The following is a 57,671-nucleotide window of genomic DNA, read 5'->3' as shown; positions in this document are numbered from 1 at the left end:
CCCCTAAAATCGCCACGGTAAACTCCGGGCCACTCAACCACTTTTCAATCAGTACGCTGGTATCATGCTTAAAGGCTTCTTTTAATGCCGGCAGTAGTTCTGTTTCAGCATTCACCTTGCTCATACCCACGCTTGAACCTTCACTGCTTGGCTTCACAATCAGCGGTAATCCCAGCTGTTTGATGATGGCATCGGTATCAACCTGCGCCAGTTGTTCGGCATTCAGTGCAACATAAGGCGACACCGGAAGGTTAGAGCCTTGCCATAACAATTTAGTTCTCAATTTATCCATGGTTAATGCAGAAGCCATTACGCCACTGCCGGTATAAGGCAGACCAAGGAACTCTAATAGCCCTTGCAGGGTTCCGTCTTCACCACCACGACCATGTAACGCAATAAATACTTTATCGAATCCATCTGCCTTTAACTGAGCGACAGGATACATTTTTGGGTCAATCGGATGAGCGTCAACGCCCGCCTCGCGTAAGCCTGCTAACACTGCAGCACCAGAGTTTAGTGATACATCACGCTCTGCTGATGTCCCGCCAAGAAGGACTGCCACTTTCTCAGTCATGATTTCCCTCATTTGTATTTATTGTTTGTAATTTTAATTCAGCTAACCGACGGGCTACACGCCCAATATTGCCGGCTCCCTGGGTCAGAACCAGATCGCCACTCTGCAACACCTGTTGCAACATATCCGGTAGCGCATCTACATCTGACACAAAAATTGGATCTAACTTGCCGCGTCCACGAATAGTACGACACAGTGAACGGCTGTCTGCTCCCGGAATTGGGGCTTCTCCTGCCGGATAAACATCCAGCATAAACAGCACATCAACCTGAGACAGTACGTTAGCAAAATCATCGTACAGGTCACGGGTACGTGAATAGCGATGCGGTTGGAAAATCATCACTAAACGACGCTCTTCCCAACCGGCTCTGGCGGCTTTAATAGTGACATCCACTTCACTGGGATGATGACCATAATCATCAACCAGCATAATGTCACCACCCTCTTCACGTTCAAATTTACCCAGAAAGTCAAAACGACGACCGGTTCCCTGGAAGTTAGCCAGCGCCTGAACAATAGCATCGTCACCAATGCCCTCTTCAGTCGCGGTAGCTACTGCTGCCGCCGCATTCAGTGCGTTATGACGACCCGGTGCATTCAACATCACCTTTAAATCGCTCTTATCATGACGGCAAAGGGTAAAGAAACCCTGAGAGCGTATTTGTTCATAATCTTTAATACGAACATCAGCATCTTCACTGAAACCGTAAGTAATCACCTGACGACCAACCTGTGGGATAAGCTCACGTACTACAGGATCATCGACGCACATCACCGCACGACCATAAAACGGCAAATTGTGCAGGAAATTAATAAACGTCTGCTTTAAGTTTTCGAAGTCGCCCTGATAAGTATCCATATGGTCGGCTTCAATATTAGTCACAATGGCAACCATTGGCTGTAAATGCAGGAACGACGCATCACTCTCATCAGCTTCGGCAATCAGATAACGACTACAACCCAATGCGGCGTGAGTTCCTGCTGCTTTAACCAGACCACCATTAACAAACGTTGGATCTAATCCTGCCGCAGCATAGATACCCGTCACTAACGCTGTAGTGGTGGTTTTACCATGAGTACCAGCGATAGCGATGCCATGACGAAAACGCATCAGCTCTGCCAGCATTTCTGCACGACGGATAACCGGAATACGTGCTTCACGCGCAGCAACCACCTCTGCATTATCTGCAGGAACTGCGGTTGAAACGACAACCACACTGGCTCCCTTAACGTTTTCTGCACGGTGATTGAAATAAATTTCTGCACCCAGCGCTGTTAACTGTTGCGTGACGGCATTTGGCGCCAAATCGGAACCACTGATCTGGTAACCTTCGTTAGCCAGAACCTCAGCGATGCCTCCCATGCCTGCTCCACCAATACCAACAAAGTGGATATGCCGGACGCGTCGCATTTCCGGCACCATGGTGCGAAGTTTCGCCAATCGTTGTATATCTACATGCTCATTCACGGTTTTCTGTTTGCTCTTGTCATAATTAAAGTTCACTTCAAAACTACAGGGCGACGCTTTTAACTACCGCAGAAACGCGCTCAGTGGCGTCCGGTATGGCTGTCGCTCTGGCTTCCATCGCCATCGCCAGTAATTTTGATCGATTCAATTCTTCTAACGTTTCAGTTAATGAATCTGCATTAAACTGAGGTTGTTCAATAATTTTGGCCGCACCCGCTTTTTCCAACGGCAGTGCATTCCAGTATTGCTGACGATCTTTGTGCATAAATGGCACAAAAATAGCCGGTAAACCTGCGGCAGCAATTTCGCTTACCGTCAAAGCACCTGAGCGGCAAACCACCACATCGGCCCACGCATAGGCTGACGCCATGTCGTCAATAAATTCAGTGATATTATGCCCATCCAGACCGCGTTGCTGGTAATCCTGCTGTACGCTTTCCAGCGCACCTTTACCAACCTGATGCCAGAGAATAATTCTATTCCCCAGACGTTCAGCCGCTTGTGGAACGGTCTGATTGAGTATTCGCGCACCCTGGCTGCCACCAACGACCAGCACCCGAATTGCTCCGCTACGTTCAGATAAACGAACTTCCGGTAATGGTAGCGCCAATACATCGGTACGAACCGGATTACCTACCACCTCTGCATTAGGAAATGCGCCGGGAAATGCCTGCAACACGCGTTTAGCAATTTTGGCCAGCCAGCGATTCGTTAATCCTGCAATGCCGTTCTGTTCATGTAATACCACCGGTATGCCACACATCCAGGCAGCCAGACCACCCGGCCCAGAAACATACCCTCCCATACCCAGTACCACATCTGGCTTATAACTACGCATGATGGCTTTAGCCTGGCGTACAGCACGGAAAATTCTGAATGGCGCGCATAATAACGCAATGATACCTTTGCCACGAAGTCCGGAAATGTTAATAAAATCGATTTCTATTCCGTGTTTCGGTACTAAATCGGCTTCCATTCTATCCGCAGTTCCCAGCCAGCGAACTTCCCAGCCTTGCGCCATCAGGTCATGGGCAACAGCCAGACCCGGGAAGACGTGTCCTCCGGTTCCACCTGCCATCACCATTAAACGCTTCTGCTTCATCGGGTACCTCTTACATGCGCCTGGCAGTTGGCCTGACGCGTTTCATAGTCAATTCGAAGTAGTAAAACCAGCGCGGTAGACATCACCAGTAAACTGGAACCACCATAGCTGATTAACGGTAGAGTCAAACCTTTGGTCGGTAGAATACCGGCTGCAGCGCCGACGTTAACTAACGTCTGGAAGCTGAACCACAAACCAATCTCACAGGCAAGAAAACCGGAAAAACGCTGCCCGGCTTCTAAAGCACGGCGACCAATCAGCATTGCTCTAAAAGCGACGAAGAATACCATTAAGAGGATCAAAACCACACCAAAATAGCCTAATTCTTCACCGATAATGGCAAAAATAAAGTCAGTATGGGCTTCCGGTAAATATTCCAGTTTCTGAATTGAGTTACCTAAACCCTGCCCCCAGAGTTCTCCACGGCCAAATGCCATCAGCGACTGCGTCAACTGATAGCCCGCACCAAACGGATCGGCCCATGGGTCCCAGAAGGAAGTTACCCGGCGTAAACGATAAGGCTCCGCAACAATCAGTAGCCCTACAGCAAACACCCCGGAGCCGATAATTGCCAGAAACTGCCAAAGTTTCGCACCGGCTAAAAACAGCATGCCTAGCGTAGTGATAAACAGTACCACTACGGTTCCCAAATCGGGCTGAGCCAGCAGTAAAACTGCCAGAATCACCATAACACCCATCGGTTTACAAAAGCCCCAGAAGTTATTACGCACTTCATCAACTTTACGTACCAGATAGCTGGCCAGATAGAAGAACAATGCCAGTTTAGACAGCTCTGCGGGCTGAATACGAACCGGCCCAAACGCAATCCAGCGGGATGCGCCATTAACCGAACTGCCTATCGCCAGTACAATTAATAACATCACGATGGCTATCAACAGAATAATCGGACTATAGCGTTGCCACATTTCCATTGGGATACGTAGCGTTACTAATGCCGCACCAATAGCCAGTAGAATGTAAATAGCATCACGTTTAGCGAATAAAAATGGGTCTTCAGTATATCGTTGGGCAATCGGCATTGATGCTGATGTCACCATAACAAAACCAACGATAGTTAAACCAATAGCCATCCACAGTAGGGTGCGATCATACATAACGTCATAATCAACCGCCTCACTGCTTTGACGAGATCCAGTTACCCATTGGGTAAATAGCTGGAAAGGTTTAACTAAACTAAATGCGCTCATCAGCCAAGCTCCTGAGCCAGACGGGCAAACTCCAGCCCACGCTGTTCATAATTTTTAAACTGATCCAGACTGGCACAGGCCGGTGACAATAACACCATATCCCCGGGTTTGACTCGCTGTGCAATATGAACCATTGCCTGCTCCATGGTATCGGTCATTTCCGCCACTTCAGGGCGTAAATCGTATAGCGGCTGCTTATCACGACCAAAACAGTAGAGACGAATATTGTCACCTTTCAGATAAGTCGACAGCGGTGAAAAATCAGCTGATTTACCATCACCACCTAGCAACAGGTGTAAAACGCCATCAACACGAATACCATTTAATGCGGCTTCAGTACTGCCCACGTTAGTGGCTTTAGAATCATTAATCCAACGAACGCCTTTATTGTCCCACACCAGTTGAAAACGATGAGCCAGACCAGTGAACTGAGTCAATGCTTGCAGGCTGGAAGCTCGAGGTAATGACACTGCATCAGCCAGTGCCAACGCTGCCAGTGCGTTCAGATAGTTATGCTGACCAACAATTTTCATCTCTGCGGCATTAAGTACTTTCTCGCCGTGGACCCGTAGCCAGGTTTCCCCCTGCTGATAGCTAAGGTGGTAATCACCCACATCTACACCAAAGCTAACGCAGCGGCTATCCGCCCCTTGCAATGGCATAGTCAGCGCATCATCAGCATTAACCACGCAAACGCTGGCATTGTCATAGATACGCAATTTAGCTTCACGATACTGCTCCATCCCCTGCGGATAGCGATCCATATGATCTTCAGTAACGTTCAAAATGGTTGCGGCGGCGGCATGGAGGCTGGATGTGGTTTCCAGTTGGAAGCTGGATAGCTCCATAACATACAGCTGACATTCAGGATCCAGCAGTGATAACGCTGTTTGGCCCAGATTACCCCCGATAGCAACATTCCAACCGGCGGCGTTCCCCATTTCCCCCACCAGCGTGGTAACGGTACTTTTTCCGTTTGAACCGGTGATTGCCACAATTGGCGCTTTAGCTTCACGACAGAACAGCTCAATATCACCGACAATCTCGATGCCTGCTGCTGCCGCTTCTTGTAAAACCGGCGTTGCCAGAGCGATTCCCGGGCTAACCACTAACAGATCCGCAGCCAGAATCCAGTCGTGATTAAAGCCACCAGTATGGCTTTCTACACTTTCGGGTAATTTGTCTAACCCCGGGGGAGCTGAGCGCGTATCAATAACTTTAGGGGAAACGCCCCGGGCAATAAAATAATCGACACAGGACAACCCTGTGGAACCTAATCCAATGATAACAACCTGTTTATCCTGATAGTCGATTGTCATGATTACCGCACCTTCAAGGTTGCCAGGCCGATCAGCACCAGCATTAATGAGATAATCCAGAAGCGCACGATCACGCGTGGCTCTGGCCAGCCTTTCAATTCATAGTGGTGGTGAATCGGCGCCATACGGAAAATACGTTGGCCGCGAAGTTTGAACGATCCCACCTGCAGAATTACCGACAGAGTTTCAACCACAAACACTCCGCCCATAATCACCAGTAAAAATTCCTGACGCAGCAGTACGGCAATCACACCTAAAGTACCACCCAATGCCAGTGAACCAACGTCACCCATAAAGACCTGAGCCGGATAAGTGTTAAACCAGAGGAATCCTAATCCTGCACCAACAATTGCAGTACAGAAAATCACTAATTCACCGGCATGGCGGATATAAGGAATATGCAGATAGCTGGCAAAATTGACGTTACCCGTCGCCCAGGCAACCAGACCAAAACCCGCAGCAACAAATACGGTTGGCATGATAGCCAGACCATCCAGACCATCGGTCAGGTTAACCGCGTTACTGGTACCAACGATAACAAAGTAGGCCAGCAGAATATAAAGCACGCCTAACTGTGGCATTACGTCTTTAAAAAACGGCACAACCAGCTGAGTCGCTGGTGTGTCTTTACCGATGGCATACATGCTAAATGCCACAATCAGGGCAATAACGGATTGCCAGAAATACTTCCAACGGGCAATTAATCCTTTGGTGTCTTTGCGCACCACCTTACGGTAATCATCCACAAAGCCAACGGCACCATACCCCAGCAGAACAAACAGTGAGCACCAGATATAAGGATTGCTCAGATTGGCCCACAGCAATACTGAAATAGTAATAGATGCCAGAATCATGATACCGCCCATAGTCGGCGTACCGCGTTTACTGAAGTGGGACTCCGGACCGTCGTTACGAACGACTTGACCAATCTGCAAGCGCTGTAAGAAAGCAATCAGGCGCGGCCCCATCCACAAAGAGATAAACAGTGCGGTCAGCAGGCTGACAATGGCGCGAAACGTCAAATAAGAAAAGACGTTAAAGCCTGAAAAAATTGAGACCAGATGTTCTGCCAGCCATACTAACATTGTGCTATCTCCTGTACTCTGCGTACTACCTGCTCCATGGCGGCACTACGTGAACCTTTAACTAAAATTGTTATGACCGCATGCTCAGATAGCAACTCACCCAAACGTTGGGCTACCGCTTCTTTATCCTTAAAGTGCTCGCCATTGCCACTTGCGTTACTAATCATTTCACTTAAATGACCAACGCTTAATACTTTATCCACCCCCGCTTCGCGGGCTGCTTCACCAACCTGACGATGGCATTGTTCGGCCTCATCACCTAACTCACCCATATCGCCAACAACCATCACCCGATAACCAGGCATAGAAGCAAGCACTTGAGCGGCAGCTGTCATCGACCCAACGTTAGCGTTATAGGTATCATCCAGCAGCAGTTTGTCTGCACTCAGCTGCACCGGGAACAAACGCCCCGGAACTGCTTTAAGCTGTGACAAACCTGATGTTACATTTTCTAATGATGCACCCACTGACATGGCTAACGCCGTAGCCGCCAGCGCATTAGCAATGTTGTGCTTACCCGGCAGAGGAAGCAGGACTTCCGTATTTCCTACCGGCGTATGCAAAACGAACTGAGTTCCTTGTGTTTTTATCACTACGTCCGTCGCATAAAACTCAACTTGCTCAGTATGGCTGGCAGAAAAACGCCATACTATTTTATCGGCCAATTGGCTCTGCCAACCGGCTAAATCATTACTGTCTGCATTGACAATAGCGACACCGTGAGAAGGCAAACCCTGGAAAATTTCACCTTTGGCTTTAGCCACACCAGCCAGTGAACCAAATCCTTCCAAATGCGCAGCCGCCAGATTATTTACCAGCGCGCTTTCCGGATGAGTCAGCGCAGTAGTATAGGCAATCTCACCAGCATGATTAGCGCCTAATTCGACAACAGCGAACTGATGACGTTTCGTCAAACGTAATAATGTCAACGGCACACCAATATCGTTATTCAAATTACCTGCGGTATACAGTACTTCACCACACTGTTGCAGAATGGTAGCTGTCATCTCTTTAACGCTGGTTTTACCGGATGATCCTGTCAACGCGACTACGCGTGCAGGTACCTGCTGTCTTACCCAGCCACCCATTTTGCCCAGCGCAATACGGGTATCCGCAACAATCACCTGAGCAACGTCCAGCGGTAAGTGCTGACTAACTAATAAAACACTGGCTCCCTGATTGATTGCCTCTGCGGCAAAATCATGAGCATCAAAACGTTCGCCCTTCAGGGCAATAAACAAACAGCCAGCTACAATTTTGCGGGTGTCAGTAACAACATCAACAATCTGCTGCCCGGTAATATCTGCCGTAGAGGCGATGAGTTTACCATCGACCACCTCGGCCAGCTGTTTCAGGGTAATGGGAATCATGCTAATACCCCTGCTGCCATACCCAGTAAATTTGCTACTGTGGTACGGTCAGAATAATCCAATCGGCGGTTGCCAATCAGTTGATAATCTTCATGGCCTTTACCGGCAATCACCACCACATCATCAGGAGCTGCCTGCATAACCACGCTGGTTACCGCTTCTGCCCGACCGTGAATCACATTGGCACGTTTGGTATCGGTAAATCCGGTCAGGATATCGGCTACAATCGCCTGAGGATCTTCACTACGAGGGTTATCATCAGTAACAATAACGCGATCGGCAAACTGTTCAGCAACCCCGCCCATTAGCGGGCGCTTACCACGATCACGATCGCCGCCGCAGCCGAACACACACCACAATTCACCCTTACAGTGCAGTCTTGCCGCTTCCAGAGCCTTTTCCAGCGCATCTGGCGTATGAGCATAATCGACAACTACTGTTGGGCGCCCCGGGGCGGTAAACACTTCCATACGACCGCAGACAGGTTGTAAATTCGGCGCAGATTCTACCAGATGATTAAGTGAATAGCCTAGTGACAACAGCGTTGTCAAAGCAACCAGTAGATTGCTAACGTTAAATGCGCCCAGCAAACGGCTTTCTACCACACCACCGCCCCAACTGGAGTCAAACTTCACCGTCGCCCCGTTGTCATGATAAGAAACTTCACAGGCCTTTAACCAACGCCCCTGCCAGCCCTGAGGAAGGTTATCTTCCATCGTGACAGCGATTGCATTTGGCATCGCCACTATACGACGGGCCCCCACTGCGTCATCTACGTTGATGATAGCTTCGCCAACCTGATGACGTTCAAACAGTCGCCATTTAGCCGCTTCGTACTCTTCCATGCTGCCATGGTAATCAAGATGATCACGACTAAGGTTGGTAAAGGCCGCAGCGGCAAAATTCAGCGCAGCAACTCGCTCCTGAACTAAACCATGGGAAGAAACTTCCATCGCGGTAAAGGTCGCACCGCTTTTCACCAGTTCATTCAGTTCACGCTGTACATCAACAGCCGAGCTGGTAGTATTCTCTGTTGGTACCACATGACCTAATAAACCATTCCCTACGGTACCCATCACCGCGCTTCTTTCTCCCAGAAGCTGACTCCACTGCGCTAACAGTTGAGTGGTGGTGGTTTTACCGTTAGTTCCGGTTACGCCAACTAAACGCATTCTCTCTGACGGCTGCTGATAAAAACGACCAGCAATTGCCGACAAATGTAAATTCAGATGCTCAATATAGATAATAGGAACACCGTGAGACATGACCACCGTACCATTAGGCGCTTCTCCCTCGGCTTCGGCAATCACGGCCGCCACACCTTGAGCAATGGCCTGGGAAATATAACGACGCCCATCCACCTTATGGCCCACAATGGCAATGAAGAGATCGCCTGAAGCCGCTACGCGACTATCCAGCGTCATCTCTTTTAACTTGTGCTCAGGAACCTGAATATTCCACGGAGCGAGCAGATCGCTTAAATTAAGATCGGCCACCGGAAGCTCCTTTCTGATTAATCACTAATTCGTTTTTATCCGTTACGGGCAATGCATCTGGCTCGATATTCATTGTCCGTAAAACCCCGCCCATAATTGCGCCAAAAACCGGCGCAGAAACGGCACCACCATAATACTGACCCGCACCAGGATCGTTAATTACCACCACCAGCGCATAACGCGGCTTACTGGCGGGTGCCAGACCGGCCGTATAGGCGATATATTTATTGATATAGCCACCGTTAGGCCCCACTTTCTTTGCGGTACCGGTTTTGATTGCGATGCGATAGCCTTTCACTGCGGCTTTAGTACCACCGCCTCCGGGTAACGCTACCGATTCCATCATATGAACCACGGTGCGTACGGTACTTTCAGGGAAGATGCGTTTTCCTTGTACCGGCGGGTCAATTTTGGTAATAGAAAGCGGACGATAAACGCCAAAGCTTCCCATCGTTGCATAAGCTCGCGCTAACTGTAATGGCGTTACCATTAGCCCATAGCCAAATGAGAAGGTGGCCCTCTCTATGTCAGACCACCGTTTTTTTTGTAAAAACAAGCCACTGCTTTCTCCAACCAATCCCAAATTGGTAGGTTGTCCCAACCCAAAGCGCGAGTATGTATCAACTAACGCATCGGCTGGCATATCCAACGCCAGATGAGAAACACCGACGTTACTGGATTTTTGTAAAATACCGGTAATGGTCAATTCAGGATAAAGGGCCACGTCCTTTATCTCATGACCATTAACCCGATACGGTCTGGTATTCAATACCGAGTTTTCTTTGATAATTCCGCGATCTAACGCCGTCATAACCACCATGGGTTTAACCGTTGATCCCGGTTCAAAAATGTCAGTTATTGCCCGATTACGGAAGAAATCTTCCGGTGAGCCAACCCGGTTATTCGGGTTATAAGAAGGGCTGTTAACCATGGCCAGAATTTCGCCAGTATTCACATCTACCAGCACAGCGGTACCTGATTCGGCTTTGTTAGCAGCAACCGCATTACTCAACTCACGGTAAACCAACGCCTGCAGGCGTTCATCAATACTTAACGTCAGATTGTGAGCAGCCTGGCTATCGACGGAAGAGATATCTTCAATCACCCGACCATAGCGATCTTTACGCACCGTACGCTCGCCGGACTTACCGACCAGCTTATCTTCAAAGCTTTTTTCAATGCCTTCCAGCCCGTTATCGTCAATGTTGGTAAAACCAACAATGTGGGCGGTAACCGGGCCGGCAGGATAGAAACGACGGGATTCGCGTTTTAAGTAGATACCCGGTAGCTTAAGCTTACGCACATACTCCGCGGTTTCTGAATTGATTTGACGCGCTAAATAGACAAAGCGCCCTTTGGGATTAGCGTTGATCTTTTCTGATAGCTTATCCAGTGGTAAACCAACAACATCCGCCAGCGCTTTCCAGTGCATGTCTTGTGAAATACCGCCACGCTCATTCAGCTCTTTTGGATCGGCCCAAATCGCATTAACCGGAACGCTAACTGCTAATGGACGACCAAAACGATCGGAGATCATGCCGCGAACGGTAGGAACTTCCTGCACTCGTAAGGAGCGCATATCCCCTTCTTTAACCAATTTATCAGGCTCAATAACCTGTAACCATGCAGCTCGCGCCATTAAACCAAACATGGCTAATACAATAAACAAGCAGAGCAAACCAAAACGCCAGCTTACAAAGCCGGCCTCATTCTCAGGGCGTTTTACTTTAATCTTATTGGTTCGTGCTGCTTTCATCTCATTTCATTAGCCATGGTAAGTTCATCAATCCATTAATTTGTAACGCGCTCCGCACGCCGACTGTTTTATTCATTCTTTTTGTTACTTCTGTATAACGATTTGTTCCTGATCCGGTGTTACATGTAGCATTTGCAGCTTTTCATTAGCCAGACGCTCAATACGGCTATGGTCGGCCAGGGCGTTTTCTTCCAGAATCAGGTTACGCCACTCAATTTCCAGTGCTTCACGTTCTAAAATCAGTTGCTCACGCTCAGCGGTTAACAAGCGCGTACGGTGACTGGATAACACCACCGCTATCGCTGATACCAGAACTAACACAGTCAGCAACAACGGTAACTTTGCGTTACGCAGCAAATCATCACCGATGATGCTGGCTAAACTGTGGCGTTCATTCGATATCATTCAGCTGTCCTTTGGGCAAAACGCAATACTGAGCTGCGAGCACGTGCGTTATCAGCCACTTCCTGCTCGGACGGCATCATTTTTCCCAGCGCTTTTAATTTTCTTACGCCATGCTGCCTTAACTGCTCTTCAGTCAACGGAATTCCCGCCGGAACCTGTGGCCCCTTACTATGTTGACGGATAAAACGTTTAACAATACGGTCTTCCAGCGAATGGAAACTGATAACGGAAAGGCGCCCACCTTCCTTCAGCACTTCCAGTGCGCCATCCAGCGCACGCTCAATCTCTTCCAGTTCACTGTTGATATAAATGCGGATCGCCTGAAAACTGCGGGTCGCCGGATGTTTATGTTTGTCACGAATTGGCGTTGCTGTAGCAATAACTTCTGCCAACTCATGCGTACGAGTCATTGGCTCGGTACGATTACGTTCAACGATGCCCCGGGCAATACGTTTGGCAAAACGCTCTTCACCAAAGGTTTTTAGCACCCAGGCAATATCTTCTTCTTCCGCTTTTAGCAGCCACTGTGCCGCTGACAGACCACGAGTAGGATCCATGCGCATATCCAGTGGCCCATCACGCATAAAGGAGAAACCGCGTTCAGCATCATCCAGCTGTGGTGAAGAAACCCCTAAATCCAGCAGAATGCCGTCGATTTCACCCTCTAAACCCAGATCGCGGACATAACTGGCCAGATCGGAGAAAGGACCATGAATAATGGAGAAACGAGGGTCTGAAATAGCAGATGCGGCTTCAATCGCCTGAGGGTCGCGGTCTATCGCAATAAGACGCCCCTGGGGTCCCAACTGGGATAGGATCAGGCGCGAGTGTCCACCACGGCCAAAAGTACCGTCAATATAGATACCATCCTGCCGAATGCTTAAGGCATTAACTGCTTCGTCCAAAAGCACCGTGGTGTGCTGATAATTATTCAACATAGCTTATAATGAAAAATCCTGTAACCGCTCTGAGAGGGGTGACTTAGCAGACTGCTCAGCCTCGATGTCGTCCTTAACTTGTTGATACCAGGCCGCTTCACTCCACAGTTCAAACTTATTGAACTGCCCGACCAGCATCACTTCTTTTACTAAAAGCGCATGTTGCCGCAATGTATTCGCTATCAATACACGACCAGCGCTATCCAGCTGACATTCACTGGCATGCCCCAATAACAGTCGCTGCACTCTGCGTTCTGCCGGGTTCATACTGGATAGTCGGGACAGCTTCTGTTCAATTTTTTCCCATTCAGGGAGTGGGTAAAGCAACAGGCACGGCTGATGGAGGTCAATGGTACATACCAATTGTCCTTCACATTCATCCAGCAGTGAATCCCGATAGCGAGTGGGGATAGCTAATCGCCCCTTACTATCAAGATTTATTGTTGTTGCTCCACGAAACATGGGCGGGTCACTCCTTCGCGACAAGTTTTACCACTTTACCCCACAAATTCCCACTTGAATAGAGTTTACGGAGGGTATTAAAAGCTTGTCAAGGCGAAGAGCCGCGACTTTACACTAAATAGCGAGTCTATTTAGCGGTCTGAAAATAGAATAAACGTGTGTTAAATTTAAAGAGATCAAACTAACAATATGAATAATAATAATTATTTATTCATTTCAGATTCAGTAAAGCTGGCGGTTAACAGCGTTGGCAATCAATCAATAAAAAAATCCGTTAATATAAAAAAATGTTTCTATAAACCACTACAGCATGAATCTGACACGATCTGATGTGAATGGAGGGAAATAGATGTGGTTGGCTATTTTACTCGTCAATCTGGCTAATACTTTAGTGAGTAATAGTAACATAACGTAACGCTTCGGAGTAAGTTCAATGGCGCTTACTGACAATAAAATAAGGGGCCTGTCAGGGGCCCCTTATGGTTTTCTTAGATTATCAAAGTGATACTGTTAATATGACCTACAGGCTATACGCGACTCAAACTACCGCGGCGGAACAAACTGCGCCGAATGCGGGTCAATCCCGGTTTGGGTTTCTGAGTTTCATCGATACTTGCCAGAACTAACTCCAATACCCGCTCGGCAACTTCTCTGTGGCGCTGAGCCACGGATAATACCGGGCACTCAAGGAAATCCAACAGTTCATTATCACCAAAAGTGGCAATTGCCAGATCGGCAGGCAGGCGCCCCTGTTTTTGCAAAATCACATCCATCACACCCTGTAGCAATGAGAACGAGGTGGTATAAATTGCCTGAGGGATCGGATTAGATTCCAGCCAGTTTTTAAATACTTCTGCCGCAGACTCACGCTCATAGCTATTGGCATAAATATAGCTAACCTGTCGCTTATCGTCCTTCCACGCCTGACGGAACCCTTGCTCACGCAATTGGCTAACGGACAATTCAGGTAATGCGCCAAGGTACGCCACGCTATCCGCTTTAAAGTTACGTAACTCCGAAGCCAGCATTTCCGCATCTTCGTAGTCAGCCCCGACGACACTGATAAAGTGTTCCCGATCCAGTGCCCGGTCAAGTGCAATAATCGGTAGAGAACTGTTTATCCAACGCTGATAGAACGGATGTTCTGGCGGTAACGCAGTGGAGATAATCAGGGCATCTACTTTACGTTGCAACAAATGCTCAACGCAGCGCATCTCATTATCTGGCTGGTCTTCCGAGCAGGCTATCAGCAACTGATATCCTCGCTGGCGCGCCTGACGTTCAAGATAGTTAGCAATTCTTGTATAGCTGGTGTTTTCTAAATCAGGAATAACCAGCCCGATAGAACGTGTACGACCAGCACGTAAGCCAGCTGCAACCGCATTAGGTTGATAATTATGTTCCCGGACTACCGCCATGACTTTCTCAACTGTTTTATCGCTCACACGATACTGCTTGGCTTTGCCATTAATTACATAGCTGGCCGTCGTGCGTGAAACACCAGCGAGACGCGCAATTTCATCCAGTTTCACGTTAACCCCTTAAGTATCAATTCGCCCCGTCATTGGTGGCATAATAGCCATAATAATATAAATGGCTTTAAGTAATGTAGATCTAACCCAAGATATGACGATTCAGCAACTGCTTAATCCATTCAGTCAGTGTAATACAAAATAAAAAGCTCTACACTACCGGTAGAGCTCCTGTTTTTGTCTGAAAAATGGCTAGCGCATAATGCGCTCACCACGCCCAACACCAACAATGCCTGAACGGGCAACTTCAACGATTTCACCCGCTTCGCGGATAGCCGCTAAAAACGCATCCAACTTACTACTGGTACCCACCAACTGGACGGTATACAGAGAAGACGTAACATCCACGATCTGGCCACGAAAGATATCTGCACAGCGTTTTACTTCTTCCCGCCCATCGCCGGAAGTGCGTAATTTCACCAGCATAATTTCACGTTCAACACAATCGCCATCAGTCAATTCAGAAACCCGTAGAACATCAACCAACTTGTGCAGTTGTTTCTCTATCTGCTCTAACACTTTCGCATCACCTTTAGTATGAATCGTCATGCGCGAAAGGGTCGGATCGTCGGTTGGTGCGACGGTCAGGCTTTCAATGTTATATCCCCGTTGGGAAAACAGGCCAATTACCCGCGACAGTGCGCCGGATTCATTCTCCAGTAGTACTGATAATATACGGCGCATAATCAGCTCCTCTCCGTTCTGCTTAGCCACATTTCGTCCATTGCACCGCCGCGAATTTGCATCGGATAGACGTGTTCTCTTTCATCAACGGCAACATCAACAAACACCAAGCGATTTTTAATTGCCAGTGCTTCCGCCAGTTTGCTTTCCAGTTCTTCAGGTTTACTGATAGAGATCCCTACATGACCATAGGCTTCCGCCAGTTTGACAAAGTCAGGTAGCGAATCCATATAGGAGTGGGAGTGACGACCAGCATAAATCAGATCCTGCCACTGTTTTACCATACCCAGAAATTTGTTATTCAGGTTAACCACCACGACAGGTAAATCGTATTGCAATGCTGTAGACAGTTCCTGAATATTCATTTGAATACTGCCATCGCCAGTTACACAAATAACCGTTTCTCTTGGTAATGCCAACTTAACGCCCAACGCGGCAGGCAAGCCAAAGCCCATGGTGCCAAGGCCACCGGAATTAATCCAACGACGGGGTTTATCAAACGGATAGTACAAGGCAGCAAACATCTGATGCTGCCCTACGTCAGAGGCAACATAGGCATCGCCTTGAGTTAAACGGTATAGGGCTTCAATAACTGCCTGTGGCTTAATCCGGTCTCCGCTGTGATCGTAAGCCAGTGAGTTTTTAGCGCGCCATTCATCAATACTCTGCCACCAGCTATCCAGATTCTCAAAGCCTTGGGCTGGATCTCGCTGTTTCAACAGTTCCAACATCTGAGTCAGTACCTGTCTGGCATCACCAACGATAGGCACATCAGCATTCACTGTTTTAGAAATTGAGGTGGGGTCAATATCAATATGTAATACCGTAGCTCCCGGACAATACTTCGCCAAATTGTTGGTGGTACGGTCATCAAAACGCACACCTACCGCGAAAATCAAATCGGAGTGATGCATAGTCATATTGGCTTCATAGGTACCGTGCATCCCCAACATACCAACGAAATGCTTATCCGTTGAAGGAAAAGCACCCAGTCCCATCAATGAACTGGCTACTGGTAGATTCAGCGTTTCTACCAATGCCTTCAACTCCGCATCACAACCGGAAGTAATAGCACCACCGCCCACATACACCACCGGATTTTTCGCCTCCAGTAGAATTTGTAGAGCGCGTTTAATTTGCCCCCGATGTCCATGCACTGTTGGATTATAGGAACGCATAGAGATTTGATCGGGATAAGAATAGGGGATCTTAATCGCCGGGTTGAGAATATCCTTGGGTAAATCGACCACTACCGGCCCGGGACGTCCTGTACTGGCAACATAGAACGCTTTTTTTAGCACCATAGGAATATCTTCTACATGCTTAACTAAAAAGCTATGTTTTACCACCGGCCGGGAGATTCCCACCATGTCACACTCCTGAAAGGCATCATTACCTATCAGCGTGGTCGCTACCTGACCGGATAGCACTACCAGGGGAATCGAATCCATATACGCGGTAGCAATACCGGTGATGGCATTAGTGGCACCAGGCCCGGAAGTCACCAGTACGACACCGACTTCACCTGTTGCACGGGCGAAACCATCAGCCATATGTACGGCGGCTTGCTCATGACGAACCAGAACGTGGTCAATACCACCTACCGTATGCAGTGCATCATAGATATCCAGCACCGCTCCACCCGGATAACCAAATACATGCTTAACCCCCTGATCGATCAATGATCGGACAACGATCTCAGCGCCGGATAACGTTTCCATGGGTTTCCTCCAGGTTATTGTTGTTATGCTCTCTGGCGATGGTAAGCCATAGGGCGAAATACAGGGTTTTACCCATGATATTACTCTTGTCTGACCTGCTGGTGTGTTACTTCCCGCTTAACATCGTTCAGCCACAAGACACCACATAAAAGATAGTCAAGGCTTAGCTTATTACCATACCGCCGTATATTCATACTGGCAAAAGCATTCTTTCATCATTAAAAAGAAAGTTTTTCAAGCCATTAAGCCGATAACCGGCAGAATAATCGGTCATTCTTCACTGGTGTATTCCGATTAAAAACCCACACATTAGACAAAAATCAGAAAAAACAAAGGCGCACTATGTGCGCCTTTATAAATATGCAAACCCCACGCTACTGCTTATTCCCTATACATCAACTCAATTTCATTCTGATAACGGTTAAGTATCACCTTACGCCGCAGTTTAAGCGTCGGGGTCAGTTCACCTAACTCCATACTGAAAGCATCAGGCAATAGCGTAAAACGCTTCACCTGCTCAAAACGCGCCAGCTCCTTTTGCAGATCATTCAGACGCTGTTCAAACAGCTCCACAATATGGCTATTGCGCAATAACTCCATCCGATCTTTGTAAATCAGATTCATGGAACGGGCATACTCTTCCAGACTGACAAAACAGGGAACAATCAGTGCAGAAACAAATTTACGGGCATCGGCTACTACGGCTATCTGATCGATAAAACGATCTTGTCCTAACGCCCCTTCAATCACCTGAGGTGCAATATATTTACCGCACGACGTCTTCATTAAATCTTTAATGCGCTCGGTAATAAACAGGTTGCCAGACTCATCCAACATGCCGGCATCACCGGTTTTTAACCAGCCATCCGCAGTGAATGCCGCTGCACTCTCGTCCGGACGATTATAGTAACCGCGCATGACAATCGGGCCACGCACCTGAATTTCATTTTCGTCACCAATACGGACATCAACTCCCGGCAGTGGGCGACCAATGGAACCAAAACGAAAACCGGTCTCTTCCCAACAGGATACGGTGGCGCAGGTTTCGGTCATACCGTAACCGTAGGTAATATGCAGTCCTACCGCATGGAAGAACAGGATAATGTTGTCGTCCAGTTTGGCACCAGCCGCAGGTAAAAAGCGAATATTCCCACCCAATACACCACGTAATTTTTTCAGCACCAGCTTATCGGCCAGACGATGACCCGCAGCCATCAATGGATTAAGTTTTTTGCCCTGATGAGCAGACCAGAACTTACGCTTACCGCACCACAGCGCACTATGGAATAAGGCACGGCGATGCCATGGAGCCTGAGCAACCTTGTCATGAATAGCCGAGAAGACTTTTTCATAAAACCGCGGCACCGCGCACATCACGGTAGGTTTCACGTCTGACATGGCTTCACGGACTAAAGCGGTATCACGTAAATAGACATTTTGAGCACCCGCATGCATCACATACAGGCTCCACGCGCGTTCAAAAACATGGGATAACGGTAGAAAACTTAAAGAGACATCATCAGCACTGACGGTTAAACGCTCATCGTGCAGGCAAAATTGAGTCGCCAGATTGCGGTAATCCAGCATCACGCCTTTAGGTTCACCGGTAGTGCCAGAGGTATAAATGAGCGTAAACAAATCATCGATATCACGGGCGTCAATACGCGCCTGAAATTCGGCCATGTGACAATCATCAGCTCGTTGACAGAAATCATCTAAATGAATGGCAATGGCACACCCACGCAGATCTATACTTTTATCAAACGCAATAACTCTTTCAAGCTGAGGGCAAAGTTCACAGATAGTTAATGCCGCATCCATTTGAGCCTGAGCGCCAACAAACAGCGTTTTAACCTGCGCATCATTAATCACAAAAGCGGACTGTATCGGCGTGTTGGTGGAATAAATAGGTACCGCAATTGCGCGTAAATGAAGAATAGATAAATCAGTAATCGCCCAGTTAATGCTGTTATTGGCAAAGATAGCGATACGATCCTGAACCTGTACACCAGTGCTTAACAATGCTCTGGCGGTTTGGGAAATACGCTCACCTATTTGCTGCCAGCTTAATGACGTTTCCTGATGTTGATCCCACTCTCTGAATGCAATTCTGCCTGGGTTTTGTTGGATACGATCTTGTACACGCCCAACCGGGTGAAATTGCCTGAGTGTTTGGTTCATAAATGACTCTCATTTTCAGCTTACAGCTGTTCACTATTTTTATGTTGGGAAGTCTACATTTTCTCGAGTGTGGGTCAATGAGAATTAACTAAATATGCGTGAATGCTTGCAAATTTTAAGCGGAAAATCCCTTAGAAACAGGGTTCTAAAGGACGAATTTTTATAAAAAAAGTTGAATTGTCGCAAACGTGTGTTAGCGCTTGCCTGGTAACATCGCTGTAATCAAATTACGTTTAAGCCAGACAGAAAGAGCAACTACGGCCAAAATATGTAAACAAACCAAAACAGTGACAAAATTGATCAGCCAGTAATGCCATTCATCTACCGGCCAGCGATCCATCAAAACCGTATCCTGAGCCCATCCGGTTAAAGCCACTAATGGCAGCAAAAGCCAAAATAGCCAAATGCTGATAGCGCCAATCGGATTGTGCCCCAGAGTTCGGTGAGCCGAACGCTGACGCACCTCCTCCAGATGCAAACGTATCGCTGAGAAAGTGGGAATAATAGCCGAAAGACGTGCTGGCCCTTTTGCCGCTGTCATTCCCCATATCAGACGCACAATGACTAACGTAGCAACGGTTAACCCCACAATTTGATGTAGCGTTTTACCCGGCTCGGTAATATGCAGTCGATTGATCAGAAACCCTAAAGCAACGCACCAATGCGTAGTTCTGACCAGCCAATCCCAGCGTTGAATCATTTATTTATACTTCTTATGGTACTGGTCGCGGGTTTGTTTGAACTGTTCTGCTGCCTGTTTGGCCTGATCAAACTTCCCGGAATCGGCTAAAGCGGTAGCCCCATCAATCTCACCGATTAATGTATCCAGACCGTGGCGAAAATCTTTCATACTGTCGCTATCTTCTGCCTGCCCTTCCAGCTTATCGGGAGTACCCTGCTGCGCTTTTTGCGCCGCCTGCTTCATGGCGGCTAAACCTTGTTTAAACTCATCAGGTGAATCGGTATTTAATACAGTACGATAATTCTTGGCAATCAGCTTCATCTGGTCTTCAACTTCATTCGCCAGAGTAAGAGCGCTGGTTGCCAGTGCCGTCAGACCAATAGCCGCAACTAACCATTTCTTCATACATCCCCCTAATAATGCTAAGAAAGTTCAATAAATCACACAACTTTAGTAAGTGTAGTTGCTATAAAGAGAAAGAGGTAATCAGAGGGGGAAAAAGAATCTGTTAATCATCACATCAAGCTTTTTTGCTTACCACTACCGAACATTTTTTAGTTAAAACACAAAACAACCGTTGACAACAACTCAGCAATCCAGTATCAATTTACCCCACTACTGAATTTTTTATAAAGAGTACTGAATCGCATGTTTGCATCTATTCGTTTTCTCAGCCTCCTCCTCCTCGCATCTTGTTGCGCGGCTGGCTTGTGGAAGACGAACTGATTAGATTCAGAAAAGACACAAGAAACCCGCGCTACCTGCGCGGGTTTTTTTTTGGCCTCGCAGGAAGTTTTAACCCGATTAAACGATTTCAAAACAGAAGGTACGGAATATGAGCCAGCAAGTAATTATCTTTGATACCACCCTGCGAGACGGCGAACAGGCTTTGCAGGCAAGCCTGAGTGTAAAAGAAAAAATGCAGATCGCTATGGCATTAGAGCGTATGGGCGTAGACGTAATGGAAGTTGGCTTCCCGGTCTCTTCTCCCGGTGATTTTGAATCGGTGCAAAGCATTGCCCGACAGATCAAAAATAGCCGGGTGTGTGCATTAGCGCGCTGCGTCGATAAAGATATCGATGTTGCAGCAGAAGCCTTGCGCGTAGCCGAAGCCTTCCGTATTCACGTCTTTTTAGCCACCTCCACCCTGCATATCGAATCCAAACTGAAGCGTTCTTTTGAAGATGTCATGGAAATGGCAGTACGTTCCGTTAAAAGAGCCCGTAACTACACCGATGACGTTGAATTCTCCTGTGAAGATGCTGGCCGTACTCCCATTGATAACCTGTGTCGCGTGGTAGAAGCCGCCATTAATGCCGGTGCCACCACCATTAATATTCCAGACACCGTGGGTTATACCGTACCTCGCCAGTTTGGCAATATCATCGAAACCCTGTATCAGCGCGTACCTAATATCGATAAAGCAATTCTGTCCGTGCACTGTCACGATGATTTAGGCATGTCGGTAGCTAACTCAATTACTGCCGTTCAGGCGGGAGCCCGTCAGGTGGAAGGTACCATCAATGGCATTGGTGAACGTGCGGGTAACTGTGCACTGGAAGAAGTTATCATGGCGATTAAAGTACGTCAGGACATTATGGGCGTGCACACCAATATTAACCATCAGGAAATTTATCGTACCAGCCAGTTGGTTAGCCAGTTGTGTAATATGCCTGTTCCGGCCAATAAGGCGGTGGTTGGTTCTAATGCCTACGCTCACTCCTCCGGTATTCATCAGGATGGCGTGCTGAAAAACCGCGAAACCTATGAAATCATGACCCCGGAATCTATCGGCTTTAGCCAGGTGCAGTTGAACCTGACCTCTCGCTCCGGTCGCGCAGCAGTGAAGCACCGTATGGAAGCCATGGGTTATAGCGAAAATGATTACTCTCTGGACGATCTGTACGCGGCCTTCCTGAAACTGGCGGATAAAAAAGGCCAGGTCTTTGATTACGATTTAGAAGCACTGGTGTTCATTCGTAAACAACAGGAAGAGCAGGATCACTTCGCTCTGGATTACTTCAGCGTACAGTCTGGTACTAATCTGATGGCAACCGCTTCTGTTCGTCTGGCTTGCGGTGGTGAAATCAAATCTGAAGCAGCAACAGGCAACGGCCCGGTAGATGCGGTCTATCAAGCGATTAACCGCATTGCTGACTACCCTATTTCTATTGTGAAGTATCAATTAACTGCGAAAGGTCAGGGAAAAGATGCTTTAGGTCAGGTAGATATTGTTGCTGAGTATGAAGGGCGTCGTTTCCACGGCGTGGGCCTGGCAACGGATATCGTTGAATCTTCTGCTCAGGCGCTGGTTCACGTACTGAATCATATCTGGCGCGCTCAACAGGTGGAAGTGCAAAAACAACGCCTGGCGCAAACTGCCGAGTAATATTTAAGTTTTATTTTTAAGCAAACAATAGCTACAACAACATTTGTTGCAACAAAACAACCATAAAGTATGGAGCAATTATGACGCGTTCTTACCACATTGCAGTATTGCCCGGAGATGGCATTGGCCCGGAAGTGATGCAGCAGGCAATCAAAGTGCTGGATGCTGTTCACCAGCGCTTTAATATCCAGATTACCACCAGTGAATATGATGTAGGTGGTGCTGCCATCGACCGTCACGGCATGCCATTACCCGCTGCAACCGTAGCCGGTTGCGAGCAGGCAGATGCAATTTTGTTTGGTTCCGTAGGTGGGCCAAAATGGGAACATCTGCCACCGGCAGAGCAACCAGAACGCGGTGCATTATTACCTTTACGCAAACACTTTCAGTTATTCAGTAATCTACGCCCAGCTCGTTTGTATCAGGGTTTAGAAGACTTTAGCCCGTTAAGAAGCGATATCTCCCATAAAGGTTTCGATATTTTGTGTGTCCGCGAGTTAACCGGTGGTATCTATTTCGGTCAGCCTAAAGGGCGTGAAGGTTCTGGGCCACAAGAAAAAGCCTTTGATACTGAGGTTTATCATCGTTTTGAAATTGAACGTATTGCCCATATCGCTTTTGAAGCTGCCCGCAAGCGTCGAGCCAAAGTCACCTCTATTGATAAATCTAACGTATTACAAAGTTCTATTTTATGGCGTGAAGTGGTCACTGAAATTTCAAAACAGTACCCGGATATTGCGTTAAACCATATGTATATTGATAACGCTACCATGCAAATGGTGAAAGAGCCGTCTCAGTTTGATGTGGTACTGTGCTCTAATTTATTTGGTGACATTCTGTCTGATGAGTGCGCCATGATTACCGGCTCAATGGGAATGTTGCCATCCGCCAGCCTGAATGAAAAAGGCTTTGGTTTATATGAACCTGCTGGTGGTTCTGCGCCGGATATCGCCGGAAAAAATATTGCTAACCCAATTGCCCAGATCCTTTCACTGTCATTATTGTTACGCTACAGCCTGAATGCTGACGATGCCGCTAATGCCATCGAAAAAGCAATCAATCAGGCATTAGAACAAGGTTATCGTACTTCAGATTTAGCCGGTAGCGGTAAGTCTGTCACCACCAGTCAGATGGGCGATATCATCGCTCAATTCGTCGCTCAGGGGGCATAAAATGGCTAAAACACTGTATCAGAAATTGTACGACGCCCACGTAGTGTATGAAGCGCCGAACGAAACGCCATTGTTGTATATCGACCGCCATTTGGTGCATGAAGTGACATCACCACAAGCTTTTGATGGTTTACGGGCAATGAAACGTCCGGTACGCCAACCGGGAAAAACGTTTGCTACCATGGATCATAACGTATCCACGCAAACCAAAGACATTAATGCCTGCGGCGAGATGGCTCGTATCCAAATGCAGGAACTGATTAAGAACTGTAAAGAGTTCAACGTTTCCTTATACGATTTGAACCATCCTTATCAGGGCATTGTTCACGTTATTGGCCCGGAACAAGGTATGACGCTGCCGGGCATGACCATTGTGTGCGGCGATTCCCATACTGCTACCCACGGTGCTTTCGGCTCACTGGCTTTTGGTATTGGTACTTCTGAAGTTGAGCACGTTTTAGCCACCCAAACCCTGAAACAGGCGCGTGCTAAAACCATGAAAATTGAAGTTCAGGGTGATACCGCCGAAGGCATTACGGCTAAAGATATTGTATTGGTGATTATCGGTAAAATTGGTCACGCCGGTGGTACTGGCTACGTTGTGGAATTCTGCGGTAAAGCCATTGAGGCGCTGTCCATGGAAGGCCGTATGACCCTGTGTAATATGGCGATTGAAATGGGTGCTAAAGCAGGTCTGGTTGCTCCGGATGACACCACATTTAACTATGTAAAAGGTCGTCAATTTGCCCCTAAAGCAGAACAATGGGATGCCGCCGTCGATTACTGGCGCACCTTGAAATCTGATGACGGCGCTAAATTTGATGCTGTTGTCACTCTGAATGCCGCCGATATCGCACCACAGGTAACCTGGGGAACAAACCCTGGCCAGGTCATGTCTATCGATCAAAGCATTCCCGATCCGGCTTCTTTCAGCGATCCTGTTGAACGTACATCTGCAGAAAAAGCGCTGGCCTATATGGATTTGAAAGCGGGCGCCAAACTGACCGATATCGCCATTGATAAAGTATTTATCGGATCATGCACTAACTCACGTATTGAAGATTTGCGTGCTGCTGCCGCTATCGCTAAAGGCCGCAAAGTTGCCGCTGGAGTGGTAGCGATGGTCGTGCCTGGCTCAGGCCCGGTTAAAGCTCAGGCTGAAGCAGAAGGTCTGGATAAGATCTTTATCGATGCGGGTTTTGAGTGGCGTTTACCCGGTTGTTCCATGTGTTTAGCGATGAATAATGACCGGTTAGAACCGGGAGAGCGTTGTGCATCAACCAGTAATCGTAATTTTGAAGGCCGTCAAGGCCGCGGTGGACGCACTCATCTGGTGAGCCCGGCAATGGCCGCAGCGGCAGCAATTGCCGGTCACTTTGCCGATATTCGCAAGCTGAGCTAAGGAGACTACAACATGACTAAATTTACTCAACATACCGGCATTGTAGTTCCGTTAGATGCAGCAAACGTCGATACCGATGCCATTATTCCTAAACAGTTTTTGCAAAAAGTAACCCGTACCGGTTTTGGTCAGCATCTGTTTAACGACTGGCGCTTTCTGGACGATGCAGGTCAAAAGCCAAATCCTGATTTTGTTTTAAATAAGCCACGTTATAAAGGCGCGTCAATTCTGTTAGCCCGTGAAAACTTTGGCTGTGGCTCTTCGCGAGAGCATGCTCCCTGGGCTTTGACCGATTACGGCTTTAAAGTGGTTATTGCTCCAAGTTTTGCTGATATTTTTTACGGAAACTCATTCAATAACCAACTGTTACCGGTTATTTTAACTGAAGCTGAAGTCGATGAGCTGTTTAAGCTGGTCGCCAGCCAGGAAGGCGTTGAATTTACTGTCGATCTGGAAAACCAGCAGGTCATTGCCGGTGGTAAACGCTACGAATTCAGTATCGATGCTTTCCGTAAGCATTGCATGATTAATGGTCTGGATAGTATCGGTCTGACGCTACAGCATAATGACGCTATCAGCGATTATGAGGCTAAACAGCCGGTGTTTTTGCGGTAAGTGATAGAATTAAACCAGAAACAAACAGGCCAGCATATTGCTGGCCTGTTTGTTTTAATTTTCGCCGAAATACCCGTCACCAAATGAAGCAATGAATAACAACTACTGATAGAAAAAACGTCTGATTTTTTCAGATATCTTTTTATTTATCTGGCAGATACGCGCCTCGGTTAACTCCATAACCAGCGCAATTTCCTTCAGGTTCATATCTTCCTGATAATACAGGCGTAAAATAATTTGCTCCTTTTCATCCAACGAACGAATGGCGTCAACAAACATTCTTCGCGTGACTTCCTGCTCTTCAATAGAGCGGCTTTGTAGAGCATCACAGTAAGATTCCGGCATTAATAGTTCATCCAGACTCTCCATCGCTCTTGCGCCTTCCAGCAGTTGATATTCCAGATACTCCTGAGCGGAAATACCTAAAGCATTTGAAATTTCTCCAAAATCCGGCTGCTTACCCAACGTTTTAGCCAGTTCTCTGATAGCGTCATTTAGTCGATGGGTTTTCTGACGCAGGCTGCGTGGGCGCCAGTCAAGTTGACGAAGTTCATCTAAAATGGCACCTCTAACCCGATGTACCGCATAAGCCGCAAATTGTTCATCGGGTCGGCCATAACGTCTCAGACTTTCTAGCAGCCCCATCAACGCTATCTGCTCCATATCCTGACGATCCATAACGCTATTGGCCTGATAAGCCAATTGATTTACGATGCGTTTTACCAGTGGTAAATAGCATTGCAAGTATTGCCCTTCTTCCTGAGAACTCATTAAAACAGGGGCGTTGATTTCTACTATATTGCGTGCTGTTGTTTGCATGTCGGCTGTTACTCCCTATCAAAAGCTGCTGTTACCCGGTAGTAACATGTCCTTTTGCTTATCCATTTTTAAGGCCAGCAAACCGCTGGCTCGTGAATGCTCATGTATCCTTTGTTTTGGATAGTCATGACGCTAATGCTTTAAAAAACAATGGAATAGATAAATAGGAGGAAGCAATACTTCCGGAAAACAGGAAAATCACCACCTTCTGCTTTTCCGAAAGATTAGCTAAGTGATGAAATAATTAGGGAAAATAATAGTAGGAATAAAATTTTTAAATTTATTATGAGTGCTTATGAAAACGCATCTAAAAAACGATATTATTTATTAAAAATACCCACTATCAATTAGCGGATATTTTAATCAAATTTATATAAAACCTCAGTACACACCATTATTTCATACCACCACTTAACATTGATTAATGATGTATATTTTTCAATACTATCCAAAATAAAAAATAGTAATTATTATCATTAAGAAACTTAATAAACCAATACTATTCACGTATCAAAATACACTTTAAAATTAACAATATAAAATAATAAGACAACAAATAGTCAACAATAAAAACATTATTAACACAGTGAACAACTCTTCAAACCAACGAAGATGGACATAATTAATAAAAACAATTAATGAAAATAATTCAAATTAAATCAATTGATTAATAAAAATAAAAACTAAAAAAACTTATTTTGTTACAACTATTAATATCAGTATCATTTCAAAACAATTGAATGATTATAAGTATTAGCGTAATAATAAAGCCATCGAATATACGATAATTAGGTAAAGGTTAAAATAAACGTTATACAGTTGTCTGAAACCTCCGCTTGAGGGTTAATAATTAACCAGACATTTTTAACACCCTTTCGTTTCTCCTGCCTGAATGGAACTCTTCATTGTTTTAATGATAAAACACTCATTGAAACGGAATCATTATTCCTTCACCTCTCTATATCAAATAACCTACAGCATCACTTACTTAAAACACAACTTGAAAAGGCTAGATTTCATTCAAATGAACGTAACTAACACACACTGTTTCATCGACGGCTGGTTAATCGATCACCAACAAGGATCGATTAACCACAGAGAAACAAAGGAAGTTAAACGCCTTGGTGAATATCAGTTAAAGCTACTGGACGTCCTGGCACAATATGCAGGTGAGGTACTTTCAAGAGAGCAACTAACCAATCTGGTTTGGGAAAATCGAGTTATTGGTAATAACAGTTTACCGAATGCTATTCATGCTCTGAGATCTGCTCTGGATGATAACGGCAAACATCAGCGTATTATTAAAACCATTCCCAAAAAAGGCTATTTGCTGGAAAAATAGTATTGCCAGTATGAAACCTGTGAAATCAGTAACAAGGAAGCGCCTTTTGATACTGATATCAAAGAGACCGTACTGATTGAATATCAACCAGCAGATCATCAAACAGGAACTGAAATTGTTGCTGAAGAATCATATCTGGTTGATGACCTTAAACAGGAAGAAATTCCGACTAAGAAACGCAAAGTCACTGCTATTCTGGCAAAAAAGCAAAAATATCTTTTTGCAATAGCAGCAATAATACTGATCGCCCTGATTTCTAAAAAAATATTATTAGACTCTCCCACACCGGTTTCTCCTCCGGATGGAATGAGTGTATTAAGAGATCAGCTTCAGCCTTATGACCATATAGTACTTCACCATGTAACAAAGAAATCCACACCAAACCAGCAAGAGCCTTATAGCGTGCCTGAAAGGCTAAAAGAGTCGCTGAATAAAATTAACCAGCATTTGAGTAACTCAAAAACCATTATTCATGCTTACTACCGGGCTACCGATGCAATGCTGCATTACACCTTCTCAATTCAGTCAGCCTGTGAAAGTAAAGAACTTAGCATGAACATTTTTCACTGGCGGGTTAACAGCCAAAAATTGAATACATTGGTTTATCGGGAAACAGAGAGAAAATTAAATGAATTGGTTACTTGTCATAGCTAATAAATTAAAAATAGTATTATTTCTGACTGTTACGACGGGATTATATATTGGAACCGTATCTGCCGAGCTATATTCTGTGCCGGAATGTGTCAGGGTACCCTCCCTAACCGGTATCAATCTCAAGACACAAATTGGTTTTTATGATTTGCTCTCTGAAAAAGACGAAATCTATAACATTCGTCTCTATTCTGGTATTGAGAATCTGTTAGTCAGCATAACCGACCCAACGGATGATCGATTCATTTTTAAAGGAAAAATGATACTGGATGAAGAAAATCATTACGATAAGTATCCTGATTTCAAATTCACACCGCTCTATTACTACAATCCAGAGCACGACGAATTGATCAATAGTGTAATGGATATTAATAAACAGCGTAGCCTGGCTCTCAGTAGCTATGCCGTAGGAACCGACCAGCTAATTGTTTCTCAGAATGGATTACTATTCGTTTATCCCAATAGTGTTATTGAAGATAAAATATCCAATATTGATGGTTCGCCGGTTAGTATGATACCGGACCCTAATAATACAACAGCAAAAAAATCCTTTTGGTCATTCTGACAGAGATCGAATGTCGCCTTAAATAAAATTCCTGACAAAACGATTAAAGTTTTAGACCGGTGTAACCGCTTAACCTGAGTATGACAAAACCGGCACTCACCTGAATCAAGCAAGGTGAGTGCCGGTTTGCTACGAGGCGTAAAAACATACGCTCAATGATAACCGCAGATGACTTGTCTCTAATAAAATAAGTCAAAGGAAGCGTTATGAAAGCCATTCACACTCAAGAAACTCATCCACATCTATCTGAATATCAGAGTAAAAACCAGTTAACTTTGGCTAAAAAATCGCAAGAAAGTCATGGTATACAAAAAGAGGAAGTATCACTTTCACAGCTGAAAGAAGCCTTGCGAATACTCGCGATTTTGCCGGAAATCGATATTCAAAAAGTCACAACGATTAAAACAGCGCTCAAACTTGGAAGAATAGGTGTCAACCCGGAACACATTGCCAGCGCAATCCTGGAATATTATCGGGGCGCAGACAAGTGAAAATGCGACAAGAGCAAGTTATGGAATTGCTGGCGGAACTTCAGCTTGACCGAAGATCTTACATTAAGCTTATTTTGTTGCTAAAACAGCAACAGACGATGATTACCGCCCGTAAAACAGATGCAATAGATGAACTCAATCAACGTATTAGTCATATTTATCATCAATTGACCAAGTCCGCACAGAAACGCATTTCAATACTAAAAAACTTGTGTATTCCCCCTCATGATGAAGGCATTCTGTTTCTATTTTCTCGCTTACCTGCAAGTCATCATATTCAGGCGAAAGCGTTATGGAACGATATCATGCAGCGAATGCATGAATGCAGTACGCTTAGTGCGCGTAACCATCAGATATTATCCACCCGAAAATAAAAAGCAGGAGATATACCGTACTATGACGAAATACACTCCACATCAATCCCCAGTTTACGCATAGAGGCAAGACGATAGCGTAACGCCCGAGGCGTAATACCAAGAAACTCTGCAGTTTTGGACTTGCTCCCTTTATACCGCTTCAACAAATCCATAATGTATTGATGTTCGGCCAAACGCCCGTGCGTTTTTAAATTCTTTATTGATTGTTCTGATAAATCTGAAGCAGGGAGTCTCTCGGAAACAAGGCCATTATTTAGCCCTAAATCCATATGCTGAATTAACCCGCCATTGCTCATAATAATGCCCCGCTGAATGACATTTTCCAGCTCCCGAACATTACCTGACCACCCATGACGTAAAAGCGCCTGTTCTGCGCACTCATCCAAATGGAGAACATCATCAGAGAAAGAACTATATTTACGAATAAAACGCTTAGCTAACGGTAAAATATCTTCCGGGCGTTCCCGCAATGGCAATATATGAATAGGAACAACCGATAAACGATAGAATAGATCCTGCCGGAAACGCCCTTGTTCAATCTCAGTTTCCAGTATTTTATTGGTGGAGGCTATAAGACGAATATTTAAAGCAATTTTCTTATGGCTCCCTAATCGCTCTACTTCCTGCTCTTGCAAAACGCGTAATAATTTAGCCTGAAGTGATAACGGCATATCGCCAATTTCGTCCAGTAGTAAAGTCCCGCCGTTTGCTTGTTCAAATTTTCCCGGCATACTGCTTACTGCGCCGGTAAAGGCTCCCTTTTCATAACCAAACAACATCGCTTCCAGCATATTTTCCGGAATAGCCGCGCAATTTACACCGACATAAGGGGCATTGTCTTGCCCATAAGCATGGTGATGAATATATCGGGCGATGCACTCTTTCCCGGTACCCGTTTCCCCGGTAATCAACACGGGAACATGATATGATATTTCGCGATCTTTTTTGCTTGAGAAAATAAATTTAAAGAGGAAGGAGAAATAGCAACAAAAGTCGTGTCATTTATAGAAGAAGCTGATTTTGGATGCATAGTATTTCACCTGGCTGGGATAATTTCCTATCATTCGTTAACCAGGTGACACATAAAAAGTGACCTGTTAACGAACTTTCCTGTTTGAATCAGAGCCAGTATACGCATACTAAAAGCGTTGCTTTATATTAATCAATTATTAAAGTATTAATTTTTAAAAATCAGCACGTTGTGAAATTAGTTAGTTTTAAAGACTAATTAATTTTGATTGTTATCATACGAAACAGCAAATGACTGAAGTACAGTCAGCAATATTGAGCGATATCTTTTTATATTAGAAATCATTGCCAGAAACGAAAAACAGAGAGCCAGGCTCTCTGTTTTACACACAAGTTATAATCTAAAAACAGATTAACGAGTGAACGCGTCGCGGTAGTCTTTAGCGATAGATTTGATTTCATCTTTACCTAAAGCAAAACCACCGATTGTGCCGTAAACGCCGCCAACAACTGGACCAACGAAAGCACCAACCAGAGAACCGATCAGACCAAAGCCTAATACGCCGCCGCCAGAGCCGCCAACTTTAGTACCTAAACCCAGACCAGTTGAGAAGCCTTCGCCGAAACCAACTAAAGCGCCTTCCAGAGCATCAGTAAAGTTTGCAGCCCAAGCACCGCTTACTTGTTCAATTTCACTGTTTTGTAATTCACGCATGATAATTCCCTTTTATAGATATATTAACCAATCAAAAGCTGATGGTCGAAATAAAAGCCTCAAAGTTTTAAGGCGTGATTATTTTTATCACAAATGATTTTTTTATTTCTATTGATTTAAACTAATTTTATATCATGTATAAGACAGAATAATTAATGCATTAAAACCCTGCAAATAAATACTTATCAATTAAATAAAAGATAAATTAAAAATAAGCAAAACACCTAAGAAATACTTATTTTGGCAAATATATGAATATTACCTCAGCTATAAACCAGAATATATTAATGTCATTTTCTGATAAATATATTTTTTATAAATAGCTAATAAAAACAAGATTATCCTGACAAGCATCAAAAGCAGCTGGTTCTGTCTCGTCATTCCGCATAATCACTCTGGTTTTTTATTACATTTCCCGTCACTTTTGGTTTACACACTAAGTGATATAAATTTCCCCACAATTAAGCAAAAGCATTTCTGACAAAATAGGTTATCATTTACATTACTCTTTGTTGTTGACCTGTACCTTCTACTAACAACAAACCCTATATACGTTCATCCCCAGTACTGATAGCCACGCTATCTCCAAAATAGCTGGATGACGTTGTCTGTAAAAAAACAAAAGTAGGAAGAAATTATGGTTGGTCCATTACTGAACAGCGCAGCCGTTTTCGTCGGCGGGGGATTAGGTCTTTTTTTGGCGCCGCTGATGCCTAAACGTTTACAGGATGGACTACCGGCAGCATTTGCCATGATATCCATTGCTATGGGTGTGATAATGACGATTAAAGTTCAGCAATTACCCGCCGTAGCACTGGCACTAATTGTTGGACTGGCCATCGGTGAAATTTGTTACATGGAAAAAGGCGTACAAAAGTTCGGCTCTCTGATACAGCGTGGGCTGGCTCGAATTATTCCGGTACGCAACCACAGCATGACGCCGGAACTTTACACCCAAAACTTTACCGCATTAATCGTCCTGTTTTGTGCCGGTGGTACCGGTATCGTCGGCGCGCTCACTGAAGGAATGACGGGTAATTACCAGTTGCTGGTGGTTAAATCTATTCTCGATATTTTCACCGCCATGATTTTTGCCACCACGATGGGTGCTGCCGTCATGTCTATCGCTATTCCTCAGCTGTTGGTTCAAGGCGGGCTCTATTTTTCTGCCCGATTGATTATGCCGTATATGACAGAGATTACATTGGGGGATTTCTCCGCCTGTGGCGGCATTATTATGATTGCGGTTGGATTACGCATCGCTCAGATAAAAACCTTTGCCGTCGTCAACTTTTTACCTGCTCTAATCATCATTATTCCTGTCTCTCTGTACTGGCATAAATTTATGGGCTAATCGCACTCATCACCGATGAGGCAAGTAATAAACTACGTTCTTGTAGACTACTTTTGACAATATTCTCTGCCATGGGTTGATGGCAGAGAATAATAATAGATAAGTTAGTATTCACTCCTGAGAATAATCCCCTTCCCCACAGGTCAAACAGACTCTACAATGTGCCCTTCTCAACGGGGTGCCAAAGTAAAGCTGAGAATGTGTTTATTGTGTGAAATCACACCAGACCATACCCGTAGAACCTGATCCGGTTAATCCCGGCGGAGGGATTTGAGAGTCTGTTCAGTTTCTTCATCTACTAGCTGAATAGCTTAATTAACTCAAAGACCTTTGTTTCCAACCGAGTTATTTAGGGGAGTACAAAGTGTTCAAAAAACTCATCATCGCAATCGGGTTTCTTGCCGTTTGTCCATTACTCGCCAATGGGGCAGAAAACCGGCCAACATTAACCATCTATACCTATGATTCTTTTGCTTCTGACTGGGGCCCCGGCCCGAAGATCAAAAAAGCCTTCGAAGCACAATGCCAATGCGAATTAAAACTGGTTCCTTTAGCTGATGGTGTCTCATTGCTTAATCGTTTGAAAATGGAAGGCAAAAAAAGTACCGCAGATATGGTTCTGGGTTTAGATAACAACTTGCTGGTTGCCGCAAAACAATCAGGCCTATTCGTCCCACACAAGCTGGATGTAAATGCCCACTCACTCACCTTACCGGGCGGCTGGAAAGACGATACTTTTATCCCTTATGACTATGGCTATTTCGCCTTTGTCTACAATACAGAAAAGCTAAAGACGCCGCCTAAAAGCCTGAATGAGTTAATTGAAAGCCCGGAAAAATGGCGAGTTATCTATCAGGATCCACGCACCAGCACACCGGGACTTGGTCTACTGTTGTGGATGCAAAAAGTCTACGGCGATAAGGCTCCACAGGCCTGGCAAAAACTGGCGAAGAAAACGGTAACCGTGACCAAAGGCTGGAGTGATGCTTATGGTCTGTTCCTTAAAGGCGAGGCGGATTTAGTCCTCAGCTATACCACTTCTCCGGCTTACCACGTGATTGAAGAGAAAGATAATCGCTATGTCGCAGCCAGCTTTAGTGAAGGTCACTATATGCAGGTTGAAGTGGCAGGCCTGCTGGCTAATAGCAAACAGCCTGAATTGGCAGCTAAATTTATGGCCTTTATGATGACGCCAGCATTCCAACAGGAAATCCCAACCACTAACTGGATGTATCCGGTTATCGATATCCCACTACCGGAAGCCTTCATTCAAACGGCAAAACCAGCAGCGACGCTGGAGTTTAGCCCTGAAGATGTAGCACAACACCGCAGCTCATGGATTCAGGCATGGCAAAACGCCGTCAGCCGCTAATTCCCTCCTGGCTCTGGCCGGGTTTGATTGCCGCAACGCTGATCCTCAGCGTTGCGTTCGCGGCGTTTGCTGCGCTGTGGTTTTACTCTCCCACCGGGGATATCCGACAGCTATTGAATGATAGCTATCTGTGGCATGTCGTACGTTTCACCTTCTGGCAGGCTTTTCTGTCTGTACTGGTATCTCTGATCCCCGCTATTTTTGTTGCCCGCGCACTCTATCGCCGACGTTTTGTCGGTAGAACATTAATGTTACGCCTGTGCGCAATGACGCTGGTCTTACCGGTGCTGGTTGCAGTTTTTGGTTTACTCAGTGTATATGGTCAACGAGGCTGGCTGGCTAATATGCTTAATTCTCTGGGATTCGATTATGCCTTTTCGCCCTATGGGCTTCTGGGGATTTTGCTGGCACATGCTTTTTTCAACTTACCACTGGCAACCCGGCTCCTGCTCCAGTCGCTGGAAGGTATTGCGGTTGAACAACGTCAGTTAGCCGCTCAATTAGGTATGAACTCGTGGCAACGTTTTCGTTTTGTTGAATGGCCAGCGTTAAAGCGCCAAATCCTGCCAACCGGTGCATTAGTGTTTATGCTATGCTTTGCCAGCTTTGCTACTGTGTTATCCCTCGGTGGCGGCCCTAAAGCAACCACCGTTGAACTGGCTATTTATCAGGCGTTACATTATGACTTCGATCCTCAACGCGCCGCATTATTAGGGTTAATTCAACTGGTTTGTTGTCTGTCTATTGTTCTTCTCAGTCAACGTCTCAACCCATCATTACCCGTAGGAAATACCTATGGACAACCGTGGCGAGACCGGCAAGATTCCCGCTTAAGTAAAGTAACTGATAGCCTGCTTATTACTCTGACCTTATGTTTGCTGATTCCGCCACTGGCAGCCGTGGTATTAGACGGTATTAACAGTGCGGCTCTTGATGTGCTACGGCAAAGCGCAATGTGGCAATCATTATTCACCTCACTGCGTATTGCTGTGGCTTCCGGGTTACTCAGTCTGACGCTAACCATGATGTTATTATGGAGCAGCAGAGAGCTCCGGTTACGCCATAATCCCTGGGGAGCCAGGCTTGAAATCAGCGGCATGGTGATTTTGGCGATGCCAGCTATTGTTTTAGCCACCGGTTTCTTTTTGCTACTGAATAGTACTATCGGATTACCTGACTCTGCTGACGGCATCGTAATACTGGTTAATGCCCTGATGGCAATTCCTTATGCACTAAAAGTACTGGAAAACCCAATGCGCGATCTGGGAGAACGCTACACTTTACTTAACCTCTCCTTAGGATTAACCGGCTGGAATCGACTACGTTGGATCGAATTAAAAGCCCTGAAGCGCCCGCTAGCGCAGGCATTAGCCTTCGCCAGTGTACTGTCTATCGGTGATTTTGGCGTTATCGCGCTGTTCGGCAATGAACAATTCCGCACTTTACCCTATTATCTCTATCAACAGTTGGGAAACTATCGCAGTGAATCTGGTGCCGTGACGGCATTACTGTTATTACTGCTGTGCTTTTTCCTGTTCACTTTGATTGAACGACTTCCCGGACGTCACCATGATCGCTCTGAATAAATTAAGCTATCTTTATCCACCGCTATCCATGTGTTTTAACCTGAATATTCAGGCTGGTGAGCGTGTTGCGGTTCTTGGCCCCAGTGGAGCCGGAAAAAGCACCTTATTGCATCTGATTGCCGGGTTTGTGATGCCTGAAAGCGGCAGTTTGTGGTTGAATAATATTGAACACAGCTACACCCCACCGGCTCAGCGTCCGGTTTCTATGTTATTTCAGGAAAATAATCTGTTTGCTCATCTTACCGTTGAGCAAAACATCGGTCTTGGGCTTAATCCTGGCCTTAAACTAACATCAGAACAGCAGCAAAAACGACTGGAAATTTGCCGGCGGGTAGGACTGATTGACTATCTTGACCGTTTACCCTCTCAACTCTCCGGCGGACAGCGTCAACGTACCGCTTTGGCCCGCTGTCTGGTCAGAAATAAACCCATTCTGCTGTTAGATGAACCTTTCTCTGCTCTGGATCCCGCTTTACGCTATGACATGCTATCGCTATTGGAAAGCGTATGTGATGAGCAACAACTCACATTGATGATGGTTTCCCATAACCTGGATGATGCAGCGCGTATCGCGCCAAGAACGCTGGTTGTGGTGGAAGGCAATATCGTTTATGACGGTTCAACACAGGATCTTCTGAACGGAAAATCCGATGCGGCACGCATATTGGGTGTAACGATTTAATTCTCAGTTATTGATATTGAGTAAGTCCCCGCAAACTTACTTATCTGAAGTTAACAATTTCACTGTCCCTCGATATATAGATTGTAATTTATATATATAACTTATAGATTACACTCTATAATAAGGGGCAACATGTGGACCATTATTACTACTGAAAGATTCGATCGTTGGTTTCAGAAACAGGACAATAGTACCCAGGAAAAGATTCTCGCGGGGCTTTATCTGTTACAACAAGGCGGACCAAGAGTATCTCGCCCTTATGTTGATACGATAAATGGCTCTGTTCACAGGAATATGAAAGAGCTCAGGATACAGCATAAAGGAGTCCCCATCAGAGCACTGTTTGCTTTTGATCCACGGCGTCAGGCCATGGTGTTATGCACAGGACATAAAGGAGAAAATCCTAAGCGTTTTTACACAGAAATGCTCCCTGTTGCTGATGATGAATTCACCAAACATTTAAATACATTAGAGAGGCCATAATGGGGAACTTCAAAGACATGCTTGCTTCACGCAGTCCTGAGAGTCAGGCCCGTATTAAAGAAATGGGCGAAGAAATGTTGCTCATCTCAAAATTACACATGATCAGAGATGAACTAAAATTCTCACAAACTGATTTGGCTGAAGGCATGGGAATATCACAACCCTCTGTCGCTGCTATTGAAGCACGCGGTAATGAAATGAAAATCTCAACCTTAAAGCGTTATGTAGAATCAATGGGCGGGGAATTGCGGATAGACATTAAATTACCTACCGGAAAACATGTAATATTCGGCGTATAATCCAATAGTTCAATATTTTTCCGGCCCCAAATGCCCGCGGCCGGAAAAATATCAATCAGATAATAATCAATAACAAATATCATCAGAACAAGATGGCCCTTGTGACGCGTTATCCAGTTGGATCAGACGCGCCTTCTCTTCCTGCACTTTTACCAGAATTTCGCTAAATACACTGGCAGGCTGAGCCCCGGATACTGCATATTTATTATCAAAAACAAAAAAAGGTACTGAGGTTATCTTCAATTGCCGGGCAAAAGACTCATCAGCATGGACACTCTCTGCATAACGCTCGGAGTTCAGTACTGCCTTAACTTCCGATGGTTCCAGTCCAACTTCATTGGCCAGATTAATCAATGTATCAATATCTGCCAGATTGTGGCCATGAGTAAACATACCTTCGAATAAGGCTTCACTCATTACATCCATCACACCCTGCTCTGCGGCATAGTGTAGTAATCGATGTGCATCAAAAGTGTTAGTCGGTATCAGTTTGTCAAAATGAAAATCAAGTCCGGTCTGTTTTGCCTGTTGAGCAATATTTGCCGTCATTTCCCTGGCTTCGGGTATGCTCATGTCATATTTTTCAGAAAGATGGGTATAAATATCTTTTTGTTTTAGCTTTGGCGCACTGGGGTCCAACTCAAAACTACGCAAGACAATTTCAACGCTCTCTTTTTCCGCAAAAGATGCCAGCGCCTGTTTAAGATGGTGTTTACCGATGTAACAAAACGGGCAGGAAAAATCAGACCATATTTGTATTTTCATAATGCCACTGTCCTTTACGATAATTCTGGACTAACCGTTGAGTAAAACAGGAACAACGACGCCAGAATCTGATAAAAACGTTTAGCATAACGTTATTACCCATTATTTTGATCAAACGCCCTAACCCGATGGATACATCTAAAAAACAGGTCACAAAGAATATATCGTAGGTCATTACGGCGATTAATAAGAAGATCTTTGCTCTTTAAAGATAGAACAAAACGATTTCATTCCCAATAAAAATGAAAATAGATAACAGCTGTATGGATATACATATTAGAATAGACTTCCGATAGCTCTGTTTTTTTATTGCAATAAATGACTAAAGGTAAGCATACGGTGAATTCAGTTCGACAAGGTTTTATCCTGACACGTCACTGGCGGGATACCCCTTCGGGTATTGAAATTGACTACTGGCTGGCAACAGACAGTGGTCCACAACGTATACGCTTACCATTACAACAAGCCGTTGCGTTTTCACCGGCATCCAGCAATACCCGCATTACCTCACTACTCTCCTCGGAGCGGGGTTGGAATTTACGCCCGCTGGAAATGCAGGATTTTAGCTGCCAACCGGTAGATGGATTGTACTGCCGCCAATATCGCCAGCTACAACGAATAGAAAAAAACCTGAACGAATCAGGCATTACACTCTATGAAGCGGATATCCGCCCTCCGGAGCGCTATCTGATGGAGCGTTTTATTACGGCGCCAGTGTGGTTTCAGGGGGAACAAGCCCCGGATGGCAGCCTGATCAATGCGCAAATAAAAGCAGCGCCAGATTATCGTCCCAGCCTGAGTACCGTTTCTCTGGATATTGAAACCACAGAACACGGCGAACTTTATTCTATTGGTTTGTATGGGTGCGGGCAAAAGCAGGTTTACATGCTCGGCCCGGAGAATGGCACGCCTCATCAAAGTGACTTTCATCTTGAATATGTCGCCAGTCGCCCTTTATTACTGCAAAAACTAAACCAATGGATCGCACAATACGATCCTGATGCCATTATTGGCTGGAATCTGGTGCAGTTCGATTTACGCGTATTACAAAAACATGCGGAACGCTATCAGATCCCCCTCACTTTTGGTCGTGATAATAGCCCGTTGGAATGGCGCGAACACGGCTTCAAACAGGGCCATTTCTTTGCCTCTGCCAGTGGACGATTAATCATTGATGGTATTGAAGCGTTAAAAAGCGCCACCTGGAATTTTGCCTCTTTCAGTCTGGAAAATGTTGCCCGGGAATTATTGAACGAAGGGAAAGCGATCGATAATCCCTATCAGCGAATGGATGAAATCAATCGCATGTTCAGGGAAGATAAACCCGCGCTGGCTTACTACAACCTGATGGACTGCGTGCTGGTTACTCGCATTTTTGATAAAACCCAATTAATGACTTTCTTGTTAGAACGGGCAACGGTGACCGGATTAGCCACTGACCGCAGCGGCGGTTCGGTTGCAGCATTTACCCATCTCTACCTTCCACGAATGCATCGAATTGGTTACGTGGCGCCTAATTTAGGTACCTTACCGGAAGAGCATAGCCCCGGAGGCTATGTGATGTCTTCTACTCCCGGACTGTATGACTCGGTACTGGTTCTGGATTATAAAAGCCTGTATCCCTCAATTATTCGTACTTTTCTCATTGACCCGGTGGGGCTGATTGCAGGCACCTTAAAAGAAGATCAACAACAAACAGTACCCGGTTTTCGCCATGCTCGCTTTTCCCGAACCACCCACTGTTTGCCCGACATTGTTGAACAAATCTGGCGTGGACGTGAAGCGGCTAAGCGTTCTGAGAATAAACCACTGTCTCAGGCGCTGAAAATTATCATGAATGCCTTTTATGGCGTACTGGGTTCCAGCGGCTGTCGCTTTTTCGATCCTCGTCTCGCATCATCAATAACGCTGCGGGGGCATGAAATTATGCTAAAAACCCGCGAGCTGATTGAACAACAGGGTTATCAGGTGATCTACGGAGATACGGACTCAACGTTTGTCTGGCTAAAAAAGGCTCACACTAATCAACAGGCTAATCAAATAGGGCGAGAGCTGGTTAAGCATGTTAATCAGTGGTGGAAAACCATGCTAAAAGAGGAAATGGGTCTTGAATCAGCACTGGAACTGGAGTTTGAAACCCACTTTAATCGATTTTTAATGCCAACGATTCGCGGAGCCGAACAGGGCAGTAAAAAACGCTATGCTGGCCTGATATTAAACGATAATGGTGATGACGAGATCGTTTATAAAGGCATGGAAACGGTACGAACCGACTGGACTCCGTTAGCGCAACACTTCCAGCAACAGTTGTACTCATTAATCTTCCATAACCAGCCCTATCAGGAATTTATTCGTGATTATGTGGCAAAAACCCTTAATGGTGAATTTGATCAACAACTGGTCTACAGCAAGCGACTGCGTCGACGTCTGTCCGAATACCAGAAAAATGTCCCGCCACATGCCAGAGCCGCAAAGCTGGCCGATGAATATAATCAGGCCCATGGTCGCCCTCTGCAATATCAGAATGGCGGTACCATTCGTTATTTAATTACCCTGCAGGGGCCGCAACCTTTGGAAAATCTACAATCACCCATTGACTATCAGCACTATATTTCTCGTCAGTTAGAACCGATTGCTGATGCAATATTGCCGTTTATGCACGATAATTTTGATTCACTGGTTACTGGTCAAATGGGGTTGTTTTAACGCCCGCCGATCATTACCATAGCGCCCTTGCTCCATACCCCTAATAATCATCGTAATAAGTGACTACGTTGTGTTCCATCGATCCCCGATGGCGACCTTGGGGTAAATGTTAATTAATGAGAAGCCGATAAATATATGCCCTTTACTTTAGGTCAGCGCTGGATTAGCGATACGGAAAGTGATTTAGGACTAGGAACAGTCGTTGCGCAGGATGCCCGAACCGTAACTTTATTGTTCCCTGCCATTGGGGAGAATCGGCTGTATGCTAAAGCTGACTCTCCGATAACCCGCGTCATGTTTAATCCGGGAGATACCATAACCAGCCACGAAGGTTGGCAGTTACTGGTTGACAGCGTTAAAGAAGAAAATGGCGTTCTGACCTATATCGGTCGCCGTCTTGATACCAATGAAGAAAATACCACCCTGCGGGAAGTGATGCTGGACAGCAAACTGACGTTCAGCAAACCACAGGATCGCCTGTTTGCCGGCCAGCTCGATCGTATGGATCGCTTTAGCCTGCGCTACCGGGCAAGAAAATATCAAAGTGAACAGTATCGTATGCCATGGAGCGGGCTGACCGGCATACGCGCCAGCTTAATTCCCCACCAATTACACATTGCCAATGAAGTTGGCCATCGTCATGCCCCACGGGTGTTACTGGCTGATGAAGTGGGTCTGGGGAAAACCATTGAAGCCGGAATGATTATCCATCAACAATTGCTGGCGGGTCGGGTTGAGCGAGTATTGATTGTGGTACCGGAAACCCTGCAACACCAGTGGCTGGTTGAGATGCTGCGTCGCTTTAACCTGCATTTTTCTTTGTTTGATGAAGAGCGCTATGCCGAAAGCCGTCAGGACTTCGAAAACCCATTCGAAACCGAACAACTGGTTATCTGTTCGCTGAATTTTGTTTGCCAAAGCAAACAACGCCTGAACGATCTGGTGGAAGCTAACTGGGATATGCTGGTGGTTGATGAAGCTCACCATCTGGCCTGGAGCGAAGAGGCCCCAAGCCGTAACTATCTGGCTATTGAACAGCTGGCTCAACATACGCCGAGCGTATTGCTGCTGACGGCAACGCCGGAACAACTGGGACAGGAGAGCCATTTTGCCCGTCTGCGCCTGCTGGATCCGGATCGCTTCCATGATTATCAGGAATTCGTCGACGAACAGCAGAAATACCGCCCGGTTGCCGACGCTGTCAGCCTGTTAGTCAGCGGCGAAAAGCTGGACGACCAGGCAAAAAACTCCCTGAGTGAATTAATCAGCGAGCAGGATATTGAACCGCTATTAAAAGCGGCCAATCTTGACAGCGAAGAGAATGAATCAGCCCGTACAGAACTGGTTAATATGCTGATGGATCGTCACGGCACCAGCCGCGTTCTGTTCCGTAACACCCGTCAGGGTGTGAAAGGCTTCCCTATTCGCTATTTGCACCAGATTAAACTTCCTCTGCCGACACAGTACCAAACCGCGTTTAAAGTCGCGAAAATAATGAATGGCAAAAAGCCAATTGGTACTCAGGCTCATGACATGCTTTATCCTGAACAAATCTTCCAAAATTTTGAAGGAGATAGCGTTAGCTGGCTGAATTTTGATCCCCGCGTTGAGTGGCTGATGGAGTACCTGAAGCAAAATCGTAGCGAAAAGATTCTGGTTATTTGTGCACAAGCTGCAACGGCTTTACAGCTTGAGCAGACGCTGCGTGAGCGCGAAGGCATCCACGCTGCCGTATTCCATGAAGGCTTATCCATCATTGAACGTGACCGTGCGGCCGCCTGGTTTGCCGCTGAAGAGAATGGTGCTCAGGTTCTGTTGTGTTCTGAAATAGGTTCTGAAGGCCGTAACTTCCAGTTTGCCAGCCGGTTAGTGATGTTTGACCTGCCGTTTAATCCGGATCTGTTAGAACAGCGAATTGGTCGTCTGGATCGTATTGGTCAAACTCGCGATATCCAAATTATCGTGCCTTATCTGGAAAATACCGCTCAGGCTATTCTGATTCGTTGGTTCCATGAAGGGCTGGATGCTTTTGAACACACCTGCCCAACCGGACGCCCGGTATATGATGCGGTGCATGATGAACTGATGACTTATCTTGCTGAACCTGCTGAACAGGCAGGCTTTGATGATTTTATCCAGCGTTGTCATGCGAAGCATCTTAGCCTGAAGGCTCAGTTAGAAAATGGTCGTGACCGCCTGCTGGAGATGAACTCCAACGGTGGAGAACGAGCTCAGGCACTGGTTCAGTCGATTGCCGAACAGGATAACAACGTTGACCTGATAGGCTTCACTATCAATCTGTTTGATATTATTGGTATTAATCAGGAAGATGACAGCGATAACCTGATGATCCTTACCCCTTCTGACCATATGCTGGTGCCAGATTTTCCGGGGATTCCGCAAGATGGCTGTACCATTACCTTTGACCGGGAAAAAGCACTGTCACGGGAAGATGCGCAGTTTATCAGTTGGGAGCACCCGATTGTCCGCAACGGTCTGGATTTAATTCTGTCAGGGGATACCGGAAGTTGCGCAGTTTCGCTACTGAAAAATAAGGCTCTGCCTGTTGGTACCATGCTAATGGAACTGATCTATGTGGTTGAAGCTCAGGCGCCAAAAAACTTACAGCTTACCCGTTTCCTGCCGCCAACACCGATTCGCATGATGCTGGATCGCAAAGGCACAAATCTTGCTGCGCAGGTTGGTTTTGAAAGTTTTAACCGTCAACTCAGTGCTGTCAATCGCCATACCGGTAGCAAGCTGGTTAATGCGGTACAAAAAGACATTCATGAAGTACTGCAAATGGCAGAAGCAGAAATCGCCAAACAGGCTCAGGCATTGATTGATGGTGCCAAGCAGGAGGCAGATGATACTCTGACGCTGGAATTTAATCGTCTGAATGCCTTGAAAGCGGTGAACCCAACCATTCGCGATGACGAGCTGGAAGCCATTGAGGATAATCGTCAACAGATTCTCAGTTGCCTGCAACAAGCCAGTTGGCGACTGGATGCTCTGCGTATGATAGTCGTTACCCACCAATAACGATGATTCAGGATACCGGTTGCTACTCTGTGTACAACCGGTATCAGTACTGACTCTGACCTGACGTCACCGGAGATTCTTCAACATGATGGAAGCCTATCATCCTTCACAAGATCCATGGTTATACATTCTGTATCAGGATGAACATATCATGGTGGTGAATAAACCCAGTGGCTTGCTCTCCGTTCCCGGCAAAGCACCGGAACATCACGACAGTATTATGGCGCGAATTCAACGTGATTTCCCCACAGCTGAATCCGTCCATCGATTGGATATGGCGACCAGCGGTGTGATGGTAGTGGCGTTAAACAAAACGGCAGAACGAGAATTAAAGCGGCAATTTCGCGAACGTGAACCGAAAAAGTCCTATATTGCCCGCGTCTGGGGACATCTGGAAAAAGATGAGGGACTGATTGATTTACCGTTGATTTGCGACTGGCCAAATCGACCGAAACAAAAAGTCTGTTATGACACAGGTAAAAGCGCCCAAACGGAATATCAGGTAATCAGCCGTGACGATGATGGCTCCACACGGGTAAAACTTATGCCAATTACCGGGCGTTCTCATCAGTTACGTGTACATATGCTGGAAATGGGCCATCCAATATTAGGTGATAAGTTTTATGCTCACCCGGAGGCTAAGGCAATGGCTTCACGGCTACAACTACATGCTCAGGAATTATGCATCCATCACCCGGCTTTCGGTGGCCCAATGCACTTTAAATGTGAGCCAGATTTTTAGTCTGTTGCACCCGATGCTCTTCAGGTACATACCTGAAGATGGTTCAGAATTTCGTCCACACAACCGTCGACATCCTTACCTGCACTATCAACCACAATGCGCGGACGTCTCCACTCCTGATACTCTTTTTCTACGATCTGCTGCCAAACGGGTAATACCAGATGAGGAATATCACTCTGGCGAGATTCGACCCGCTGACGGTGTTCATCGATATCGCTACAGATAATCTCAATATCCACACCGGGAACGTCTGCATCAGAAGCGACTTGCATCCAGCTATCCCGCGACCAACTAACGGGATTCACACAATCCGCAATCACCGTTTGCCCTAACATCAAATTATCTTTTGCCAACAGATAGCTGGTGTCGTACCCGGAGGTTCCCACATCTTTCAGCAGCACACCAGCGTTACGAATGGCTTGTTCAATGGAGTCTATTCTAAGGTAAACGCCGCCCATCTTTTTTGTCAGTGCTTTGGCTATTGAAGTTTTACCGACACCCGGTAACCCGCTGAATACGATTAACATCTAAGCCTCCAGTCAATTAAGATGAGTCATTTCTGACTTGCGCAAATCTTTACTTCTGGTTTATCTCCAGCTTGAACGGATGGCTTTAAACGGATAGGTGTGAAAGATGACGCTCTCCGTTTCAAAGATCCGGACAACTGATACCGTTTTGGCGGTTACCTTGAGCTTTTGATTGGAAAAAACTCAAGGTAATGAATATATGAAAAAATAATGTACTGCAACATACCAAGCTTTGGCTTAATTACCCACGCTTTTTAACTGATAATGTTCAACCAATCGCACAAAAAGGGGATTAATTATTTAAAACCCTTCTCTCGCTTAATTAAATCATAGGCGCCCTGAATCTCCTGCGCTTTCTGTTTAGCCATTTCCATCATCTCTTGCGGTAAACCTTTTGCTACCAGTTTATCAGGGTGATGTTCTGTCATTAATTTGCGATAGGCGCGTTTAATGGTGGCTGCATCATCGGTTGTTTTTACACCTAACACTTTACAGGCATCTTCCAGTGTAGGCCCGGATGCAGGACGATATCCGCTATTTTGTTGACCTTGCCATCCACCGGACTGCCCAAACTGGCGGCCACTATCTATCATGCTTAGCAATTGATCCAACTGCACGCGGGAAATGCCCAACTCTTCAGCAATAACATACAGTACTTGCCGTTCATTAGGGTGCAGTACTCCGTCAGCAAACGCAGCCTGTAACTGAATCTCCAGGAACATACGAATCAAATCGGCACGACCAAAACAGATACTTTTTAGCTCACGCAATTTTTCCCGCAAAGGGTAACCACTCTGTTTACCTTCGCGAAATGCCTGCTGCGCATCGCTGCGACGTGGGCCATGTATTTGCATGCGATCCATGATCATCGATGCATTTTGAATATCAACTTCGGTTACCCGGCCTTTTGATTTGGTCAAATGGCCCATCACCTGAAAGGTGGTGCGGAAAAATAGCGCCTGACGCGCCTGCTGATTGGCAAAAAAACCACCGCGACGAGCACGTCTTACATTGTCTACCATGTGGCCAACTATCAGCCCCAGAACGATTGCCCAGAAGCCGCCGCCGGATATCACACCTAAAATAACCCCAAGGATTTTTCCCCAATACTGCATATCACCCTCAATTGACAATGCCGTCTGTCGTAAATTGCATTATCATACCTGCCAAATATTGAACCACCTAACGGTGATGGTAAGATTTAACGCTGGTGTAACAGAGACGAGTACGATAATCTCATCGGGTTTGCTTCTGCCTACATAGCCGTAACCAACGGAATACCAAGAATAACCGTATGAAAAAACGTTATCCCACACTGCTGGCCACCACAATTTGGATGGCATTATATAGCCAGAATGCCTTGGCTAACCCTCTGGCCGAACAATGTCGGCTTGGAATCCCCATTTATGAGCGTCCGTTGGTGTCGGGCGATCCGAACGCTTTACCGGTCAATATTGAATCTGATGACAGTCAGGTAAACTACCCTGAGAGTGCCATTTTTACCGGCAACGTTATTGTTCAGCAGGGTAATCGGCTAATGATTGCCGATCAGGCAGAAGTCAACCAGACAGAACAGCAAGGTCAGTCAGAGCCTATCCGTACCGTTACGGCAACCGGCAACGTTAAGTATGATGACAATATGATCAAACTTAGCGGCCCAAAAGCCTGGTCTAATTTAAATACCAAAGATACCGATCTTTATCAGGGCAACTATCAGATGGTTGGACGCCAGGGGCGTGGCCAGGCTGATACCATGAAACTGCGGGAAGACAACCGTTACGCCATTTTAGAAAACGGTACCTTCACCTCCTGTCTGCCTGACGATAATAGCTGGAGCGTAGTCGGTTCCGAAATTATTCATGACAATGAAGAAGAGCTGGCAGAAATCTGGAACGCCCGATTTAAGATTGGGCCGGTGCCGGTGTTCTACAGCCCTTATTTACAGTTACCTACCGGTAATAAGCGTCGTTCCGGTTTCCTGTTACCAAATGCTAAGTACGGTAACAACAGCGGTTTCGAATTTATCCTGCCGTATTACTGGAACATTGCACCAAACTTCGATGCCACCATTACGCCGCACTATATCGAGCAGCGTGGAATGCAGTTCCAGAATGAGTTCCGTTACTTACTCTCCCCTGGTGCCGGTATCATGGAGTTTGACTGGCTGAAAAGCGATGACCAGTACGCCTCCGATTTCCCAAATGAAGACAATACCGACCGTTGGTTATTCTACTGGAATCACAATGGTGTAATGGATCAACACTGGCGTTTCAATATTGACTATACCAAGCTCAGTGACAGCCGTTATTTAAGTGACTTTACCAGCGAATACGGTTCCAGTACTGATGGCTACGCTACCCAGAAATATAGCGTGGGATATGCTAATCAGAACTGGGATGCGACTATCGCAATGAAAAAATTCCAGATCTTCGCCAGCGGCGGTAACATTAACGCCTATCGCGCAGAGCCACAAATAGATATCAATAACTACCTGTACAACATTGCAGGTTTCGACTTGCATACTTATGGTCAGTTATCCAAATTCTCCAGTGAGAACCCAAATAACCCAACCGCAGTGCGGGCACACCTTGAGCCAACATTTAACTATCCAATCGCCAATAACTGGGGAAGTATTGATAGTGAATTCAAATTGATGGCCACTCACTACGAACAAGATTTCTCAGATAACTTCTATAAATATTATGGTACCAGAGCCCCGGATCTGAAAGATTCAGTCAATCGGGTATTACCGCAATACAAAATTTCCGGCAAAGTAGTATTTGACCGCCCAATGGATACCTGGGAGGACTTTACTCAGACGCTGGAACCACGGGTTCAATATCTCTATGTTCCCTATAAGGATCAGAGTGATATTTATGTGTATGACTCAACATTACTACAGTCAGACTACACCGGCCTGTTCCGCGATCGTACTTATGGTGGTCTGGATCGTATCGCCTCAGCAAATCAGGTAACCACCGGTTTAACTACCCGAGTTTATGACGATCGCCAAAATGAGCGTTTTAACGCCTCAATCGGACAAATCTATTTCTTCGAGAAATCCCGTACTGGTGATGACGATTACTACTCAAACAAAATAGATGAGAATAAAGAAACCGGCAGCGTAGTCTGGGCGGCTGACAGCTACTGGAAAATTGACTCTAACTTTGGCCTGCGCGGTGGCGTACAATATGATACCCGTCTGGATACTTTCGCTGTCGGCAATGCGGTAGCAGAATATCGTAAAGACAGCGAGCGTGTTGTTCAGCTTAGCTATCGTTATGCCAGCAAAGAGTATGTGTCAGCCATGACCACTAATATATCTAACGGTTATACCGCGTATAATCAGGATATTTCACAAGTTGGTGGCATCGCAACCTGGCCAATTGCAGACAGATGGTCTGTTACTGGCGCATATTACTATGACACGAAACTAAAACAGTCTGCCGATGGTCTAATAGGCGTTCAGTACAATACTTGCTGTTGGGCAATTGGTGTTGGCTATGAACGGAAAATTATTGGCTGGAACTCGAAGGGTGACTTCCAGAGCGATTACGACAACAAGGTATCTTTTAACATCGAACTGCGCGGCTTAAGTGGCAACCACAACTTAGGCGGAAGCAAAATGTTACGTACCGGAATTTTGCCATATCAACAGGCTTTCTGATATCCATCGTGAAAACGTTGGTATTATTTTTAAGATAAACCGCCCCGTGCGGATGGACTATATGAGAAAAGTAATGAAAAACTGGAGATCGCTTGCCGCAAGTCTGGCGCTCTGTGCATCAGTCACTTCAATGTCATTGGCTTCGCATGCTGTACTTGCTGCACCTGCAGGACAACACGTTGACCGCGTTGCGGCCATCGTCAATAACGGCGTTGTTTTAGAAAGTGACGTCAATAATATGATGTCTTCTGTAAAGAATGGCGCTCGTCGCGCTGGCCAACAACTGCCAGATGATGCAACCCTACGTAGCCAAATTACTGAAAGACTGATTATGGATAGCATCATTAGTCAGTTAGGTACCAGCATGGGTATTAAGATTGATGATGCTCAGCTTGATAAAGGTATTGCTGATATTGCTCAACAAAACCGTATGAGCGTAGCTCAGTTAAAAAGCCGTCTTTCTGCCGAAGGAATGAACTACAAAACTTACCGTGAGCAAATCCGTAAAGAGATGCTGATGAGTGAAGTACGTAATAACGAAGTTCGCCGTCGGGTTACCGTATTACCTCAGGAAGTTGACGCCTTAGCCGGTCAAATGGCTAATCAGTTAGATGCCAGCGCTGAACTGAACCTGAGTCATATCATGATTCCTTTAGGTGAAAACCCAAGCCCGGATCAGGTTGCTAAAGCCGATGAACAAGCAAAAAGCATCGTTGAGCAATTAAAAAATGGTGCTGATTTCGGCAAAATGGCGGCAACTTATTCAGCAGACCCACAAGCGCTGAGAGGCGGAAAAATGGGTTGGGCTAAAATGCAGGAACTGCCATCCATTTTTGCCAGCGAACTGCAATCATCCCAAAAAGGTGGCATTGTTGGGCCAATTCGTTCTCGCGTCGGCTTCCACATTTTAAAAGTAAACGATATTCGTGGTGAGCAGAAATCCATTTCTGTTATGGAAGTACATGCTCGCCATATTCTGATTCGCCCGACGGTTGTTGTAACAGACGATCAGGCCAGAGCTCAATTGGCTTCTATTGCTGATGATATCCGCAGTGGAAAAGCGGATTTTGCCGAAATGGCACGCAAATATTCTGAAGATCCCGGTTCTGCCCGTCAGGGTGGTGATATGGGCTGGTCTTCACCGGAAGTGTTTGATCCGGCATTCCGCGATGCTCTGATGCGTCTGCAGAAGAATGAGATTAGTGCCCCCATTCGCTCTTCATTTGGCTGGCATCTGATCCAACTGTTGGATACCCGTCAGGTTGATAAAACTGACGTTGCTCAGAAAGATCGCGCTTACCGCATGCTGTTCAACCGTAAGTTCTCTGAAGAAGTACCTAGCTGGATGCAAGAAATTCGCGCCAGTGCTTACGTTAAAATCATGAACGGTAGCAACAGCAGCAGTACCAGCAATAATGGTCAGTAATATTCAGCGCGTGGTGATCACACCGGGAGAACCTGCCGGTGTGGGGCCTGACTTAATCGTTCAACTGGCTCAGCGGGAATGGCCCGTTGAGTTGGTAGTCTGTGCCGCGCCAGAATTGCTCCAACAAAGGGCAGCCCTCCTTGGGCTGCCTTTGCAATTACGTGTTTACCAGCCAGAACAATCTCCTCAACCTCAGGAGAAAGGCACACTAACCATTTTACCGGTTAAATTAAGCCATCCTGTTACTCCAGGAGAGCTTAATGTCCAAAACAGCCAGTACGTTATAGACACGTTGGCTCGCGCCTGTGACGGCTGCCTGAGTGGTGAATTTGCCGCATTGATTACCGGCCCGGTGCATAAGGGCATTATCAATGATGCCGGACATGCCTTTACCGGCCACACCGAATTTTTTGCAGAACGAAGCCATCGGCAGCGTGTGGTAATGATGCTGGCAACGGAAGAGTTACGCGTTGCTTTAGTGACCACCCATTTACCGCTATCCCGCGTTTCTGAAGCAATTACACCCGAGAGTTTGACGGAAACTATCACCATTCTGAATCATGATTTGGTTACTCAGTTTGGTATTCCACACCCACAAATTTACGTTTGTGGACTGAACCCTCATGCAGGTGAAGGCGGCCATATGGGTCATGAAGAGATAGATGTTATCTCTCCTACTCTGGAAAAATTGCGCCAACAGGGAATTAACCTGATTGGGCCACTTCCGGCAGATACCCTATTTCAGCCTAAATATTTACAACATGCTGATGCAGTATTAGCCATGTACCACGATCAGGGATTACCTGTTTTGAAATATCAAGGATTCGGCCGGGCAGTGAATATCACACTGGGTCTTCCTTTTATCAGAACCTCTGTCGACCATGGCACCGCATTAGACCTTGCCGCTACAGGTACTGCCGATTCAGGTAGTTTTACCGTTGCGCTTAATCTCGCTATTAAAATGATAAATAATCGTAATGAATAATCGTGTTCATCAGGGCCACTTTGCCCGCAAACGTTTTGGGCAAAACTTTTTAAGCGATCCCTATGTGATCGACAGCATCGTCTCGGCGATTCATCCACAACCGGGGCAGGCTATGCTGGAAATTGGCCCGGGCCTGGCGGCATTAACCGAACCTGTCGCCGAGCGTTTAGAGCACATGACCGTTATCGAGCTGGATCGCGATCTGGCTGCACGTCTGGCAGTAAACCCTAAGTTGAAAGATAAGCTGACTATCTATCAGCAAGATGCTATGACCTTTGACTTTGCAGCGCTGGCGAAAGAAATGGGGCAACCGTTAAGAGTATTTGGTAACCTGCCCTATAACATCTCAACGCCGCTGATGTTCCATCTTTTCAGCTATACTAATGCGATAAGTGACATGCATTTTATGTTACAGAAAGAAGTCGTTAACCGGTTGGTGGCAGGGGAAAATAGCAAAACCTACGGTCGGTTAAGTGTGATGGCGCAATATTATTGCCGGATCATTCCGGTACTGGAAGTGCCACCAACGGCATTTCGCCCTGCACCAAAAGTAGACTCAGCGGTAGTACGTTTGATTCCGCATGACAGCATCCCCTATCCTGTAGAAGATATCCGTATCCTGAGTCGTCTGACTACAGAGGCATTCAATCAACGGCGTAAAACGATTCGCAATAGTCTGGGCCACCTGTTCACACCAGAGCAACTGACTGAACTGGGCTTAGACCTCAATATGCGAGCAGAAAATATCTCTGTTGAACTGTATTGCAAAATGGCAAATTGGTTATCAACCAAAGGCACCAAACTGCCGGAGGCTGAACAGGAGTAATACCGTGATCGATAAACCCAGGATTTTTATTCAGGCACAAAGTTTCTATGTTGAAGCCCAGTCATTGCCGGATGAAGAGCGTTTTGTTTTTGCTTATACCATGACAGTTCGCAACCTGGGCCGGGAGCAGGTACAGCTTCTTAGCCGATATTGGCTCATTACTAATGCTAACGGCAAACACACTGAGGTTCAGGGTGAGGGCGTTATTGGTGAACAACCGATTATTTCGGCAGGTAGCGAGTTTCAATATACCAGCGGCGCTATTCTGGAAACGCCTCTGGGCACAATGGAAGGCCACTACAATATGATCGATCATATGGGGCAACCATTTCAGATAGTGATTCCGGTATTCCGCCTGGCGATTCCGTCCCTGATTCACTAAAAAAGATTCAATAATAATAAAAAGGTTAGCTCCCGCTTATGGCAACACTTTTAGTCGGTGATGTGCACGGTTGTTTTCAGGAACTACAGGCTTTGCTGGCTCAAGCCAGTTTTAACCCCGCCACAGATACTCTCTGGCTAACGGGCGATTTAGTTGCCCGAGGCCCGGACTCCCTTGAAGTTCTCCGTTATGTTCGATCGCTGGGCGATTCAGTCCGCATTGTATTGGGCAACCATGACCTTCATCTGTTGGCGATTTATGCCGGTATTAGCCGCAATAAACCGAAAGATAACCTGACCGAATTGCTGGAAGCACCGGACTGTGACGAATTAATCAACTGGTTACGTCGTCAGCCCGTGCTACAGGTAGACGAAGAAAAAGCGTTGGTAATGGGACATGCTGGTATCACGCCTCAGTGGGATATCGATACCGCCAAACGCTGCGCCCGTGAGATTGAAGCCATTCTCTCCAGCGATAGCTATCCGCTGTTTTTAGACTCCATGTATGGCGATTTACCAAACTGCTGGCACGACGAGCTATCAGGCTTACCCAGATTGCGCTATGCCACCAATGCGCTAACCCGCATGCGTTACTGCTACCCTAACGGCTGTCTGGATATGATCTGTAAAGACGTGCCTAAAAAAGCACCCGCGCCGTTAAAACCCTGGTTTGAACTCTCCGGCCCGGTTTCTGAAAATTACTCAATCGCTTTCGGACACTGGGCTTCGCTGGAAGGAAAAGGTGCGCCTGAAGGGATTTATGCGTTGGATACCGGCTGCTGCTGGGGAGGCAAACTCACCATGCTGAGATGGGAAGATAAACAATACTTTCAGCAAGACTCTTTGGCGAAAACTACCGAAGCGGATGGCTAAAACCGATCCGACACATCATTCTGATGTGTCGGAAAAACATTACTTTTGTCGTTCCAATATTTCGAACTGATAAGCGTGCGGGTTCTTCTCATCGGCCTCATGGCGCTGAGAAAAGACCTGACGCCATGCCAATTGCTGGTAATCAGGAAAATGAGTATCTCCCGCCAGTTCGGCATCAATATGGGTCAGATATAGCCTGTCAGCCTGCACTAATGCCTGCTGATAGACGCTACCACCGCCAATAATCATCACCTCTTCCACTTCACCCGCCGCCTGAATAGCCTGCTCCAGTGAAGTCACCCAGGTAACTCTTTCATCGGTTTGAGGTTGTCGGCTGATCACAATATTCAACCGGCCTGGTAGCGGACGGCCAATAGACTGGTAGGTATTACGCCCCATAATTATCGGTTTATTCAGGGTATTTTGTTTAAACCAGGCCAGATCGGCGGGAAGATGCCAGGGCATGGTATTCTCTGCACCAATCACCCGGTTTGCTGCCATGGCGGCAATCAGACTAATAATCATAACAACATCCTGCTAACGGGCGCTTATACGCTGGGTTTACGGCGATACAACCACAATGCCGGTAAAGAAAGCCCTATGGACAATGCTCCAACGATAAATGAAGCCCTTAAAAAATAAGTAATCATGGTTTCAAACAGTTCGGCAGAATACCCCTTATGGGAGATCTCTACCAGCGCAATCATGGCCTTATAGGCAAAAACACCGGGGAACATAGGGATCACCGCAGCAACGGTAAATACTTTAGGATGGGCGAGAAAACGTCGTGACCAACGAATACCGATAGTACCTATCAGCATAGAGGTCAGTAATGTGCTCCATTCCAGAGGAAACTGATAATAAATTAATATGGTTCGGCAGGCATACCCTATCGCCCCCAACAAGGCACAATACTTCAGCGCCTTTACCGGTACATTAAATACCAGAGCAAAACCAACCGCCGGAATAGCTGCCAGAAACATATTTTCAATAAGCGTTAATATCAGGTTCATAGCCAGCTCCTAAATCCCCAGACGGTTATTGCTACCACAACCCCGATACAGGTTGAAAGGGTTAACAAACTGGCCATCACCCAACGGGCAATGCCGGTATTAATATGTCCTTTAAACATATCCGCCACCGAGTTGATCAGCGGGAAACCAGGAACCAATAGCAATACGCTGGAAGCCATGGCTATTGACGCTTTGTCAATCTCCATCCAGTCCACCAACCAACCCGCAACGGTAGTTGCCACAAAGGCGGTGGCAAAAAAGTTGATTAGCGGGTTAATCTGGAAAGAGGTGATAACCTGACGGGAATACATGGCCACACCACTGGCTAACAACGTGGCCAGCACTGCATCCCAACCACCACCGGCCAGTTTACAGAAGCTGGCGCAGGATAATCCCACCATCAGTACCATTAACCAACGTGGATAGCGTAACGGCTTAATGTGATTTAAGCGTTTTTCTACCTCATCAATGCCGAGTAAACGGTGCTCAGTGAGTATCACTATTCGCTGGACTTCGGTTACCACATGCATATTTATGCCACGATCGACATTCTTACGGGTTGAAGTGAGGCAGTGGCCTTTATAGATGGTACTCAGCACAATCGCATTTGCGGAGATAGAACTTTCTACTTCATCAACCCCCAGTGCTTTACCAAGGCGAGTAGAAAGCTGCTCTACCAACATACTTTCCGCACCGTGCTGCAACAATAACAGCGCGCACTGTATACACAAACGGGTGATCTCCCGCTGGCGTTGATGGACTTTATCAAATTCCACTTTATGTTTACCTGAGTGAAATAGAGAGGAAATAAACGGATAAACCCTACCGTTTGCCGGGCTATTAAAAGCGCCAGTAAGAATAGCACTGATTTTTAAACCGCTTCAAACGCTCAGTTACTGTTTATTATGGTTTTTAAAGTTTAGGTGCAGATTATCAAAGAGGCTAATTTCCACAGTATGTGGGTCAACGAAGATTTAGTCTGGTGTAAGTTTCGTCCACTCATCTATTCAGCCCCATACACATAGGGCTGAATAGTTAAACCAATTATCCATTCACTACTTCAACAACTGATGCATCTCCTGAACGGAAATCACTTTTTCCGTTGGGTCCGCATTCATTGCCATCGTAGTAGCAAAACCACCGTTTAGCGTGGTGTCGTAGTGAACTTTATACTGAAGTGCACTACGGCGAATCAGCTTAGAGTCCTCAATGGCCTGACGCCCTTCAGTGGTATTGACAATGTAGTTATACTCACCGTTTTTAATCCGGTCCTGAATGTGCGGACGACCTTCGTGCACCTTATTCACCAGCCGTGGATTAATACCTGCTTCGCCTAACACGACGGCAGTACCGTGAGTGGCATCCAAATCAAAGCCCTGCTTAAGCAGTTTGGCGGCTAAATCAACCACCCGGGCTTTATCGCCTTCACGCACGGATAACAGTGCCCGACCACGCGGGATCCGGTTTGGACTGCTGCCCAACATCGCCTTAGCAAACGCTTCAGCAAAGCTGCGGCCAACGCCCATCACTTCACCGGTTGAACGCATTTCTGGCCCCAGAATTGGATCTACTCCCGGGAATTTATTGAATGGCAGCACCACTTCTTTTACCGAGTAGTAAGGTGGAATAACTTCTTTGGTTACGCCTTGTTCCAACAATGATTTACCCGCCATTACCCGCGCAGCGACTTTAGCCAGTGGTACGCCGGTTGCTTTGGAAACAAACGGGACAGTACGAGCGGCACGAGGGTTAACTTCTATCAGATAAACATCGTTTCCTTTGACCGCAAACTGCACGTTCATTAAGCCACGGACGCAGAGTTCAAATGCCAGCTTTTCAACCTGTCTGCGCATTTCATCCTGAATATCCTGACTTAAGGTGTAAGCCGGTAATGAACAGGCCGAATCACCGGAGTGAACCCCTGCCTGTTCGATGTGCTCCATAATGCCGCCGATCAGCACACGTTCACCATCACAGATAGCATCAACATCCACTTCAATGGCATCATCCAGGAAGCGATCCAGTAGCACTGGCGCATCGTTAGAAACGCTAACGGCTGTCTGGAAGTAGCGACGCAGATCGGTTTCGTCATAGACGATTTCCATTGCTCGTCCGCCCAACACATAAGAAGGACGAACCACCAGCGGATAACCAATACCAGCCGCCTTATCTACCGCCATTTCAATGGCAGATACCGTTGCGTTTGCCGGCTGTTTCAAGCCCAGACGATGAACCGCCTGTTGGAAGCGTTCGCGGTCTTCTGCCCGGTCAATGGCATCCGGCGAGGTGCCGATAATAGGTACACCGGCGGCTTCTAATGAACGCGCCAGTTTTAATGGGGTTTGGCCACCATACTGAACGATAACCCCGGCAGGTTGCTCTACGCGCACGATTTCCAGTACATCTTCCAGCGTAACCGGTTCAAAATAGAGACGATCCGAAGTATCGTAGTCCGTTGAAACCGTTTCAGGGTTGCAGTTAACCATGATGGTTTCATAACCGTCTTCCCGCAGTGCCAGCGAAGCATGAACACAACAGTAATCAAACTCAATCCCTTGCCCAATACGGTTAGGGCCACCGCCCAATACCATAATTTTTGGCCGGTCATTGGTTGGATTAGCTTCACACTCATCTTCATAGGTTGAGTACATATATGCGGTATCGGTGGCAAACTCAGCCGCACAGGTATCAACCCGCTTGTAGACCGGATAAATACCATGCTTATAACGCAGTTTACGTACTTCAGCCTCAGAGAAACCAACCAGCTTAGCCAGACGCGCATCGGCAAAACCTTTACGTTTCAGCAAGCGCATAAAGTCATGATCCAGACCGTTGATACCGCGTTCAGCCACCTGCTCTTCCAAACGAACCAGCTCTTCAATTTGTACCAGGAACCAGCGGTCAATGTTAGTCAGGTTAAAAATGCCGTCTACTGACATGCCGGCACGGAATGCATCAGCGACATACCAGATACGCTCAGCACCCGCTTCTTTCAGTTCACGACGAATTCGGGTCAGTGCTTCCGGGTCATCCAGACTTACTTTTGGATCAAATCCACTGGCGCCGACTTCCAGACCGCGTAATGCTTTTTGCAGTGATTCTTGCTGCGTACGGCCAATGGCCATCACTTCCCCGACGGATTTCATTTGAGTCGTCAGGCGGTCATTGGCACCGGCAAACTTCTCAAAGTTAAAGCGAGGAATTTTTGTCACAACATAGTCAATAGAAGGTTCGAACGATGCCGGGGTTCTGCCTCCGGTAATATCATTCATCAACTCATCAAGGGTGTAGCCAACCGCCAGCTTGGCAGCAATTTTAGCAATCGGGAAGCCCGTTGCTTTAGAAGCCAGCGCTGAAGAACGTGAAACCCGCGGGTTCATTTCAATAACGATCAGACGACCATTCTTAGGATTCACTGAAAACTGTACGTTTGAACCGCCGGTTTCCACACC

Annotated in this window: 51 protein-coding genes, 2 pseudogenes and 1 riboswitch (2 of these 54 only partly in view); of the genes and pseudogenes, 24 read left to right on the top strand and 29 right to left on the bottom strand. The window is 46.3% G+C overall.

Going from position 1 to position 57,671, the window contains the following annotated elements; translation table 11 throughout:
- From I2494_RS06155 to cybC, 18 genes are all read right to left on the bottom strand, one after another.
- A protein-coding gene (locus I2494_RS06155; protein WP_218466218.1) for a D-alanine--D-alanine ligase crosses the window boundary here: on the bottom strand, positions 1 to 574 show its 5' portion. The gene continues 338 nt to the left of window position 1, outside the view; only the first 574 of its 912 coding nucleotides appear in the window; its start codon is at positions 572 to 574; its stop codon lies off the left edge, out of view.
- Positions 567 to 1,997, bottom strand: a complete 1,431-nt coding sequence (gene murC / locus I2494_RS06150) for a UDP-N-acetylmuramate--L-alanine ligase (protein WP_218466492.1) — start codon at positions 1,995 to 1,997, stop codon at positions 567 to 569. The genes I2494_RS06155 and murC overlap by 8 nt, the downstream gene beginning before the upstream one ends.
- Before the next feature lie 88 nt (positions 1,998 to 2,085).
- Positions 2,086 to 3,144 carry an undecaprenyldiphospho-muramoylpentapeptide beta-N-acetylglucosaminyltransferase gene (gene murG, locus I2494_RS06145; RefSeq protein ID WP_218466217.1) on the bottom strand — a complete coding sequence of 353 codons (1,059 nt, stop codon included), beginning with the start codon at positions 3,142 to 3,144 and terminating at the stop codon, positions 2,086 to 2,088.
- Complete coding sequence (gene ftsW, locus I2494_RS06140) at positions 3,141 to 4,352, bottom strand: cell division protein FtsW (protein ID WP_218466216.1); 1,212 nt, start codon at positions 4,350 to 4,352, stop codon at positions 3,141 to 3,143. The genes murG and ftsW overlap by 4 nt, the downstream gene beginning before the upstream one ends.
- Entirely contained in the window at positions 4,352 to 5,671 is a 1,320-nt protein-coding gene (murD, locus tag I2494_RS06135; protein WP_218466215.1) for a UDP-N-acetylmuramoyl-L-alanine--D-glutamate ligase, read from the bottom strand. Before murD ends, ftsW begins: the two co-directional genes overlap by 1 nt.
- Before the next feature lie 2 nt (positions 5,672 to 5,673).
- Positions 5,674 to 6,756: a phospho-N-acetylmuramoyl-pentapeptide-transferase gene (gene mraY / locus I2494_RS06130; RefSeq protein WP_130592332.1), complete on the bottom strand. Its 1,083-nt coding sequence runs from the start codon at positions 6,754 to 6,756 to the stop codon at positions 5,674 to 5,676.
- Positions 6,750 to 8,126, bottom strand: a complete 1,377-nt coding sequence (gene murF, locus I2494_RS06125) for a UDP-N-acetylmuramoyl-tripeptide--D-alanyl-D-alanine ligase (protein WP_218466214.1) — start codon at positions 8,124 to 8,126, stop codon at positions 6,750 to 6,752. Before murF ends, mraY begins: the two co-directional genes overlap by 7 nt.
- Positions 8,123 to 9,622 (bottom strand): UDP-N-acetylmuramoyl-L-alanyl-D-glutamate--2,6-diaminopimelate ligase, encoded by a 1,500-nt coding sequence (gene murE / locus I2494_RS06120; protein ID WP_218466213.1) that lies wholly within the window; start codon positions 9,620 to 9,622, stop codon positions 8,123 to 8,125. Before murE ends, murF begins: the two co-directional genes overlap by 4 nt.
- On the bottom strand, positions 9,609 to 11,378 hold the full coding sequence (gene ftsI / locus I2494_RS06115) for a peptidoglycan glycosyltransferase FtsI (protein WP_218466212.1): 1,770 nt from the start codon (positions 11,376 to 11,378) through the stop codon (positions 9,609 to 9,611). The genes murE and ftsI overlap by 14 nt, the downstream gene beginning before the upstream one ends.
- A gap of 84 nt (positions 11,379 to 11,462) precedes the next feature.
- On the bottom strand, positions 11,463 to 11,783 hold the full coding sequence (ftsL, locus tag I2494_RS06110) for a cell division protein FtsL (RefSeq protein WP_218466211.1): 321 nt from the start codon (positions 11,781 to 11,783) through the stop codon (positions 11,463 to 11,465).
- Entirely contained in the window at positions 11,780 to 12,721 is a 942-nt protein-coding gene (gene rsmH, locus I2494_RS06105; RefSeq protein WP_218466210.1) for a 16S rRNA (cytosine(1402)-N(4))-methyltransferase RsmH, read from the bottom strand. Before rsmH ends, ftsL begins: the two co-directional genes overlap by 4 nt.
- Before the next feature lie 3 nt (positions 12,722 to 12,724).
- Complete coding sequence (gene mraZ / locus I2494_RS06100) at positions 12,725 to 13,183, bottom strand: division/cell wall cluster transcriptional repressor MraZ (protein ID WP_218466209.1); 459 nt, start codon at positions 13,181 to 13,183, stop codon at positions 12,725 to 12,727.
- Between the two features lie 527 nt (positions 13,184 to 13,710).
- Entirely contained in the window at positions 13,711 to 14,715 is a 1,005-nt protein-coding gene (cra, locus tag I2494_RS06095; protein WP_218466208.1) for a catabolite repressor/activator, read from the bottom strand.
- Between the two features lie 192 nt (positions 14,716 to 14,907).
- A complete protein-coding gene (ilvN, locus tag I2494_RS06090; RefSeq protein WP_130593715.1) occupies positions 14,908 to 15,402 on the bottom strand; it encodes an acetolactate synthase small subunit in 495 nt (164 codons plus the stop codon).
- The gene (gene ilvI, locus I2494_RS06085) at positions 15,402 to 17,120 is read right to left on the bottom strand and encodes an acetolactate synthase 3 large subunit (RefSeq protein WP_218466207.1); all 1,719 of its coding nucleotides are present in this window, start codon (positions 17,118 to 17,120) and stop codon (positions 15,402 to 15,404) included. The genes ilvN and ilvI overlap by 1 nt, the downstream gene beginning before the upstream one ends.
- A gap of 381 nt (positions 17,121 to 17,501) precedes the next feature.
- On the bottom strand, positions 17,502 to 19,301 hold the full coding sequence (locus I2494_RS06080; RefSeq protein ID WP_218466206.1) for an AMP-dependent synthetase/ligase: 1,800 nt from the start codon (positions 19,299 to 19,301) through the stop codon (positions 17,502 to 17,504).
- Positions 19,302 to 19,494: 193 nt separating this feature from the next.
- Complete coding sequence (locus tag I2494_RS06075; RefSeq protein ID WP_218466205.1) at positions 19,495 to 20,001, bottom strand: cytochrome b/b6 domain-containing protein; 507 nt, start codon at positions 19,999 to 20,001, stop codon at positions 19,495 to 19,497.
- Positions 20,002 to 20,388 carry a cytochrome b562 gene (gene cybC / locus I2494_RS06070; protein WP_218466204.1) on the bottom strand — a complete coding sequence of 129 codons (387 nt, stop codon included), beginning with the start codon at positions 20,386 to 20,388 and terminating at the stop codon, positions 20,002 to 20,004. It abuts the gene before it with no gap.
- A 430-nt stretch (positions 20,389 to 20,818) separates the two neighbouring features.
- On the opposite strand from cybC, the gene leuA reads away from it, so the two are divergent.
- The 4 genes from leuA (at position 20,819) to leuD (ending at position 25,561) form a co-directional block, all read left to right on the top strand.
- On the top strand, positions 20,819 to 22,372 hold the full coding sequence (leuA, locus tag I2494_RS06065; protein ID WP_130592344.1) for a 2-isopropylmalate synthase: 1,554 nt from the start codon (positions 20,819 to 20,821) through the stop codon (positions 22,370 to 22,372).
- An 80-nt stretch (positions 22,373 to 22,452) separates the two neighbouring features.
- The gene (gene leuB, locus I2494_RS06060) at positions 22,453 to 23,544 is read left to right on the top strand and encodes a 3-isopropylmalate dehydrogenase (protein WP_218466203.1); all 1,092 of its coding nucleotides are present in this window, start codon (positions 22,453 to 22,455) and stop codon (positions 23,542 to 23,544) included.
- 1 nt (position 23,545) lies between these two features.
- A complete protein-coding gene (gene leuC / locus I2494_RS06055) occupies positions 23,546 to 24,946 on the top strand; it encodes a 3-isopropylmalate dehydratase large subunit (RefSeq protein ID WP_218466202.1) in 1,401 nt (466 codons plus the stop codon).
- A 12-nt stretch (positions 24,947 to 24,958) separates the two neighbouring features.
- Positions 24,959 to 25,561: a 3-isopropylmalate dehydratase small subunit gene (gene leuD / locus I2494_RS06050; RefSeq protein WP_218466201.1), complete on the top strand. Its 603-nt coding sequence runs from the start codon at positions 24,959 to 24,961 to the stop codon at positions 25,559 to 25,561.
- Between the two features lie 102 nt (positions 25,562 to 25,663).
- Here the strand turns inward: leuD and I2494_RS06045 are convergent, their stop codons facing one another.
- On the bottom strand, positions 25,664 to 26,380 hold the full coding sequence (locus tag I2494_RS06045; protein ID WP_218466200.1) for a FliA/WhiG family RNA polymerase sigma factor: 717 nt from the start codon (positions 26,378 to 26,380) through the stop codon (positions 25,664 to 25,666).
- Between the two features lie 1,024 nt (positions 26,381 to 27,404).
- Here I2494_RS06045 and I2494_RS06040 point away from each other — a divergent pair.
- Positions 27,405 to 27,716, top strand: a pseudogene (locus I2494_RS06040) (winged helix-turn-helix domain-containing protein); the annotation flags it as partial.
- Between the two features lie 104 nt (positions 27,717 to 27,820).
- On the opposite strand, the gene I2494_RS06035 reads toward I2494_RS06040, so the two are convergent.
- Positions 27,821 to 28,006 carry a hypothetical protein gene (locus tag I2494_RS06035; RefSeq protein ID WP_218466198.1) on the bottom strand — a complete coding sequence of 62 codons (186 nt, stop codon included), beginning with the start codon at positions 28,004 to 28,006 and terminating at the stop codon, positions 27,821 to 27,823.
- Between the two features lie 22 nt (positions 28,007 to 28,028).
- Here I2494_RS06035 and I2494_RS06030 point away from each other — a divergent pair, with 22 nt between their 5' ends.
- From I2494_RS06030 to flgN, 4 genes are all read left to right on the top strand, one after another.
- Positions 28,029 to 28,376, top strand: a complete 348-nt coding sequence (locus I2494_RS06030) for a hypothetical protein (RefSeq protein WP_218466197.1) — start codon at positions 28,029 to 28,031, stop codon at positions 28,374 to 28,376.
- Positions 28,351 to 28,938 (top strand): hypothetical protein, encoded by a 588-nt coding sequence (locus I2494_RS06025; RefSeq protein WP_218466196.1) that lies wholly within the window; start codon positions 28,351 to 28,353, stop codon positions 28,936 to 28,938. Before I2494_RS06030 ends, I2494_RS06025 begins: the two co-directional genes overlap by 26 nt.
- Before the next feature lie 206 nt (positions 28,939 to 29,144).
- Entirely contained in the window at positions 29,145 to 29,429 is a 285-nt protein-coding gene (flgM, locus tag I2494_RS06020) for a flagellar biosynthesis anti-sigma factor FlgM (protein ID WP_218466195.1), read from the top strand.
- A gap of 2 nt (positions 29,430 to 29,431) precedes the next feature.
- Entirely contained in the window at positions 29,432 to 29,803 is a 372-nt protein-coding gene (flgN, locus tag I2494_RS06015) for a flagellar export chaperone FlgN (protein ID WP_228350876.1), read from the top strand.
- 20 nt (positions 29,804 to 29,823) lie between these two features.
- On the opposite strand, the pseudogene I2494_RS06010 reads toward flgN, so the two are convergent.
- Positions 29,824 to 30,836 (bottom strand): annotated as a pseudogene (locus tag I2494_RS06010) (sigma-54 interaction domain-containing protein).
- Between the two features lie 351 nt (positions 30,837 to 31,187).
- Positions 31,188 to 31,490: a DUF5862 family protein gene (locus tag I2494_RS06005; RefSeq protein ID WP_130592354.1), complete on the bottom strand. Its 303-nt coding sequence runs from the start codon at positions 31,488 to 31,490 to the stop codon at positions 31,188 to 31,190.
- A 637-nt stretch (positions 31,491 to 32,127) separates the two neighbouring features.
- Here I2494_RS06005 and I2494_RS06000 point away from each other — a divergent pair.
- From I2494_RS06000 to I2494_RS05975, 6 genes are all read left to right on the top strand, one after another.
- Positions 32,128 to 32,844, top strand: a complete 717-nt coding sequence (locus I2494_RS06000; RefSeq protein WP_218466193.1) for a DUF554 domain-containing protein — start codon at positions 32,128 to 32,130, stop codon at positions 32,842 to 32,844.
- A 164-nt stretch (positions 32,845 to 33,008) separates the two neighbouring features.
- A riboswitch (TPP riboswitch) is annotated at positions 33,009 to 33,131 on the top strand.
- A gap of 77 nt (positions 33,132 to 33,208) precedes the next feature.
- Entirely contained in the window at positions 33,209 to 34,216 is a 1,008-nt protein-coding gene (gene thiB / locus I2494_RS05995) for a thiamine ABC transporter substrate binding subunit (RefSeq protein ID WP_407657867.1), read from the top strand.
- Positions 34,192 to 35,802, top strand: coding sequence for a thiamine/thiamine pyrophosphate ABC transporter permease ThiP (gene thiP / locus I2494_RS05990; RefSeq protein WP_218466192.1), 1,611 nt, complete (start codon positions 34,192 to 34,194; stop codon positions 35,800 to 35,802). Before thiB ends, thiP begins: the two co-directional genes overlap by 25 nt.
- Entirely contained in the window at positions 35,786 to 36,484 is a 699-nt protein-coding gene (thiQ, locus tag I2494_RS05985; RefSeq protein WP_218466191.1) for a thiamine ABC transporter ATP-binding protein ThiQ, read from the top strand. The genes thiP and thiQ overlap by 17 nt, the downstream gene beginning before the upstream one ends.
- Before the next feature lie 132 nt (positions 36,485 to 36,616).
- Positions 36,617 to 36,967: a type II toxin-antitoxin system RelE/ParE family toxin gene (locus I2494_RS05980; RefSeq protein ID WP_218466190.1), complete on the top strand. Its 351-nt coding sequence runs from the start codon at positions 36,617 to 36,619 to the stop codon at positions 36,965 to 36,967.
- On the top strand, positions 36,967 to 37,266 hold the full coding sequence (locus I2494_RS05975) for a helix-turn-helix domain-containing protein (protein WP_218466189.1): 300 nt from the start codon (positions 36,967 to 36,969) through the stop codon (positions 37,264 to 37,266). Before I2494_RS05980 ends, I2494_RS05975 begins: the two co-directional genes overlap by 1 nt.
- Positions 37,267 to 37,332: 66 nt before the next feature.
- Here the strand turns inward: I2494_RS05975 and I2494_RS05970 are convergent, their stop codons facing one another.
- Entirely contained in the window at positions 37,333 to 38,031 is a 699-nt protein-coding gene (locus tag I2494_RS05970) for a DsbA family oxidoreductase (RefSeq protein ID WP_218466188.1), read from the bottom strand.
- 339 nt (positions 38,032 to 38,370) lie between these two features.
- Between I2494_RS05970 and I2494_RS05965 the strand changes: the two genes are divergently transcribed.
- The 3 genes from I2494_RS05965 to rluA all read left to right on the top strand — a co-directional run bounded on the left by I2494_RS05965 (position 38,371) and on the right by rluA (position 44,521).
- Positions 38,371 to 40,737 carry a DNA polymerase II gene (locus tag I2494_RS05965; RefSeq protein WP_218466187.1) on the top strand — a complete coding sequence of 789 codons (2,367 nt, stop codon included), beginning with the start codon at positions 38,371 to 38,373 and terminating at the stop codon, positions 40,735 to 40,737.
- Between the two features lie 135 nt (positions 40,738 to 40,872).
- Positions 40,873 to 43,779 (top strand): RNA polymerase-associated protein RapA, encoded by a 2,907-nt coding sequence (gene rapA / locus I2494_RS05960; RefSeq protein WP_218466186.1) that lies wholly within the window; start codon positions 40,873 to 40,875, stop codon positions 43,777 to 43,779.
- An 88-nt stretch (positions 43,780 to 43,867) separates the two neighbouring features.
- Positions 43,868 to 44,521 (top strand): bifunctional tRNA pseudouridine(32) synthase/23S rRNA pseudouridine(746) synthase RluA, encoded by a 654-nt coding sequence (rluA, locus tag I2494_RS05955; protein ID WP_218466490.1) that lies wholly within the window; start codon positions 43,868 to 43,870, stop codon positions 44,519 to 44,521.
- Between the two features lie 20 nt (positions 44,522 to 44,541).
- Here the strand turns inward: rluA and I2494_RS05950 are convergent, their stop codons facing one another.
- On the bottom strand, positions 44,542 to 45,048 hold the full coding sequence (locus I2494_RS05950; protein ID WP_218466185.1) for an AAA family ATPase: 507 nt from the start codon (positions 45,046 to 45,048) through the stop codon (positions 44,542 to 44,544).
- A 296-nt stretch (positions 45,049 to 45,344) separates the two neighbouring features.
- A complete protein-coding gene (djlA, locus tag I2494_RS05945; RefSeq protein ID WP_218466184.1) occupies positions 45,345 to 46,163 on the bottom strand; it encodes a co-chaperone DjlA in 819 nt (272 codons plus the stop codon).
- Positions 46,164 to 46,342: 179 nt separating this feature from the next.
- On the opposite strand from djlA, the gene lptD reads away from it, so the two are divergent.
- From lptD to apaH, 6 genes are all read left to right on the top strand, one after another.
- Positions 46,343 to 48,715, top strand: a complete 2,373-nt coding sequence (lptD, locus tag I2494_RS05940) for an LPS assembly protein LptD (RefSeq protein ID WP_218466183.1) — start codon at positions 46,343 to 46,345, stop codon at positions 48,713 to 48,715.
- 61 nt (positions 48,716 to 48,776) lie between these two features.
- Positions 48,777 to 50,141: a peptidylprolyl isomerase SurA gene (surA, locus tag I2494_RS05935; RefSeq protein ID WP_218466182.1), complete on the top strand. Its 1,365-nt coding sequence runs from the start codon at positions 48,777 to 48,779 to the stop codon at positions 50,139 to 50,141.
- Entirely contained in the window at positions 50,131 to 51,126 is a 996-nt protein-coding gene (gene pdxA / locus I2494_RS05930; protein ID WP_218466181.1) for a 4-hydroxythreonine-4-phosphate dehydrogenase PdxA, read from the top strand. Before surA ends, pdxA begins: the two co-directional genes overlap by 11 nt.
- Entirely contained in the window at positions 51,119 to 51,952 is an 834-nt protein-coding gene (gene rsmA, locus I2494_RS05925; protein ID WP_218466180.1) for a 16S rRNA (adenine(1518)-N(6)/adenine(1519)-N(6))-dimethyltransferase RsmA, read from the top strand. Before pdxA ends, rsmA begins: the two co-directional genes overlap by 8 nt.
- A gap of 4 nt (positions 51,953 to 51,956) precedes the next feature.
- Positions 51,957 to 52,334: a Co2+/Mg2+ efflux protein ApaG gene (gene apaG, locus I2494_RS05920; RefSeq protein ID WP_218466179.1), complete on the top strand. Its 378-nt coding sequence runs from the start codon at positions 51,957 to 51,959 to the stop codon at positions 52,332 to 52,334.
- 38 nt (positions 52,335 to 52,372) lie between these two features.
- Positions 52,373 to 53,206: a bis(5'-nucleosyl)-tetraphosphatase (symmetrical) ApaH gene (apaH, locus tag I2494_RS05915; RefSeq protein WP_218466178.1), complete on the top strand. Its 834-nt coding sequence runs from the start codon at positions 52,373 to 52,375 to the stop codon at positions 53,204 to 53,206.
- Positions 53,207 to 53,245: 39 nt separating this feature from the next.
- Here the strand turns inward: apaH and folA are convergent, their stop codons facing one another.
- The 4 genes from folA to carB all read right to left on the bottom strand — a co-directional run.
- Positions 53,246 to 53,731: a type 3 dihydrofolate reductase gene (gene folA, locus I2494_RS05910; RefSeq protein WP_218466177.1), complete on the bottom strand. Its 486-nt coding sequence runs from the start codon at positions 53,729 to 53,731 to the stop codon at positions 53,246 to 53,248.
- 23 nt (positions 53,732 to 53,754) lie between these two features.
- Positions 53,755 to 54,219: a threonine/serine exporter family protein gene (locus I2494_RS05905; RefSeq protein ID WP_218466176.1), complete on the bottom strand. Its 465-nt coding sequence runs from the start codon at positions 54,217 to 54,219 to the stop codon at positions 53,755 to 53,757.
- A complete protein-coding gene (locus I2494_RS05900) occupies positions 54,216 to 54,995 on the bottom strand; it encodes a threonine/serine exporter family protein (RefSeq protein WP_218466175.1) in 780 nt (259 codons plus the stop codon). Before I2494_RS05900 ends, I2494_RS05905 begins: the two co-directional genes overlap by 4 nt.
- A gap of 279 nt (positions 54,996 to 55,274) precedes the next feature.
- A protein-coding gene (gene carB, locus I2494_RS05895) for a carbamoyl-phosphate synthase large subunit (protein ID WP_218466174.1) crosses the window boundary here: on the bottom strand, positions 55,275 to 57,671 show its 3' portion. It continues 825 nt past the right edge of the window; only the last 2,397 of its 3,222 coding nucleotides appear in the window; the start codon falls outside the window, past its right edge; it ends in the stop codon at positions 55,275 to 55,277.

It is taken from the genome of Limnobaculum allomyrinae (assembly GCF_016649425.1).
GTDB classification, from domain to species: domain Bacteria; phylum Pseudomonadota; class Gammaproteobacteria; order Enterobacterales; family Enterobacteriaceae; genus Limnobaculum; species Limnobaculum allomyrinae.
The sequence above is the reverse complement of the archived record's forward strand: the minus strand, read 5'-3'. Positions and strand labels throughout refer to the sequence as shown.

Excerpts from the sequence above, each read along its gene's own strand:
- murC (WP_218466492.1), bottom strand. The coding sequence starts at position 1,997 with ATGGTGCCGGAAATGCGACGCGTCCGGCATATCCACTTTGTTGGTATT.
- murG (WP_218466217.1), bottom strand. The coding sequence starts at position 3,144 with ATGAAGCAGAAGCGTTTAATGGTGATGGCAGGTGGAACCGGAGGACAC.
- ftsW (WP_218466216.1), bottom strand. The coding sequence starts at position 4,352 with ATGAGCGCATTTAGTTTAGTTAAACCTTTCCAGCTATTTACCCAATGG.
- murD (WP_218466215.1), bottom strand. The coding sequence starts at position 5,671 with ATGACAATCGACTATCAGGATAAACAGGTTGTTATCATTGGATTAGGT.
- mraY (WP_130592332.1), bottom strand. The coding sequence starts at position 6,756 with ATGTTAGTATGGCTGGCAGAACATCTGGTCTCAATTTTTTCAGGCTTT.
- murF (WP_218466214.1), bottom strand. The coding sequence starts at position 8,126 with ATGATTCCCATTACCCTGAAACAGCTGGCCGAGGTGGTCGATGGTAAA.
- ftsI (WP_218466212.1), bottom strand. The coding sequence starts at position 11,378 with ATGAAAGCAGCACGAACCAATAAGATTAAAGTAAAACGCCCTGAGAAT.
- ftsL (WP_218466211.1), bottom strand. The coding sequence starts at position 11,783 with ATGATATCGAATGAACGCCACAGTTTAGCCAGCATCATCGGTGATGAT.
- rsmH (WP_218466210.1), bottom strand. The coding sequence starts at position 12,721 with ATGTTGAATAATTATCAGCACACCACGGTGCTTTTGGACGAAGCAGTT.
- mraZ (WP_218466209.1), bottom strand. The coding sequence starts at position 13,183 with ATGTTTCGTGGAGCAACAACAATAAATCTTGATAGTAAGGGGCGATTA.
- ilvI (WP_218466207.1), bottom strand. The coding sequence starts at position 17,120 with ATGGAAACGTTATCCGGCGCTGAGATCGTTGTCCGATCATTGATCGAT.
- I2494_RS06080 (WP_218466206.1), bottom strand. The coding sequence starts at position 19,301 with ATGAACCAAACACTCAGGCAATTTCACCCGGTTGGGCGTGTACAAGAT.
- I2494_RS06075 (WP_218466205.1), bottom strand. The coding sequence starts at position 20,001 with ATGATTCAACGCTGGGATTGGCTGGTCAGAACTACGCATTGGTGCGTT.
- cybC (WP_218466204.1), bottom strand. The coding sequence starts at position 20,388 with ATGAAGAAATGGTTAGTTGCGGCTATTGGTCTGACGGCACTGGCAACC.
- leuA (WP_130592344.1), top strand. The coding sequence starts at position 20,819 with ATGAGCCAGCAAGTAATTATCTTTGATACCACCCTGCGAGACGGCGAA.
- leuB (WP_218466203.1), top strand. The coding sequence starts at position 22,453 with ATGACGCGTTCTTACCACATTGCAGTATTGCCCGGAGATGGCATTGGC.
- leuC (WP_218466202.1), top strand. The coding sequence starts at position 23,546 with ATGGCTAAAACACTGTATCAGAAATTGTACGACGCCCACGTAGTGTAT.
- leuD (WP_218466201.1), top strand. The coding sequence starts at position 24,959 with ATGACTAAATTTACTCAACATACCGGCATTGTAGTTCCGTTAGATGCA.
- I2494_RS06045 (WP_218466200.1), bottom strand. The coding sequence starts at position 26,380 with ATGCAAACAACAGCACGCAATATAGTAGAAATCAACGCCCCTGTTTTA.
- I2494_RS06030 (WP_218466197.1), top strand. The coding sequence starts at position 28,029 with ATGAGTGTATTAAGAGATCAGCTTCAGCCTTATGACCATATAGTACTT.
- I2494_RS06025 (WP_218466196.1), top strand. The coding sequence starts at position 28,351 with ATGAATTGGTTACTTGTCATAGCTAATAAATTAAAAATAGTATTATTT.
- flgM (WP_218466195.1), top strand. The coding sequence starts at position 29,145 with ATGAAAGCCATTCACACTCAAGAAACTCATCCACATCTATCTGAATAT.
- flgN (WP_228350876.1), top strand. The coding sequence starts at position 29,432 with ATGCGACAAGAGCAAGTTATGGAATTGCTGGCGGAACTTCAGCTTGAC.
- I2494_RS06005 (WP_130592354.1), bottom strand. The coding sequence starts at position 31,490 with ATGCGTGAATTACAAAACAGTGAAATTGAACAAGTAAGCGGTGCTTGG.
- I2494_RS06000 (WP_218466193.1), top strand. The coding sequence starts at position 32,128 with ATGGTTGGTCCATTACTGAACAGCGCAGCCGTTTTCGTCGGCGGGGGA.
- thiP (WP_218466192.1), top strand. The coding sequence starts at position 34,192 with ATGGCAAAACGCCGTCAGCCGCTAATTCCCTCCTGGCTCTGGCCGGGT.
- thiQ (WP_218466191.1), top strand. The coding sequence starts at position 35,786 with ATGATCGCTCTGAATAAATTAAGCTATCTTTATCCACCGCTATCCATG.
- I2494_RS05980 (WP_218466190.1), top strand. The coding sequence starts at position 36,617 with ATGTGGACCATTATTACTACTGAAAGATTCGATCGTTGGTTTCAGAAA.
- I2494_RS05975 (WP_218466189.1), top strand. The coding sequence starts at position 36,967 with ATGGGGAACTTCAAAGACATGCTTGCTTCACGCAGTCCTGAGAGTCAG.
- I2494_RS05970 (WP_218466188.1), bottom strand. The coding sequence starts at position 38,031 with ATGAAAATACAAATATGGTCTGATTTTTCCTGCCCGTTTTGTTACATC.
- rapA (WP_218466186.1), top strand. The coding sequence starts at position 40,873 with ATGCCCTTTACTTTAGGTCAGCGCTGGATTAGCGATACGGAAAGTGAT.
- rluA (WP_218466490.1), top strand. The coding sequence starts at position 43,868 with ATGGAAGCCTATCATCCTTCACAAGATCCATGGTTATACATTCTGTAT.
- I2494_RS05950 (WP_218466185.1), bottom strand. The coding sequence starts at position 45,048 with ATGTTAATCGTATTCAGCGGGTTACCGGGTGTCGGTAAAACTTCAATA.
- djlA (WP_218466184.1), bottom strand. The coding sequence starts at position 46,163 with ATGCAGTATTGGGGAAAAATCCTTGGGGTTATTTTAGGTGTGATATCC.
- lptD (WP_218466183.1), top strand. The coding sequence starts at position 46,343 with ATGAAAAAACGTTATCCCACACTGCTGGCCACCACAATTTGGATGGCA.
- surA (WP_218466182.1), top strand. The coding sequence starts at position 48,777 with ATGAGAAAAGTAATGAAAAACTGGAGATCGCTTGCCGCAAGTCTGGCG.
- pdxA (WP_218466181.1), top strand. The coding sequence starts at position 50,131 with ATGGTCAGTAATATTCAGCGCGTGGTGATCACACCGGGAGAACCTGCC.
- rsmA (WP_218466180.1), top strand. The coding sequence starts at position 51,119 with ATGAATAATCGTGTTCATCAGGGCCACTTTGCCCGCAAACGTTTTGGG.
- apaH (WP_218466178.1), top strand. The coding sequence starts at position 52,373 with ATGGCAACACTTTTAGTCGGTGATGTGCACGGTTGTTTTCAGGAACTA.
- folA (WP_218466177.1), bottom strand. The coding sequence starts at position 53,731 with ATGATTATTAGTCTGATTGCCGCCATGGCAGCAAACCGGGTGATTGGT.
- I2494_RS05905 (WP_218466176.1), bottom strand. The coding sequence starts at position 54,219 with ATGAACCTGATATTAACGCTTATTGAAAATATGTTTCTGGCAGCTATT.